The sequence below is a fragment of the Sorangium sp. So ce1014 genome (assembly GCF_051521505.1).
Lineage (GTDB): Bacteria > Myxococcota_A > Polyangia > Polyangiales > Polyangiaceae > Sorangium.
Genome location: NZ_CP150356.1, coordinates 10,571,371 through 10,629,041, shown reverse-complemented (window position 1 = coordinate 10,629,041; position 57,671 = coordinate 10,571,371). Strand labels below are relative to the sequence as shown.

40 protein-coding genes (2 of these 40 only partly in view) are annotated in these 57,671 nt (G+C 71.8%); 16 read left to right on the top strand and 24 right to left on the bottom strand.

Translation table 11 applies throughout. The features are described from left to right. From WME75_RS40315 to WME75_RS40290, 6 genes are all read left to right on the top strand, one after another. A protein-coding gene (locus WME75_RS40315) for a type II toxin-antitoxin system death-on-curing family toxin (RefSeq protein WP_437482073.1) crosses the window boundary here: on the top strand, nt 1-83 show its 3' end. The gene continues 298 nt to the left of window position 1, outside the view; the window shows 83 of its 381 coding nt (coding positions 299-381); its start codon lies beyond the left edge, outside the window; it ends in the stop codon at nt 81-83. Nucleotides 84-147: 64 nt separating this feature from the next. After that, a complete protein-coding gene (locus WME75_RS40310) occupies nt 148-699 on the top strand; it encodes an SRPBCC family protein (RefSeq protein ID WP_437482070.1) in 552 nt (183 codons plus the stop codon). A 382-nt stretch (nt 700-1,081) separates the two neighbouring features. Continuing rightward, entirely contained in the window at nt 1,082-1,822 is a 741-nt protein-coding gene (parA, locus tag WME75_RS40305) for a ParA family partition ATPase (RefSeq protein ID WP_437482067.1), read from the top strand. 55 nt (nt 1,823-1,877) lie between these two features. Then, a complete protein-coding gene (locus tag WME75_RS40300; RefSeq protein ID WP_437482064.1) occupies nt 1,878-2,456 on the top strand; it encodes a hypothetical protein in 579 nt (192 codons plus the stop codon). 414 nt (nt 2,457-2,870) lie between these two features. Then, the gene (locus tag WME75_RS40295) at nt 2,871-5,765 is read left to right on the top strand and encodes a PAS domain S-box protein (protein ID WP_437482061.1); all 2,895 of its coding nucleotides are present in this window, start codon (nt 2,871-2,873) and stop codon (nt 5,763-5,765) included. A gap of 278 nt (nt 5,766-6,043) precedes the next feature. Further along, the gene (locus tag WME75_RS40290; RefSeq protein ID WP_437482058.1) at nt 6,044-6,466 is read left to right on the top strand and encodes a response regulator; all 423 of its coding nucleotides are present in this window, start codon (nt 6,044-6,046) and stop codon (nt 6,464-6,466) included. A 139-nt stretch (nt 6,467-6,605) separates the two neighbouring features. Here WME75_RS40290 and WME75_RS40285 read toward each other — a convergent pair whose 3' ends face one another. Then, a complete protein-coding gene (locus WME75_RS40285; RefSeq protein WP_437482055.1) occupies nt 6,606-9,557 on the bottom strand; it encodes a HEAT repeat domain-containing protein in 2,952 nt (983 codons plus the stop codon). 113 nt (nt 9,558-9,670) lie between these two features. After that, complete coding sequence (locus tag WME75_RS40280; protein ID WP_437482052.1) at nt 9,671-10,762, bottom strand: alkene reductase; 1,092 nt, start codon at nt 10,760-10,762, stop codon at nt 9,671-9,673. Between the two features lie 143 nt (nt 10,763-10,905). Here WME75_RS40280 and WME75_RS40275 point away from each other — a divergent pair, with 143 nt between their 5' ends. From WME75_RS40275 to WME75_RS40255, 5 genes are all read left to right on the top strand, one after another. Then, complete coding sequence (locus WME75_RS40275; protein ID WP_437482049.1) at nt 10,906-11,346, top strand: winged helix-turn-helix transcriptional regulator; 441 nt, start codon at nt 10,906-10,908, stop codon at nt 11,344-11,346. A gap of 229 nt (nt 11,347-11,575) precedes the next feature. Further along, on the top strand, nt 11,576-13,156 hold the full coding sequence (locus WME75_RS40270) for an ATP-binding protein (RefSeq protein ID WP_437482046.1): 1,581 nt from the start codon (nt 11,576-11,578) through the stop codon (nt 13,154-13,156). A gap of 90 nt (nt 13,157-13,246) precedes the next feature. After that, nucleotides 13,247-13,687: a response regulator gene (locus WME75_RS40265; RefSeq protein ID WP_437495020.1), complete on the top strand. Its 441-nt coding sequence runs from the start codon at nt 13,247-13,249 to the stop codon at nt 13,685-13,687. A gap of 115 nt (nt 13,688-13,802) precedes the next feature. Further along, a complete protein-coding gene (locus WME75_RS40260; RefSeq protein WP_437482043.1) occupies nt 13,803-18,137 on the top strand; it encodes a HAMP domain-containing protein in 4,335 nt (1,444 codons plus the stop codon). Between the two features lie 16 nt (nt 18,138-18,153). Further along, complete coding sequence (locus WME75_RS40255; RefSeq protein WP_437482040.1) at nt 18,154-20,343, top strand: ATP-binding protein; 2,190 nt, start codon at nt 18,154-18,156, stop codon at nt 20,341-20,343. 721 nt (nt 20,344-21,064) lie between these two features. Here the strand turns inward: WME75_RS40255 and WME75_RS40250 are convergent. The 6 genes from WME75_RS40250 to WME75_RS40225 all read right to left on the bottom strand — a co-directional run bounded on the left by WME75_RS40250 (nt 21,065) and on the right by WME75_RS40225 (nt 27,024). Then, nucleotides 21,065-22,309, bottom strand: coding sequence for a VWA domain-containing protein (locus tag WME75_RS40250; protein WP_437482037.1), 1,245 nt, complete (start codon nt 22,307-22,309; stop codon nt 21,065-21,067). A gap of 105 nt (nt 22,310-22,414) precedes the next feature. Continuing rightward, nucleotides 22,415-23,083 carry a UPF0158 family protein gene (locus tag WME75_RS40245; RefSeq protein WP_437482035.1) on the bottom strand — a complete coding sequence of 223 codons (669 nt, stop codon included), beginning with the start codon at nt 23,081-23,083 and terminating at the stop codon, nt 22,415-22,417. A 175-nt stretch (nt 23,084-23,258) separates the two neighbouring features. Further along, on the bottom strand, nt 23,259-24,644 hold the full coding sequence (locus WME75_RS40240) for a sigma-54-dependent transcriptional regulator (protein ID WP_437482032.1): 1,386 nt from the start codon (nt 24,642-24,644) through the stop codon (nt 23,259-23,261). Beyond that, complete coding sequence (locus tag WME75_RS40235) at nt 24,641-26,101, bottom strand: sensor histidine kinase (RefSeq protein ID WP_437482029.1); 1,461 nt, start codon at nt 26,099-26,101, stop codon at nt 24,641-24,643. Before WME75_RS40235 ends, WME75_RS40240 begins: the two co-directional genes overlap by 4 nt. Nucleotides 26,102-26,260: 159 nt before the next feature. Continuing rightward, nucleotides 26,261-26,632 (bottom strand): hypothetical protein, encoded by a 372-nt coding sequence (locus tag WME75_RS40230; RefSeq protein WP_437482026.1) that lies wholly within the window; start codon nt 26,630-26,632, stop codon nt 26,261-26,263. A gap of 71 nt (nt 26,633-26,703) precedes the next feature. Continuing rightward, entirely contained in the window at nt 26,704-27,024 is a 321-nt protein-coding gene (locus WME75_RS40225; RefSeq protein WP_437482023.1) for a putative quinol monooxygenase, read from the bottom strand. A 154-nt stretch (nt 27,025-27,178) separates the two neighbouring features. On the opposite strand from WME75_RS40225, the gene WME75_RS40220 reads away from it, so the two are divergent. The 3 genes from WME75_RS40220 (at nt 27,179) to WME75_RS40210 (ending at nt 29,961) form a co-directional block, all read left to right on the top strand. After that, complete coding sequence (locus tag WME75_RS40220; RefSeq protein ID WP_437482020.1) at nt 27,179-28,147, top strand: LysR family transcriptional regulator; 969 nt, start codon at nt 27,179-27,181, stop codon at nt 28,145-28,147. Nucleotides 28,148-28,180: 33 nt separating this feature from the next. Beyond that, nucleotides 28,181-28,852 carry a phosphatase domain-containing protein gene (locus tag WME75_RS40215; RefSeq protein ID WP_437482017.1) on the top strand — a complete coding sequence of 224 codons (672 nt, stop codon included), beginning with the start codon at nt 28,181-28,183 and terminating at the stop codon, nt 28,850-28,852. 257 nt (nt 28,853-29,109) lie between these two features. After that, entirely contained in the window at nt 29,110-29,961 is an 852-nt protein-coding gene (locus tag WME75_RS40210) for a hypothetical protein (protein ID WP_437482014.1), read from the top strand. Nucleotides 29,962-30,159: 198 nt separating this feature from the next. Here WME75_RS40210 and WME75_RS40205 read toward each other — a convergent pair whose 3' ends face one another. Further along, on the bottom strand, nt 30,160-30,630 hold the full coding sequence (locus tag WME75_RS40205) for a helix-turn-helix domain-containing protein (protein ID WP_437482011.1): 471 nt from the start codon (nt 30,628-30,630) through the stop codon (nt 30,160-30,162). A 776-nt stretch (nt 30,631-31,406) separates the two neighbouring features. Beyond that, nucleotides 31,407-32,009 (bottom strand): GrpB family protein, encoded by a 603-nt coding sequence (locus WME75_RS40200; protein ID WP_437482008.1) that lies wholly within the window; start codon nt 32,007-32,009, stop codon nt 31,407-31,409. 701 nt (nt 32,010-32,710) lie between these two features. On the opposite strand from WME75_RS40200, the gene WME75_RS40195 reads away from it, so the two are divergent. Continuing rightward, nucleotides 32,711-33,277, top strand: coding sequence for a hypothetical protein (locus tag WME75_RS40195; RefSeq protein WP_437482005.1), 567 nt, complete (start codon nt 32,711-32,713; stop codon nt 33,275-33,277). Nucleotides 33,278-33,655: 378 nt separating this feature from the next. Here the strand turns inward: WME75_RS40195 and WME75_RS40190 are convergent, their stop codons facing one another. The 10 genes from WME75_RS40190 to WME75_RS40145 form a co-directional block, all read right to left on the bottom strand. Further along, nucleotides 33,656-36,049: a DUF5682 family protein gene (locus WME75_RS40190; RefSeq protein WP_437482002.1), complete on the bottom strand. Its 2,394-nt coding sequence runs from the start codon at nt 36,047-36,049 to the stop codon at nt 33,656-33,658. Between the two features lie 10 nt (nt 36,050-36,059). Next, a complete protein-coding gene (locus WME75_RS40185; protein WP_437481999.1) occupies nt 36,060-37,145 on the bottom strand; it encodes an ATP-binding protein in 1,086 nt (361 codons plus the stop codon). 161 nt (nt 37,146-37,306) lie between these two features. Further along, a complete protein-coding gene (locus WME75_RS40180) occupies nt 37,307-38,266 on the bottom strand; it encodes a hypothetical protein (protein WP_437481996.1) in 960 nt (319 codons plus the stop codon). Nucleotides 38,267-38,714: 448 nt separating this feature from the next. Next, nucleotides 38,715-39,131: a hypothetical protein gene (locus WME75_RS40175; RefSeq protein ID WP_437481993.1), complete on the bottom strand. Its 417-nt coding sequence runs from the start codon at nt 39,129-39,131 to the stop codon at nt 38,715-38,717. Between the two features lie 270 nt (nt 39,132-39,401). Further along, nucleotides 39,402-40,352 (bottom strand): HNH endonuclease, encoded by a 951-nt coding sequence (locus WME75_RS40170; protein WP_437481990.1) that lies wholly within the window; start codon nt 40,350-40,352, stop codon nt 39,402-39,404. Between the two features lie 27 nt (nt 40,353-40,379). After that, on the bottom strand, nt 40,380-40,526 hold the full coding sequence (locus tag WME75_RS40165) for a hypothetical protein (RefSeq protein WP_437481987.1): 147 nt from the start codon (nt 40,524-40,526) through the stop codon (nt 40,380-40,382). Nucleotides 40,527-40,579: 53 nt separating this feature from the next. Then, the gene (locus WME75_RS40160) at nt 40,580-41,587 is read right to left on the bottom strand and encodes a hypothetical protein (protein ID WP_437481984.1); all 1,008 of its coding nucleotides are present in this window, start codon (nt 41,585-41,587) and stop codon (nt 40,580-40,582) included. A 66-nt stretch (nt 41,588-41,653) separates the two neighbouring features. Continuing rightward, nucleotides 41,654-42,079 (bottom strand): MarR family winged helix-turn-helix transcriptional regulator, encoded by a 426-nt coding sequence (locus WME75_RS40155; protein ID WP_437481981.1) that lies wholly within the window; start codon nt 42,077-42,079, stop codon nt 41,654-41,656. A gap of 215 nt (nt 42,080-42,294) precedes the next feature. Then, the gene (locus WME75_RS40150) at nt 42,295-44,595 is read right to left on the bottom strand and encodes a sulfatase-like hydrolase/transferase (protein ID WP_437495018.1); all 2,301 of its coding nucleotides are present in this window, start codon (nt 44,593-44,595) and stop codon (nt 42,295-42,297) included. After that, a complete protein-coding gene (locus WME75_RS40145) occupies nt 44,595-45,743 on the bottom strand; it encodes a tyrosine recombinase XerC (protein WP_437495016.1) in 1,149 nt (382 codons plus the stop codon). The genes WME75_RS40150 and WME75_RS40145 overlap by 1 nt, the downstream gene beginning before the upstream one ends. Nucleotides 45,744-46,193: 450 nt before the next feature. Between WME75_RS40145 and WME75_RS40140 the strand changes: the two genes are divergently transcribed. Then, a complete protein-coding gene (locus WME75_RS40140) occupies nt 46,194-47,717 on the top strand; it encodes an MFS transporter (RefSeq protein ID WP_437481979.1) in 1,524 nt (507 codons plus the stop codon). Between the two features lie 103 nt (nt 47,718-47,820). Here the strand turns inward: WME75_RS40140 and WME75_RS40135 are convergent, their stop codons facing one another. From WME75_RS40135 to WME75_RS40120, 4 genes are all read right to left on the bottom strand, one after another. Next, nucleotides 47,821-48,462 carry a hypothetical protein gene (locus tag WME75_RS40135; protein ID WP_437481976.1) on the bottom strand — a complete coding sequence of 214 codons (642 nt, stop codon included), beginning with the start codon at nt 48,460-48,462 and terminating at the stop codon, nt 47,821-47,823. Next, entirely contained in the window at nt 48,459-51,461 is a 3,003-nt protein-coding gene (locus WME75_RS40130; protein WP_437481974.1) for a hypothetical protein, read from the bottom strand. Before WME75_RS40130 ends, WME75_RS40135 begins: the two co-directional genes overlap by 4 nt. Beyond that, nucleotides 51,458-54,901 (bottom strand): protein kinase domain-containing protein, encoded by a 3,444-nt coding sequence (locus WME75_RS40125; RefSeq protein ID WP_437481971.1) that lies wholly within the window; start codon nt 54,899-54,901, stop codon nt 51,458-51,460. The genes WME75_RS40130 and WME75_RS40125 overlap by 4 nt, the downstream gene beginning before the upstream one ends. Before the next feature lie 240 nt (nt 54,902-55,141). After that, nucleotides 55,142-57,671, bottom strand: the 3' portion of a protein-coding gene (locus WME75_RS40120) for an AAA-like domain-containing protein (protein WP_437481968.1). 1,004 nt of this gene lie beyond the right edge of the window; the window shows 2,530 of its 3,534 coding nt (coding positions 1,005-3,534); the start codon falls outside the window, past its right edge; it ends in the stop codon at nt 55,142-55,144.

Genomic DNA, 57,671 nt, shown 5'->3' with positions numbered 1-57,671 from the left:
AGCGCATCATGCTCTCGCTTGCCTCCGGCACGCTTGCGCGGGACCAGTTCGTCGCCTGGCTCGAGCAGCATGCCGGCCCGTGAGGGCAACGGCCGAGGAGGCGATCGTCGATTTCCAAGCGCTCCGTGCTGTGTGTAGGATTCGCGCATGAAGGTACTCAAGTACGTTGGCCTCGGGCTCCTGGCCGTCGTTCTCCTGTTCGTGATCGTGGTGATGACGCAACCTTCCACGTTCCGCGTCGAGCGCTCAGAGACCGTGGCCGCGCCTGCCGAGGCGGTGTACGCGCAGGTCGTCGACTTTCACGCCTGGCAGGGGTGGTCGCCGTGGGAGAAGCTCGACCCGTCCATGCAGAGGACCTATGGCGGGCCCCCGTCCGGCACCGGCGCGTCGTACGCGTGGTCGGGCAATGAGCAGGCGGGCGAGGGCAAGATGACCATCACGGAGGCCAAGCAGCCGTCGAACGTCACCATCCGGCTCGAGTTCATCAAGCCGTTCGAGGCGACGAACACCACAACATTCACCCTCGTTCCGGCGCCCGGCGGCACGAAGGTGACGTGGGCCATGGAGGGGGAGAACACCTTCGTCGGTAAAGCATTCGGGCTCTTCATGGACATGGACAAAATGGTCGGTGCTGACTTCGAGAAGGGGCTCAGCGCGATAAAGCAGAACGTGGAGTCGAAGGCAGCGCCGCCGAGCTGACCGTCGGCGGGGCGCCCCCCGCTCGATCAGCCGTCGTCGTGCACGATCGCCCATCCGAGCTCGGGGGCGAGCTTGGCCGCTGTCCGCCGCACCTGGGCCTCGATGCCCTGCTCGCCCATGGCTCCGGCTCGCCCGCTCGCCCGAGCCCCACACTCCCGGTCCTGACGAGGTTTCGCGGGCGCACGCGAGGCGCCCTCGCGCGCGCCGGACGCGCATCTGGACAGGGCGTCCTCATGGCGCCCAGGTGACGTGGGGGAAGAGGATCGTCCGGCCCGAAAGAGAGCTGAACTACCTCTTGCGATGTGCCGGCCAACCCATCGACAGCACCGAGAAATCGACGCCAGCGTAGGGGATTCCCTTCCGAGGGCGGTGCAGCAGCCGTGTGGGCGCTTGCAAGAAAGTGGACCGCGCCGCGCAGGTTCTGCTAGGGGGAGGACTTATGATCATCGCGCTCACCGGACAGAAGGGTGGGATCGGCAAGAGCACCACGGCCGTGAGCCTCGCCGTGGCCGCGCTGGCGAACGGCCGGCGCGTGCTGCTCGTCGACGCCGATCCCCAGGGGACCGTCCGTACGTGGGGCGACGTGGCCGCCGAGGCAGGGCACGAGACCCCGACCGTCATGGCCATGGGCGCCTCGATGCACAAGCCGGGGCAGCTGCCGGACGTCGCCGCCGCGTACGACCTCACGGTGATCGATTGTCCCCCGCGTCACGGTGAGATCGCGCGGTCGGCGCTGATGGTCGCCGACGTGGCCATCTACCCTTGCGGCCCCACGGCCGCGGACGCCTGGGCCCTCACCGCCGCGATCGAGGTGTTCCGCGAGGCCGCGGCGCTGCGGAGCGCGCTCAAGGGCTGCATCCTCATCACGCGCAAGCAGGGCCGCACGGCGCTCGGCAAATCGGCGCGCGCGGTGCTCGAGACCTCGGGCCTGCCGGTGCTCTCCACGGAGCTCGGCTATCGCATTGCCTACCAGGAGTCCCTCGCCTGCGGGCAAGGGGTGACGGGCTACGCGCCGCGCGACGCCGCGGCCAAAGAGATCACCCACCTTCTCGAAGAACTGGAGAAGCTTCATCATGGCGAAAAAGCAAGTCGCGGTCTCGCTAAGAAAGCCGCCGTCGCCTGAAAAGGCGGACGCGTTCGTCGCGGGCAGCACCGACGGCAAACCGGCCCACGACGCCGTGAAGTCGCGGCCCGCCGCAGACAAGCGAGCGCCCGACGACGACAAGCCGGCCGAGGCGAAGCAGGAGCGAGCGCCGGAAGCGCAGCCGGCTCCCGAGCCGCCCGCGGCGCCGCTGCAGGCGAGCGCGGCCGCCGAGCCCCAGGCGCTCGCCACCACCTCGGAGCCGCCGGCCGCCCCGGCGGTGCTCGTCGGGAACGACGGCCGCGCGCGGCGCGCGGTGACCGTCTACCTCCCCGATCCGCTCGCGGACCGGCTGCTGCTCCACTGCATCGAGCAGGACCGCGACGTGAGCAACCTGGTCGGCGAGGCGGTCGAGGTGCACCTCGACAGGCGCCTCGGGCCGGCGTCGGTCTCCGCATCCCCGGCCTCGGACGGCGCAGCCGCCGCGCGAGAGGCGGCGCCGCCGAGCCCGACGTACCGCGCCGAGCCGTACCGCGCCGAGCCGTACCGCGCCGAGCCGTACCGCGCCGAGCCGTACCGCGCGGCGGACACGAGCTCGAAAGGGCGCGTCGGTCGGATGGTCCAGGTGGGGCGGGTGCTGATGACCCTGTGGCGACAGCGGCCCCGGGCGAGCTGACCCGAGCGCGCGAGCGAGCCCGACAAGGCACCACCGCTCTCGAATCGAACCGCTGCGCGAAACCCCGTCGCGACCGACGCTCCGGGGGTGGCCGGACAGCAGCTGGAAGGCGAGCGGAGGGAGAACAGGGATCTTCCTGCCTTGCCGCTCTCCCTCCTCACCTGCGAGCCTCTCTCCGGGCCCCAAAAGGCCATCCCGTGTCCTGCCCTTCCATTCCCGGTTCCCGGTGCGCAGCCCTCATCAAGCCTCCAGACAAGAGGCGTGCCCGTCTCTCCGCGGGGCGTGGCCAGGCCGCCCGCCCTGCCGAGGCGCCGCGCGATGGATGAAGCGCGCCGCTCCCGCCGCCGAGCGCGCGATGAGCTCCAGCGTCACGGAACCGTTCGCCGCGGCGGCGACTGACCACCAGGACGAGCGATGACCCAGCATGTTCGGGACGAGGGGACGGCCGCGCGTGGGCCCAATCAGAAGGAGGCGCAGGTCACGTCGGACGCCGGCCGCTCCGTTCACGCGATGTTCATGGAGGCGCCGACCGCCATCGCGGTGTTCCGTGGCCCCGACTGGGTGATCGATTTCACGAACCGGCTCGCCCAGCGCCTCTTCCGCGACCGGACCGTCGTGGGCAGGCGCCTCTTCCAGTGCGCCCCGGAGCTCGCCGGCTCCCGGGTGGCCGATCTGCTCGAGCGGGCCCACGGATCGAGCCAGCCCGCCGCCGCGGGCGAGCTCCTCATCCTCCTCGACCGCGGCGCGGGCGACGGGGCGCTGGCCGAGGGGTACTTCAACGTGACGTTTCAGCCCATCCCGGCCGCGGGCGGCGGGGCGGCGAGCGTGGTGCTCTTCGCCGTCGAGGTCACCGATCAGGTGCTCGCGCGCCGCCGCATCGAGCAGCTCGCCGAGCAGCTCGAGCACGAGCGCCACAAGCTGGAGCAGATCATCCAGCAGATGCCCCACGCGGTGTACATCGCTGAGGCCCCCTCGGGGCAGATCGTGATGGGCAACGCCCAGTGCGCCGAGCAGCTGGGGCGCCCCTTCGTCCCGTCGGCGGACATCGCCACCTACAACGCGGCCTACCACGGCTTCCACGGAGACGGCCGCCCCTACGCGCCGCACGAGTGGCCGCTCGCGCGCGCGGTCACCGCCGGTGAGCTCGTCCGGGCCGAGCCGGTGGAGATGCTGCGCACCGACGGCGCCCGCGCCATCATCGAGTACAGCGCCGCGCCCATCCGCGGCGCCGCGGGGCAGATCGTGGCCGGCGTCGTGGTGGGCGTCGACGCGACGGAGCGGATCCGCGCCCTGCGCGAGGAGCAGCGCCGCAGCGAGCAGCTCAGGGGGCTCGCCGAGGCGTCGCTCGCCGTCAACTCGGCGACGTCGCTCGAGCGGATGCTCGCCGAGATCACCGAGCGGGCGCGCTCGCTCATCGGGGCGCACCAGTCGGCCATCCGCATGACCGACGACCAGGACTGGGCGCAGGCCACCCACGCCGTCAGCCTCTCGGACAAGTACGCCGCGTACCGCAGCGACGACGCGAGGACGAACGGGAACGGCATCGACGCGCTGGTCCGCAAGGCCAACAGGCCGCTCCGCATGACGCAGGTCGAGCTCGAGGCGCACCCGGCGTGGCGGGGCCTCGACGGCGAGGGCGCGAGCCACCCGCCGAGGCGCGGCTGGCTCGCCGCGCCGCTCATCTGCCGCGACGGCAGGAACCTCGGGCTCATCGAGCTCTCGGACAAGGAAGAGGGCGAGTTCACCGGCGACGACGAGTCGATCCTCGTGCAGCTCGCGCAGCTCGCCAGCGTGGCCATCGAGAACGCGCGGCTGCGCGAGGGGTCGCTCGCCGCCGAGAAGCGCTTCCGCTCCATGGTCGAGGCGACCACGGTCGTCGTCTGGCGGACCGATCCGGGCGGCCAGGTCGTGGAGGACTCCCCGTCCTGGCGCGGCTTCACCGGGCAGAGCTACGAGGCGTGGGCCGGCTACGGCTGGCTCGACGCCGTCCACCCCGACGACCGCGAGCGCGCGGACGCCGCGTGGCGAGGCGCCGTCGCGTCGAGGAGCCGGTACGAGGTGGAGTATCGGCTGCGCCGGCGCGACGGGTCGTGGGCCCACACCGTCGCGCGCGGCGTCCCCCTCGTGGCGGACGACGGGGCGATCTACGAGTGGGTCGGCTGCAACGTCGACGTGAGCGACATCCGGCGCGCCGAGGAGGCGTTCCGGGTCCAGCACCGGCTCGTGCGCACCATCGCCGAGAACGCGACGCTCGGCCTGCTCATGATGGATGCGCACCAGCGCTGCACCTTCATGAACCCGGCGGCCGAGAAGATCACCGGCTTTCGCTTCGACGAGATCCAGGCGATCGATCGCCCCCTGCACGAGATCGTCCACCATACGCGGCCGGACGGCAGCCGCTATCCCATGGAGGAGTGCCCGATCGACCGGGCGCTGCCGCGCAAGAGCCAGGAGCAGGGAGAGGACGTCTTCGTCCGCCAGGACGGCTCCTTCTACCATGTGGCCTTCACCGCGAGCCCCATCCTCGACGGCGACGTCCCCGTGGGCACGGTCATCGAGCTCCGCGACATCACCGAGCAGAAGCGCGCCGAGGCCGAGCGCGAGCGCCTCATCGCCGCGCTGGAGCGGAGCAACAAGGAGCTCGACCAGTTCGCCTATGTGGCCAGCCACGACCTGAAGGCGCCGCTGCGCGGCATCGCGAACCTGACGCAGTGGATCGAGGAAGATCTCGCCGGGACCCTCGGGGGCGCTTCGCGCGAGCACATGACGCTGCTGCGCGGCCGCGTCCGCCGCATGGAGGCGCTCATCGACGGGATCCTCGATTACAGCCGCGCCGGCCGGCTGCGGCACGCGCTGGAGCCGGTCGACGTCGGTCAGATCCTCGCGGATGTCGTCGAGCTGATCGCGCCTGCGCCCGAGGCCAGCGTCGAGGTCGCGCCGGGGCTGCCGGTGCTGCGGACCGAGCGGATCCCGCTGCAGCAGGTGTTCATGAACCTCATCAGCAACGCGCTCAAGCACGCGCGGCGCGCCGATGCGCGCGTGCGGGTCGGGCACGGCGACGCGGGCCTGCACCACGAGTTCTTCGTCGAGGACAACGGGCCAGGCATCGCCCCGGAGTTTCACGAGCGCGTCTGGGGCCTCTTCCAGACGCTCGAGGCGCGCGACAAGGTGGAGGGCACAGGGATCGGGCTGTCGGTGGTGAAGAAGATCGTCGAGAGCCGAGGCGGACGCATCTGGATCGACTCCCCCCGAGGCCCGGGCGCCACCTTCCGCTTCACCTGGCAGAAGCGTGATCCGAGCGACTCCTGAGACCCGGTGCTGCCGCGCCCGGCGAGCGCCACTGGCAAGCTCAGCAGAGGTACGGAATGTCCTTGTTGGAGTTGAACCGGGCGAAATGGTGGTCCAAGCTCGAACCATGGAATACTTCGATGAGCCCGCGCGGGTGCGTGCAGGTCGGAGCGCGCCCAGGCACACCGGCGGCCGCGAAACCTCCGCGGCGGTCGCCGTCTTGCCATGATAATTGCCGCGGCGGCCATCGCGCGGAGGTTGACGTTCACGTCCTCCTCGCCAAGGAGATCCAGGAGACAATGAACGTCGAAGAAAAACTCCTCAACATCCTCCTCGTCGAGGATGACGAGGTCGATGTGATGAACGTCCGCCGGGCGTTCAAGCGCAACAACATCTCGAACCCCCTCTGGGTCGCTGGCAACGGCGTCGAGGCGCTCGAGATCCTGCGCAGCGGCGTCATCCCGGTGGAGCGCCGGCTGATCCTGCTCGACCTGAACATGCCGAAGATGAACGGCATCGAGTTCCTGCGCGAGCTGCGGGCCGATCCGGATCTCGTGGCCACGTCGGTTGTCGTGCTGACCACCTCGAACGACGACCGTGACAAGGTGGGGGCCTTCAACCTCAACGTGGCCGGCTATCTCCTCAAGCCCGTCACGTTCCTCAGCTTCGTCGAGCTCATGGCAGCGCTCAACAAGTACTGGAGACTCGTGGAGCTACCTTAGCGAAATTCGCCGTCTTTCTGACCGCCTTCACGGCGGGCGGAGAGGCGGCGAGGCGCGCTGATCGCGATGTGACCTGCCCGAGGCCGGCCACGCGCACGAGATCTCCGTGCAGCTCGCGATGTGACCTGGCGGAGGCCGGCTACTTGCTGCGCTTGACGACGCCGAGGGCCCGCTGCGCCGCCTTGACGGCCGCCTGCGCCTCCTTGCCGTCCACCCCTGCGAGCGCCGCCGTGATCGCGGTCGCGACCTCGCGCCGGCTGTGCGGGTGCACGTCGGCGAGCTTCAGGTAGAGCTGCGCCTTCTCGGCGAGATCGGCGCCGCCGCGCCGCGCCTCGATCCGCTCGAGCAGGCAGCCCGCCACCGCGGCGTCGTCCATCTTCTTCAGCGCGTCGAGCGCCGCCGCCCGCTTCGCGAGCTCCGGCCGCGCCTCGATGAGATCCACGAGCGGCGCGAGCGCCACGGGGCCGAACGCGCGGATCGCGTCCGCCACGATGCCGGGCTTGTACCCCTCGGCGTAGGCCGACAGGAGCTCGCTCAGCCCGCGGACGTCGCCCAGGTAGCCGAGCGCGTACGCGGCGATCTTCGCCTCCCGCTCGTCCTCGCCGCGGCTCGCCAGCCTCCGCACGAAGGTCTCGACCATCTCGACGTCGCCGAGCTGGGCGAGCGCGTAGGCGGCCTCCTCGCGCACGCCGCGGGCGGCGTCCGCGTAGAAGGCGCGGCGGAGCGCCGGGAGCGCCGCGAGGTCGCCCAGCTCGGCGAGCGCCTTGAGCGCCTCGCCCCGCTCCTCCTTTGTCGGCGCCGCGCCGAGCGTCTTCGCGAGCTCCTGCACCCGATCCATCCGGGCGGCGCGGCGCGCGCGCACCGCGGCGCCGCCCGGCCCGGGCGACTGCGCGACGTCGATCGCGTCCAGCGCGTCGCGGGCGAGCGCCCGCAGGCCGGCGTCCTTGGCGTGCTCCGCGACCTTGCCGAGCATCGCCGCCGCCTCGCCGCGGGCCGGGCCGCCGTGCTGGACGACCGCCTGCAGCACCCGCACCGCGGTCAGCTTCGCCACGCGGCCCGCCTTCACCGTGAGCGCCTTCTCGGCGGCGGCGATCGCCTCGGCCCCGAGCGGCGCGAACGTCCTCGCGATCGTCGGCGTCGCGGTGCCGTCGGCCCAGATCGGGAAGATGCTCTGGACGAGCTCGCTCGCCGGGAGCGACGCGTAGTAGCGCGCGTGGTGGACCGCGGCGACGTAGCGGCTCATCGTGCCCGCGGCCCGGCGCCGCGCCACCTCGTCCGGGGGGAGCGTCTCGTCGGGCCGCGCCACGGCGACGCTCTCGTAGGTCGGCACGCGCTCGATCGTCTTGCCCTCGCCGGCGCGATCGATGTGGGTCGCGCCGGCGAGGCGCACGAGCGCCATCTCGAGCACCTGGTAGAGCTTGATGAAGTCGTCGAGCCGGTCGGCCGGCTCGGGCTTCTGCGGCAGGCTCTGGAGCAGCGCGGCCTGCTTCTCGAGGCGGAGGTCGCGGAGCCGCTCGGCGAGCGGGTCCGTCACGCGCGCGCTGAGCCCGGTCAGGCCGGTGGCGAGCGCCTCGGCGAGCTCCTCGCGGACCTCGCCGAGCGCGATGGCCGCGGGCGAGGCGCCCGCCTCGCGGGCGGCGGCGTTCCACGCGGAGCCCTCCAGCGGCCCGGTCCGCGCCGCGGCCCCCTGCTCGATGACCGGGAGCAGCGAGAGGCCGAGCGGGCCCTCGACGATCGCGGCGAGCGGCCACAGGACGGGCAGGGCCGCGTCGATCCCGACGTCGCCGAGCAGCGCGCGGAGCCGGGCGTCGCGGAGCGAGCCGGCGAGCCGCTCCTCGAGCGCCGGGTCGTCGGGCAGGTGGAGGGCCTCCCCCTTGTCGTCGACCGCCGAGAGCCGCGCGCCGCGCGCGAAGAGCGTGTCGGTGAGCACGGCGACGGGCACGAGGTCGGGCGCGAAGACGTCCTTGCGGTGCTCCTGGAGGGCCGCGAGGGCCGCGCCGACGTCGGGCAGCGCCCGCGCGAGGACGGCCTCGAGGGCGCCTGTGTCGAGCGGGCGCTTGTCGCCGAGATCGGTGAAGTCGACGCGGAGCGGCGGGTAGCCGGGGTAGGTCGTCGCGCGCGCCCCGGCGAGCACCTCGCCGGCGAAGCTCCGCTTCGGCTCGGTCCGCTTCGCCAGGAAGGCGGGGAGGATCTGCTTTTCGCTGAAGTGCCGGCCGGACTCGAGGTCGAGGAAGCGGCTCTCCCGGATGACGAAATCGTCGCTCGTGGTCCGCGTCGAGAAGGCGTACTCGACGAGCGTGAGCCCGTCCGCGGGCTTCCGGTCGGACGCCTTCCACGTCTTGCCGACGAGCTCCTCGACGTGGCGGTCGTCGAGCGGCTCGCCCGCGAGGTGCTTCTCGAGCTTGCGGGCGGTGAGCAGCAGGTCGGCCATCAGGTTCGCGTAGGCGACCGCCGGGAGCGCCCCGCGGCGCGCTCCCGCGGCCTGAGGACCGCCCGCGGCCTGTCCGCGAAGCAGCGCGGCGAGATCGAGCGTCCGGGCCGAGAGCCGCCGGAGGCGGTTCTCCCGGAGGCCCTCGGCGAGCTTCTCCATCTGCTCGATGCGGTCGGCCCCGATCGCCGCGACGCCGGCCACGCCGAGCTCGCGCACGAGCGTGCTGACCTGCTCGACGCCCGACTTCATCAGGGCCTGCGCGTTCGCGGCGCCCTTCTTCACGCTCTTGCGCGCGTTCTCCCCGCCCGGGGCGCCGGGGGGCGCCGCGTCGCTCACGGCGAACGACTCGGGCGCGCGCGCCCAGGCGACGAGCAGCGCCGCCGCGTGCTTGCAGAACGCGGTGCTGAAGGCCCGCGCCGGGCAGGTGCAGCGCCCCTTGAACGCGGGCGCCGGCGCGTCGCTGTAGACGAGCGTCACCTTGTAGGGCGAGGCCCCCGAGCCCCTGGCGTCGCAGAACAGCTTGTTCTCGTGGCGCGCCAGGTTCAGCAGCTGCCCGCCGTCGTAGAGCAGCGTGCCCTTCTTGAGCTCCCCCGCGTCCTGGATGAACGCCCGGAGCTCGGCGGCCCCGATGCGCTGCACCTCGCCCGGCGCCGCGCTCACGGCGCCTCCGCGGGCGCGCGCGCCGGGTGGATCTCATCGTGCGGGAGCAGGGGAGCGGCGGCCGACATCGGCCCGGAAGCCTATCATGGCCAGCGGCGCGGCGGCTCCTGGCGCTACCCCTCGCCGAGGTGCGGGTAGTCGACGTAGCCGCGCGGGCCGTCGGAGTAGAAGGTCGCGACGTCAGGCGTGTTGAGCGGCGCCCGGCGCGACAGGCGCTCGGGCAGATCGGGGTTGGCCAGGAACGGCACGCCGAAGGAGACGAGCTCCGCCACGCCGGCGCGCAGCGCTTGCTCCGCGGCCTCCAGCGTGTAGCCGCCGTTCACGACGAGGGCGCCGCGGAACCGCTCGCGGAGGAGGGTCGTCACCCGCTCCGGGGCGTCCGGCGGCTCCCCGGCGATCGGCTCCACGACGTGCAGATAGACGAGCTTGCGCGCGGAGAGCTCGGCGGCGACGTGGCCGAAGAGCGCCTTCGGATCGGAGTCGCTCATGTCGTTGAAGTCGGCGGTCGGCGAGACCCGCACGCCGACCCGGTCCACGCCGAACACGCCGGTCACGGCGTCGGTGATCTCGAGCAGGAACCGCGCCCGGTTCTGGATCGAGCCGCCGTACCGGTCGGTCCTCCGGTTCACGCCGTCGCGGAGGAACTGATCGATGATGTAGCCGTTCGCCGCGTGGATCTCGACGCCGTCGAAGCCGGCGGCCTTGGCCTGGCGCGCCCCGTGCTCGAACAGCGCGACGACGCCGGGGATCTCGTCCGTCTCGAGGGCCCGCGGGGTGCTGTACGGCTGCGGGCCCTCGGCCGTGTGCGCATGGCCCTTGCGGATGGCGATGGCCGAGGACGACACCGGCGCCTGTCGGTTCGGCTGGAACGAGACGTGGGACGCCCGCCCGACATGCCAGAGCTGCAGGAAGATGCGCCCGCCCGCCCGGTGGACCGCGTCCGTCACGAGCCGCCACCCCTCGACCTGCGTGTCGGTGTGGATGCCCGGCGTGCGGAGGTATCCGATGCCCTGCGGGCTGACCTGCGTGGCTTCGCTGATGATGAGGCCGGCCGAGGCGCGCTGCTCGTAATACCGCGCGTGGAGCTCGGTCGGCACGTGGCCCTCCGCGCGTGAGCGCGTCATCGGCGCCATCACGAGGCGGTTCGGCAGCGACAGGGGACCGAGCGCGTAGGGGCTGAACAGCAGGTCAGATGCGGTGGTCACGATCGATGCTCCTTGTAGAAAGGACGCTGCTTCCGAAAGGGAAGTGGCATCCGTCCAGCCAGGAACATGGATCGCCGCTATCTCATGTCAAGGCACTTCCTTTTTGGTAGTGAAGCGGTCATGCTGCGACATCGGGACGAGCCATGAAGCACCCTTGCCAGCACCTCTGCGACAGGTTCCAGGCGGCGATGGCCGTGCTCGCCAAGCCCTGGAACGGCCTCATCATCGCGACGCTCGAGGAGGGCGCGCTGCGCTTCGGCGAGATCGGCGAGCGGCTCGACGCGATCAGCGATCGGATGCTCTCCAGCCGGCTGAAGGAGCTCGAGGCGCTCGGGCTCGTGGTGCGGCGCGTCCTGCCGGGCCCCCCCGTCCGCGTGGAGTACGAGCTGACCGACGCCGGGCGGGGATTCGGCGAGGTGGCGCAGGCGATCTCGCGCTGGGGGGAGCTGCTCGAGGAGAGCGCGGCGCGCGGCGGCGGGGCGAAGGGCGGCGCGCGCGCGGCGAGCAGCCAGCGCGCGGCGCGGCACGTGCCGGCGGCGAAGCGCGCGCGGCCGCGGACCGCGCCGGTACGCAAGGACGCGTGACGGAGGTCACGGAGGAGTCCGCCGGATCCAGTGCTCTGCTCAGGGACAGCCTGATGTCGAGCGCTCGTATCGCACGGTCGCGCGATGAATGCCTCTTGCGAACTCCAGGAAGGCCTTGCCGATCGGGGCAAATGGTGATGTGATCCGAGGGCTTCGCACGATCGGAACCCGCCGATGACGCGGAGCGTCAACGCGATGGCGTCCTCTGGGCGCCGCGGGGGATCCTCGTATGGCCCTGCAGCACCAGCGCCGACCCGCGGGGATGAGGCTCGCGCACCAGTTCTGGTTGTCGCTCGTCGTCCCGATCGCGATGGCGATCCTGCTGTATGGCGTGTTCGCCTCGGCGCACCGCAAACAGGTCCTGCGGGACGAGGCCACGGCGGAGCTCCGCAACTACGCCACCCTGCTTCAGGCGTTCGTCGAGAGCGCGCTGCAGCGCAAGGACATCGCGCTCGTCCGGCGGCGCGCGGAGCACTTCGCGAGCGCCGAGCGCATCCTGGGCGTCGCCGCGTTCACCAGGGAAGGCGAGGCGGTCTTCATCACGGAGGGGGTCAAGCGCGAGGCGGAGCGCCTCGAGGAGTTCGCCTACCGGTCGTTCCGTGAGGGCGGAGACATCGAGGAGCCCGCCCGTCTGGTCGGGCAATCGGTGCTGATCCGCACTGTCTCCATCCAGCCGAGCCGCGCCAATCCGCCCCTGGTGGCCGTCCTTGTGCGCGACCGTCAGTACATCGAGGTGCTGGAGGACACGTTGAATCACGGCCTGGCGGCGACTGGCGTCGTGCTGCTGCTGGTCAGCGCGATCGTGGCCGGGCTCGTGGGGCGCTTCACCGTCGCGCTCCCGGCGGGGGCCATCCTCTCCGGGGCCGAGCGCGTGGCCAGCGGGGATCTCGACGCCGCCGTGCCCGAGAAGGGCGCGGAGGAGCTGTCGCGTCTGGCCCATGCCTTCAACACGATGACGCGGTCGCTGCGGGAAGCCCGGGAGCGCGCCGAGCGCGAGGAGGCGGCGCGGGTGAACGTGGAGCGCAGGTTGCAGCAGGCGCAGGCGCTCGCCGCCGCGGGGCAGGTGGCGACCTCGCTCGGCCACGAGATCGGGTCGCCGCTGAACGTGATCCAGGGCCGCGCGCGCCGCGCGGCCGACCTGCCCGGGTGCCCGGAGCACCTGCGCGCCGAGCTGGAGACGATCGCGCGGCAGTCCGAGCGGATCACGCGTGTCGTCTCCCGCCTCGTCTCCCTCGCTCGGCCGTCGCGGCCGCAGCAGGAGGACAGCGATCTCCGGCGCGTGATCGACGACGTTGTCGCCTTCCTGGGCCCGGAGTGCAGGAAGCGCGACATCGAGACGAGCGTCCTGTGCCCGCGCGACAGCGGCGCGTGGGCGCGCGTCGCCCTCGACTCCGATCGCCTGTTTCAGGTGGTGTTCAATCTATGCCTGAACGCCATCGAGGCTCAGGACGGCGGAGGCGAGCTCGTGGTGCGCGTGCTCCACGAGTGCGAGGGCCCGGCGGGCGCTCGCGCCGTGTGCTTCGAGATCGAGGACGCGGGTCCCGGGGTCCGCGCCGAGGACGCGCCCCAGATCTTCGAGCCGTTCTTCACGACGAAGGCGACCCGCGGCGGGAGCGGCCTTGGCCTCGCCATCGTTCACGGAATCGTCCAGGAGGCGGGCGGATCCGTCGAGGTCGCCTCCTCGCCGACCGGCGGGGCGCTCTTCCGGGTCATCCTGCCCACGATCATCGCCGGCTCGCCGGAGAGCAGGAAGGCGAGCGCGGAGGCGAGCTCAGCAGTTGGCATGAAGACGAGCCCAGCAGTGAGTTGAAGGCGAATCCGGCGATGACCGGGATGACCGGAGATGACCGGAGATGAATCGGGTGACGAGCACAGGGGGCATAGAGGAAGGGTCGAAAGGATGAGTTTGAGCTCACCGAACGTGTTGATTGTCGAGGACGACGATGACCTTGGCCGGTTCGTCGTTGACATCGCGACGGACCACGGCTATCGGGCGACGCACGTCGTCGATGCTCTGTCGGGCCTCCGACTGCTCCCGTCCGGCAAATTTGAGCTGCTGATCACCGACATCCGCATGCCGGGCATGGACGGCATCGAGCTGATCGCGCGAGCCAAGGAGCACGACCCGTCCCTGGCGATCATCGCCATCACCGCGTTCGGCTCCGTGGAAACGGGGATGCGCGCCCTCCGCGTCGGCGCCTCCGATTACCTCTCGAAACCTTTCCGCTCCGATGAGCTAAGCTCTCGCATGCGGCGCGCGCTCGAGCGCCGCGCTCGCGACATCGAGCACGCTCGTCTCCAGCGACAGGTCGAAGAAGTTCTGCGCCGCGGCAAATCGTGAGAGAGCGGCGCACAAAGGCCTCGTGACGCCGCCCTTCCCTGGCCTCGTCGAGGCCTGAACAGCCCAGGCGGGATCGAGATTTCCAGGCGCGCACTCGCCCTTCAGGAAGGTACTCATGCAACCGAACAACATCGCCGCGAGCTCGAAGGACAAGAGCGGGAGCGGCGCGAGCAAGAAGAAGCCGCCGTCCCGCAGGGGCGGCGCCGCCGGGACCCACCTCGATGTGCGGGAGATGCAGCTCCAGGCGATCCTGGAGGTGCTCAAGGCGGTGAAGGCGGGCAACTTCTCCGCGCGCGTCGGCATCGGCGAGGTGCCGGGGACGATCGGTCAGATCGCCGACGAGGTGAACGACGTCGTCCAGCAGCTGCAGACCGTCGGCTCGGAGATCACGCGCGTGGCGCGCGAGGTAGGTACCGAGGGCAAGCTCGGGGCGCAGGCCGAGGTGCAGGGCGTCAGCGGCACGTGGAAGGACCTCACCGACAACGTGAACGTCCTCGCGGGCAACCTGACCAACCAGGTGCGCAACATCGCGGTCGTGACGACGGCGGTCGCGAACGGCGACCTGTCGAAGCAGATCACGGTCGAGGCGAAGGGGGAGATCCTCGAGCTGAAGAACACCATCAACAAGATGGTGGAGCAGCTGCGCGCGTTCGCGTCGGAGGTGACGCGCGTGGCGCGCGAGGTGGGCACCGAGGGCAAGCTCGGGGCGCAGGCCGAGGTGCGGGGCGTCAGCGGCACGTGGAAGGACCTCACCGACAACGTGAACGTCCTCGCGGGCAACCTGACCAACCAGGTGCGCAACATCGCGGTCGTGACGACGGCGGTCGCGAACGGCGACCTGTCGAAGCAGATCACGGTCGAGGCGAAGGGGGAGATCCTCGAGCTGAAGAACACCATCAACAAGATGGTGGAGCAGCTGCGCGCGTTCGCGTCGGAGGTGACGCGCGTCGCGCGCGAGGTGGGCACCGAGGGCAAGCTCGGGGCGCAGGCCGAGGTGCGGGGCGTCAGCGGCACGTGGAAGGACCTCACCGACAACGTGAACGTCCTCGCGGGCAACCTGACCAACCAGGTGCGCAACATCGCGGTCGTGACGACGGCGGTCGCGAACGGCGACCTGTCGAAGCAGATCACGGTCGAGGCGAAGGGGGAGATCCTCGAGCTGAAGAACACCATCAACAAGATGGTGGAGCAGCTGCGGACGTTCGCCGCGGAGGTGACGCGCGTCGCGCGCGAGGTCGGTACGGACGGCAAGCTCGGCGGTCAGGCGCAGGTGCCCGGCGTCGCCGGCACGTGGAAGGACCTCACCGACAACGTGAACCAGCTCGCCGGCAACCTGACCAACCAGGTGCGCAACATCGCCCTGGTGACGACGGCCGTCGCCAAGGGCGATCTCTCGCAGAAGATCACCGCCGAGGCGCGGGGCGAGATCCTCGAGCTGAAGGACACCATCAACAAGATGGTGGAGCAGCTGCGCGCGTTCGCGTCGGAGGTGACGCGCGTCGCGCGCGAGGTGGGCACCGAGGGCAAGCTCGGGGCGCAGGCCGAGGTGCGGGGCGTCAGCGGCACGTGGAAGGACCTCACCGACAACGTGAACGTCCTCGCGGGCAACCTGACCAACCAGGTGCGCAACATCGCCCTCGTCACGAAGGCGGTCGCGAGCGGCGACCTGTCCCAGAAGATCGCGGTCGAGGCGAAGGGGGAGATCCTCGAGCTGAAGGACACCATCAACAAGATGGTCGATCAGCTGCGCGCGTTCGCCGCGGAGGTGACGCGCGTCGCGCGCGAGGTCGGCACGGACGGCAAGCTCGGCGGTCAGGCGCAGGTGCCCGGCGTCGCCGGCACGTGGAAGGACCTCACCGACAACGTGAACCAGCTCGCGGGCAACCTGACCAACCAGGTGCGCAACATCGCCCTCGTCACGAAGGCGGTCGCGAGCGGCGACCTGTCCCAGAAGATCACGGTCGAGGCGAAGGGGGAGATCCTCGAGCTGAAGGACACCATCAACAAGATGGTCGATCAGCTGCGCGCGTTCGCCGCGGAGGTGACGCGCGTGGCGCGCGAGGTGGGCACCGAGGGCAAGCTCGGCGGCCAGGCGCAGGTGCCCGGGGTGTCCGGGACCTGGAAGGACCTGACCGAGAACGTCAACGTCATGGCCTCGAACCTCACCTCGCAGGTGCGCGGCATCGCCAAGGTCGTGACCGCGGTCGCGAACGGCGACCTGCGCCAGAAGCTGGCCCTGGAGGCCAAGGGCGAGATCGCGTCGCTGGCCGACACCGTCAACGACATGACCTACACGCTGCGCGTCTTCGCCGAGCAGGTGACGACGGTCGCGCGCGAGGTCGGCATCGAGGGCAAGCTCGGCGGCCAGGCCAAGGTGCCCGGCGCGGCCGGCACGTGGAGGGACCTCACCGACAACGTGAACCAGCTCGCCGGCAACCTCTCCACGCAGGTGCGCGCCATCGCCGAGGTCGCGACCGCCGTGACCAAGGGCGACCTGACGCGGGCGATCTCGGTCGAGGCGCAGGGCGAGGTCCTTCAGCTGAAGGACAACATCAACCAGATGATCTCGAACCTGCGAGACACGACGCGCGCCAACCAGGAGCAGGACTGGCTGAAGACGAACCTGGCGCGCTTCTCCGGGATGATGGCCGGACAGCGGACGATCGAGGCGCTCTCCCGCCTCATCATGTCCGAGGTCACCCCGCTCGTCTCGGCGCAGCACGGGGCCTTCTACGTGCTGGAGTCCGAGGACAAGAACCCGACGCTGAAGCTCACGTCGAGCTACGCATTCCAGAAGCGCAAGGGCATCTCCAACCGGTTCTCGCTGGGCGAGGGGCTCGTCGGGCAGTGCGGCCTCGAGAAGAAGAGCATCGTCGTCACGGATCTGCCGGACGACTACATCCGGGTGAGCTCGGGCCTCGGCGACGCGCCGCCGCGCAACATCTGCGTCCTGCCGGTGCTCTTCGAGGGCGGCCTCAAGGCGGTCATCGAGCTGGCGAGCTTCCAGAACTTCACGCCCATCCACCTCACGTTCCTCGAGCAGCTCACGCAGTCGATCGGCGTCGTGTTCAACATGATCGGCGCCAGCATGAGGACGGAGGAGCTGCTCCAGGAGCTCCAGCGGTCCAACACCGAGCTCGGCTCGCGCTCGCAGGAGCTGGAGGAGAAGGCGTCCGAGCTCGAGATCAAGAACCGCGAGATCGCGCGCGCCAGCGCCTCCCTGGAGGAGAAGGCCAGGGAGCTGTCGCGCACCTCGAAGTACAAGTCCGAGTTCCTCGCGAACATGTCGCACGAGCTGCGCACGCCGCTCAACAGCCTGCTCATCCTCGCCAGGATCCTCGCGGACAACGAGGAGCACACGCTCACGCCGAAGCAGGTCGAGTACGCGAAGACGATCGCCGCCGCGGGGCAGGACCTCCTCCAGCTCATCAACGAGATCCTCGATCTGTCGAAGATCGAGGCCGGCAAGATCGACGTGAAGACCCAGCGGGTGTCGCTGTCCGAGCTCGCGGAGTACGTCGAGCGGAGCTTCCGGCAGATCGCCGAGCAGAAGGAGCTCGAGTTCTGGGTCCGGGTCGCCACCGGCGTGCCCTCGACGATCATGACCGACCTGCAGCGGCTCCAGCAGATCCTGAAGAACCTGCTGTCGAACGCCTTCAAGTTCACGTCGTCCGGGCGGATCTCGCTCGAGATCGAGGTGGCCGGCCGGGGGCTCACGTTCAAGCGGGAGACGCTCATCAAGGCGAAGACCGTCCTGGCGTTCGCCGTCACCGACACGGGCATCGGCATCCCGGCGGAGAAGCAGACGCTCATCTTCGACGCGTTCCAGCAGGCCGACGCCTCCACCAGCCGCACCTACGGCGGCACGGGCCTCGGCCTGACGATCAGCCGCGAGCTGGCCAGCCTGCTCGGCGGCGAGATCTCGCTGAACAGCACGCCCGGGCTCGGCAGCAAATTCACCCTCTACCTGCCGGCGGAGCGGCCGGAGCAGAAGGCCATGAAGCCGGCGCGCGCCGAGCTGCCCGAGCCGATCGCGCCGCTGCTCACGAACGGCTCCTCCTCGGTCGCGCTCACGGGGCGGAGCGTGCTCGTCATCGACGATGACGCGCGCAACGTCTTCGCCATCACGAGCCTGCTCGAGAGGCGCGGGGCGCAGGTGCTCCTGGCCGAGAACGCGCGGCACGGCATCGAGCTCCTGCGCGAGGCCGACTCGATCATCGACATCGTGCTCATGGACATCATGATGCCCGAGCTCGACGGTTACGAGGCGACGCGCGAGATCCGGAGCGATCCCCGCTTCAACGAGCTGCCGATCATCGCGGTGACGGCCAAGGCGATGCCGGAGGACAGGCAGAAGTGCCTGGACGCCGGCCTGAACGATTTCGTGGCCAAGCCCGTGGACGAGGGGCGGCTCATGTCGGTCATGCTGCACTGGCTGCGGCCAGATTGAGCCACGGAGCCGCACGGTGTCCTCCGCTCCAGAGACGACAAGCATCCTCCTCGTCGACGACCAGCCCGAGAACCTGGCGGCGCTCAAGGCGATCCTCGTCGACGAGAGTTACCGCCTCGTGACCGCCGCGAGCGGCAAGGACGCGCTCCTCAGGATCCTTTCCGAGGACTTCGCGGTCCTCCTGCTCGACGTGCGGCTGCCCGACATCGACGGCTTCGAGGTGGCCTCGCTGGTGAAGCAGCGGGAGCGGTCGCGCCACACGCCGATCATCTTCCTGACCGCGGCGACGGACGACCTCTCGGCCATCTACAAGGCGTACGCGGTCGGCGGCGTCGACTACCTGCTGAAGCCGCTCGAGCCGGAGGTCGTCCAGGCGAAGGTCGCCGTCTTCGTCGAGCTCCACCGGCGCGGCGAGCAGATCAAGGAGCAGGCGGAGCTCCTGCGCAAGGCCGAGCAGCAGCGGCGCGACGCCGAGGTCGAGGACCTCCGTCGCGCCGCCCAGGCGAGGTACCAGAACCTGGCCGACGCCATCCCGCAGTGCGTCTTCACGGCGAAGCTCGACGGCGGCGTCGACTACGTGAGCTCGCGCTGGCTGGAGTACACGGGGCTCGCGTTCGAGGCGCTCCGCGGCTGGGGCTGGCAGGCCGCGGTGCACCCGAACGACCTGAACCAGTTCGTCAGCAAGTGGCGGCGCTGCGTCGAGTCCGGCGAGCCCCTCCAGGGCGAGTGTCGCCTCAGGTCCCGTCAGGGGGTCTACCGGTGGCACCTTTGCCACGCGGTCCCGGAGCGGGATGTCTGGAAGCGCGTGGTCGGCTGGGTCGGCAGCTTCACCGACATCGACGACAGCAAGCGTCACGAGCAGGAGCGCATTCACCTCCTGACGCGCGAGCGGGCGGCGCGCGCGGAGGCCGAGTCCGCGGTGCGCCGCTCGGAGCTGCTCGCGGAGGCGTCGAGCTCGTTCTCGGCGTCGCTCGACGAGGACAGCGTCGCGGCGGCCCTCGTGCGCCTCGCGTCGGAGCGCATCTGCACCTGGTGCGTGCTCGACCTGCGCAAGGAGGGCGGCGCGCGCAGGCTCGCCGCCGCCCACAGGGCGCGCGAGACGGCGCGGTTCGCGGCGCGGTTCGCCCCGCGGGAGCTCCCCCTGACCGAGGAGGGCGTGGGCGCGGTGCTGACGAGCGGCCGCCCCGACCTGCGCGTCGAGTGCGCCCCGCGCGACGTCGCCAGGGCGCTCGACATCGACGATCCGGCCGTGATCCAGGAGATCGGGGCCATGAGCTACCTGTGCGTGCCGCTCGTCACGCGCGGCAACGTGCTCGGCGCGCTCAGCATGGTCTGGGTGGAGCCGGGGGAGCGCTTCGAGCCCCCCGATTTCGCGGTCGCCCTCGACGTCGCCCAGCGCGCGGCGCTCTGCCTCGAGAACGCCCACCTGCTGCGGCTCACGCGCGAGGCCGTGCAGATCCGCGAGGATTTCGTGGCGGTCGCCTCGCACGAGCTCAGGACGCCGCTCAGCGCGCTTGTCTTGCAGGTCCAGGGCCTCATCCGCGCCTTCGGCCGCGCGGACGGCGGGCTGCCGGCGGAGCAGGTGCTCGCGAAGCTCGCCCAGGCGGAGGGTCAGATCGAGCGGCTCACGCGGCTCATCGACACGCTGCTCGACGTGACGCGCATCAACAGCGGCCAGCTCGAGCTGAGCCTCGAGGACGTGGACCTGTGCGACGTGGCGCGCGACGTGGCGAGCCGCCTCGAAATCGAGCTGGAGCGCGCCGGCTGCTCGCTCGACCTGGACCTCCCGGAGGCGGCGGTCGGCCGGTGGGACCGCCTGCGCATCGATCAGGTGATCACCAACCTGCTCATGAACGCCATCAAGTACGGTCGCGGCAAGCCGATCCAGCTGCGGATCTCGGCTGACGGCAGGTCCGCGGTGCTCCAGGTGATGGATCAGGGCATCGGGATCGCCCAGGAGTACATCGCCCGGATCTTCGGCCGCTTCGAGCGGGCGGCGCCTACAAGCTCGTACGGGGGCCTGGGCGTCGGCCTGTACATCGTGGACCAGATCCTCAGGGCCCACGGCGGGAGCATCCAGGTCGAGAGCGCGCCGGGCATGGGGGCGCGGTTCCAGGTGGCGTTGCCGCTCCCGCCCCGCGCGGCTGGATCGTCGGGGCCGCTGGGCGAGCGCCCTGGATCCTCGCTGACCGGTCCTGCCGGCTGAGAGGCACTCTCCTGAGGCCGCCAGGCGCCTCCGGAGGCAGCGACGCCGCTCGGTTGCACCATGGTTGCAACCGGTGGTTTCAACCATGAAAGGCGGCCCACGGCCATCGCGCGAAAACGGGCGATGCCGGCATCCAGCCCTCGTTGGCCTGCATCGTGCAACATGTTGGTGACAGAGCGCCCGGTGCAACCTTCCGGGGCAGTCCCTCGCCGATCACCCCGGGGACACGAAGGCACGGAGCGAACCCAGACCCGTGCCTTCGTGCCTCCGGGGTGTGTGCGTGCATCCGCCGTGAGACGGCGGAAGGCGAGTGGATCTCCCGGGTGGACAAATTCACGTCCGGACGGGCGCTCAGGGCTCGTGATCTTCGCACCGTGACGCTGCGTAAAAGATCGAAACAGTTTATAGGTTGACGAGCCCTCCGCTGAGCGACGTGATCGGTCCGCCACCACATCGGTAGTTCAAGTGAAACTTTCTATCAGCCTAGTCGGCCCCTCGATCAGCACTGGCTCTCTCATCGGCCAGTCACCCTCGCTCGAAGCGGTGGTTCGCGCGGCCGGTACCCGCCGTCGGGTCTCCGCGAGCGCTGCCCGGGGCGCCACGTCGCGAAAGCGCGCCGCCGCCCGGCGGACGGACGAGCGCACGGCCAACGCGGTCCGTCGCGCGCGCTGACGCGACCGACGCGACCGACGCGACCGACGATGTCCAGGGCGCGGCTTCGCTAGCGCGCCTCGGCGTCGAGCAGCGGGCCGAGGTCCTGTCCTCTCATCAGCCGCTCCACCACCTTCACGAGGAGCTTCGGCGTGCAGCCGAAGCAGGGGGTGCCGAGGGCGGCGAGCTTCTGCGCCATCTCGTGGTCGTACGAGGGCTTGCCGCTGTCGGACAGCGCGAGCAGGCAGATCGACTTCACCTTGCTGTCGGCGAGCTGGCGCATCCGGGCGATGAGCTCCTCGGCGTTGCCGCCCTCGAAGAGGTCGGTGATCAGGATGAGCAGCGTCTTCTCGGGGCGCTCGATGAAGTTCGCCTGGGCGTAGGCCACGGCGCGGTTGATGTCGGTGCCGCCGCCGAGCTGCGCCGTGAACAGCACGTCGACCGGATCGACGAGCATCGGTGTCACGTCGACGACCTCGGTGTCGAAGAAGAGGAGCCGTGTGCGGAGGACGTCGAGCGACGCGAAGATCGCGGCCATGATGGAGCTGTAAACGACGCTCTCGCCCATGGAGCCCGACTGGTCGACGAGGATGGCGACGTCCCACTCGTGTCTTCGCGTCTGGTTCGCCCAGAAATAGAGCTTGTCGGGGACGATGCGGCGCCGCTCCGCGTCCCATCCTTTGAGGTTCTTGCGGATGGTGCGCTTCCAGTCGAGGTTCCTGAGGACGCGCAGCGGGCTCGTCGTGTTCCGTCGCAGCGCGCCGAGGACGGCGGTGCGGACCTCGGACTCCAGCGCGCGCCGCACCTCCTCGACGACCTCGCGCACGATCTGCCGGGCGGTCTCCCGGGCGGCGTCGGGGATGAGGCCTCTCGCGCTCATGAGGGTGGCGACGAGCTCGACGTTCTTCTCGAGGAAGGGCAGCGTCTCGGGCTCGAAGAGGAGCTGAGTCAGCCCCTTTCTCTCGATGGCGTCCTTCTGGACGAGCGCGACGATGTCGTGGCTGAAGAACTCGCGCACGGCGGACAGCCACTCGGGCACGTACGGCCGCGAGCCGCCGAGGTTCCCGGCGCGCTCGTCGTAGATGAACGAGAGGGCCTTGTCGAGGTCGCCGAGCCGCCGCGGGTCGACGTGGAGAGCGGGCGCCGCGCCGCCGAGCCCGCCGAGCGAGAGGCGCGGGTCGACCCGCTCGGCCTCCGCGCCGAGCGCGAGCCGCCAGCGCAGGAGCGCGTCGCGGTCGCCGTCGGTGAGGTCGTCCGGCGCGCCGGCGGGGCCGGCGGGGGCAGGCGGCGGTTTGCGGGGGGTGCGGGCGGGCATCGCGGGCAGTGTCGGGGAAACGGGGATCACCGTCCAGTGGACCGAGATGGACCCCGCCGAGAGGCGTTCAAGGCGCTCGACAGCGTCGAGCCTCCGCCGCCCGCGTCAAGGGACCCGGCCGGCGGCCCGCGCCGCGTCTCCCACCGAGGAGTCCGCGGGGATCTGCAGCGCCGAGCGCGTCGCGCGCAGGTACTCCGCGAGCGACGTCAGCGCCTGGAGGTCGTGGGGAGAGAGGCCGTCCGCCGCGGAGTAAAGCTGCTGGCGCGCCGAGGCGACGGCGCGGGATCCCGGCGGCCCGGCGCCCGCGTCCGGCGAGGCGTGCTCGAGCGGGATGGGCGTCAGGCCGCGGGCGTGGAACCACCGGAGGATGGCGACCCGGATCTGCTCCTGCCGGAAGGCGCGCCAGCGCCGGAGGTGCTCCGGCCTCGCCGCGAGCGCGGCCTTGAACCGCCGGAACGATCCCGGGCCCTGCATGCCGTGGAGCAGCGCCCGCCGGAGCGCCACGTCGTCCACCGTCGGAATGAACGCCTCAAGCCACCGGTACTGGTCTCGCGCGGCGATGGCCTCGATGACCACGCACCCCGGGGCCTCCTCGATGCGCGCGCGCGTGGCGGGGTCGACGAGCCGCTCGTTCAGCCGGATTACGGCGCCGGTGTCGAGGTGAAGGAAGTGACGGACGCCCCGGGCGATGTTGTCGAACGCGTTCGCGAGCGCGATCCAGTCGACAGGCACCCTCCGGCCCGGAGCCGCCGACTCCGCCGTGGTGTGGCTCATGTTCGCGCCCGGCTTCAGGCAGGCCTCATGCCATGAGCGCAGATCGCGTGTCCGCGGGCCATCGCGCTCGCCGCGCGGCGCCCTGGGTGTTGCGTTCTGCGACAGCGCGAGGAACGAGCGGAGTCGACGCCGCGAGGCGGATCTGGCGATCACCGCCCGCGCGACGTGGGGCGGGTCACGGCTTCGGGTCGCTCGCGCGTCCTGTGCGCATGCCGTACCGCTCGAGCTTCCGGTACAGGGTCGCCCGATCGAAGCCCAGGATCTGCGCTGCCTGGCTCTTGTTTCCGCCGACCACCTCCAGGACGCGCAGGATGTAGCGTCGCTCGACCTCCTCCATGGGGACGAGCTCGGCCGGGTCGTCGCTGGAGACAAGCACGTGAGAGCGCCGGTACGTGCGTATCTTCTCGGGGAGATCGTCGACCGTGAGCTGGTCGTACCGCGCGAGCGCGACCGCCCGCTCGATGCAGTTCTGGAGCTCGCGGACGTTGCCGGGCCACGCGTAGGCCATGAGCCTCTCGGCGGCGGGCGCCGAGAGGCCCTGGATCGGCCGCTCCTTGACGGTCGCGAAGTGCTCGAGGAAGTGCTGCGCGAGCAGCAGCACGTCGGCGCCGCGGGAGCGGAGCGGCGGCAGGCCGACGTGGACCACGTTGATGCGGTAATAGAGATCCTCGCGGAAGCGGCGCTCTTCGATCGCGGTCTCGAGGTCGCGGTTCGTCGCGGCGATGAGCCGGACGTCCACCGGGATCTCCTCATCGGCGCCGACGGGCCGGACGACGCGCTCCTGGAGGGCGCGCAGGAGCTTCGGCTGGAGCCCGATCGGCAGCTCGCCGATCTCGTCGAGGAACAGGGTCCCGCCGTGGGCCCGCGCGAACAGGCCGCTCCTCGCGCCCTTCGCGTCGGTGAACGCGCCCCGCGCGTGGCCGAAGAGCTCGCTCTCGAGGAGGGCGTCCGGGACCGCCGCGCAGTTCACCGCCACGAACGCGCCTTCGCCCCGCCGGCTGCGCTTGTGCACGGCGCGGGCGACGAGCTCTTTGCCGGTCCCGCTCTCTCCCGTGATGAGGATCGAGGTGTCCGAGTCGGCGACCCGATCGAGCAGGTCGAACACGCTCCTCATCCCCGGGCTGCCGCTGAGGATCTGCTCGTAGCCGTGGGGGTCGGCCACGGCGCGCCGCAGGCGGCGGACCTCCTCGCGGAGGGCGCGGTGGCGCAGGGCGCGCTCGACGGTCAGCCGGAGCGCGTCGAGCTCGAACGGCTTTGTCACGAAGTCGTACGCGCCGGCGCGGATGGCCGATGTGGCGGTGTCGAGGCTGCCGAACGCGGTGATGACGATGACCGGCAGATCGGGCCGGTTCTGGACGACCCGCTCGCAGAGCTCGAGGCCGTTCATGCCGCGCATGGTCATGTCGGTGACCACGACGTCGAAGTCCTCGGCGCCCAGGAGCTCGAGCGCCTCGGCGGCCGACGTCCGCCACGCCGTCCGGAACCCCCGCTTCTTGAGCCCGGCGTCGAGGAGCTCGCAGACGCCGCGCTCGTCGTCGACGATCAGGACGCGCCCGCTCATGGCTTCCCCTGCGGCAGGAGCATCGTGAAGCGGCTCCCGGAGCCGACCTGGCTGTCGACCTGGATCCAGCCGCCGTGCTCCTTGATGATGCCGTAGGCGACCGACAGGCCGAGCCCGGTGCCTTCGCCGACGGGCTTTGTCGTGAAGAACGGCTCGAAGATGTGCTCGAGGACGTCTGCCGGCATGCCCGCTCCCTCGTCGCTGACGGACAGCGCGACGTACTCGCCCTCTGCGCCTCCCGGGTTGTCGGGAGGACTGGCGCGCTCCGCCCGGACGCCGACCGTCAGCGTGCCGCCGGACGGCATGGCCTGGATGGCGTTGACCACCACATTCGTGAGCGCCTGCTGGAGCTTGTCGGCGTCTGCGTGGACGACGAGCTCCGGCGAGTCGCCCTCCTGAACGATCGTGACGCCCTGCTTCTCGGCGAGCGGCCTCAGCATCGTGAACGTGCTGCGGAGGACGCTCCTCAGCGGGGTCTCCTGCCTCTCCGCGCTGCGGCGCCGGGCGAAATCGAGCAGCTGGCGGATGATCTGGGTCATCCGCTGCGACTGCTCGAGGATGATCTGTCCGTTGGCCGGCACCTCGTCTCCCGAGACGTCCCCGTCCACCAGCATGCGAGCGCGCCCGGCGACGACCTGGAGGGGCGCGCCCAGCTCGTGTGCGATCCCGGACGCGAGCTTGCCGACCGTGGCGAGCCGCTCGGCGTGGCGGAGCTGCTGGAGCGCGGCGAGCCGCGCCGCCGCCTCGGATTCGAGCTTCTGATTCGCCGCGGCGAGGCGATCGCACATCGCGTTCATCTCCCGTCCGAGCTCGCCAATTTCGTCTTCCTGGTGCAGCGACAGGCGCCGGGAGAGATCGCCGGCGCCGATCCTCCGCGCCTGGTCGATCAGCGTTCGCATGGGGCGTCCCACGAGCCCGACGCCGAGGGACGTGGTTAGCAACCCGCATACCAGCGTCAGAGCGGCCGTCGTGACGGTCGTGCTCAGGATCATGCTCCGGAGGGTCTGGCGCGCACCTGCCAGCGACTCGGAGAGCTCCAGCGCGCCGGCGCGGTCGCCGGGCACCGGCACGGGCACGCAGGTGACGAGCAACTCCGCGTCTTCGTGGGGGATCCTGTGCACGACCGCTTGCCCCTTCGACGCGGGGACGAGCAGCTCGGGTGAGAGGCGGGGTCGATGGGCCTCGTCCGCCTGCTCGTCGAGCCAGACCCACCGGACGTTCACCTGTCGCTCGCGCTCGTTGGCGTCCTCGACGAGGCGCAGCGCCCGCGCCGACCCCTCGGAGCGCCACACCTCCGTGACGGCCGCGGCGAGCGCGCGGCCCATCGTGTGATGGTCCCGCTGCACGTCGTTCTCGAAGATCCTGGCCTCTCTGCGGACCTGGACATAGGCGCTCAGCGCGAGGACAAGGAAGACCCCGAAGACAAGGGCGAGCGTCAGCTTGCGCGCGAGCTTCATGCCCGACGTCGTAGCGCAGGCGGCGCGCGCCGAGCCATCCGCTCGAGGCCGCCGCAAACTACGACATGCCGCATTTTGCGGCACCGGCGATGGCCCACCTCGCGGGCCGGCGGGTCTCCCTGCCCAGCCGGGCAGGTCAGGCCGCTTCGGTGTGCCGTATCACCTCGGCTTCTCGGGGATCTTCTCCGGGCAGCAGAACAGATGATCTGGCACGAGCAGGGCGCAGCCGTCTTTCCAGGGGTCGTCAGGCGCGTAGTCCGTCCGGTTCTCTGCAGGATAGAAGTACGCCCTGGGCTTTTCTGGATCCGCGCAGGCGCTGTCGCGCTCCGGCGCTGCCTCGCGTCCCTTCGGCGCGCCGGTGCCCTTCGAGCAGGCAGCGAGCGCGGCGCCCGCCACGAGGACGAGGAGGAGAGCCGCGGCGGGCTCGCGTGCCCAGGGCGCCGAGCGCCTGGGCTGTCGCCGTGGAGAGGGCTGCAGGGGAGAGCTGCCCGTCCTCGGGCCCTCCGCGTGCGTGGAGATCAGCGGGTGCATGGGGCCTGTGGGTTAGCATCGCACGATGGCCCGCGCGAGGCCGGGAGAGCGCCCGTCGACCTCGCGATCGATCAGCCGCCGGCGCCGCCCCCTGCGCCGGTGATGTCGGTCGGCGCGTAGTGCCTCATCTCCTGGATACGCTCGTAGAACGGCTTCACCTTGGCGAAGAACGACGGGAACGACGCCGCCTTGCGAAACCCCTGGAGGTGACCTTCCATCGAGTCCCAGCGGATGCGGACGACGAAGCTCGCCGGCTCCTCGACGCACCGGGAGATCTCGTAGTCGAGGCAGTGCTCGGAGCCGCGCAGCTCCGCGGCCGCGTCGCGATAAGCGGACAGGAACGCCTGCTCCTGGTCGGCGGGGATGGTGTAGCGAATGTACTCGATGATCATGGCAGCTTCCTGGGTGGGTGGCCGGGGGCGCTCCGTGCGGCGGCACGAGCCATCCGGAGACCAGGGATACGCGCCCGTGGGCCTGCCGTCCAATCGACGGTCGGCGCGCCATGGCATAGATGGTATCTATGGGTTGGCGTGATATCCATCGACCATGCGCCTGCAATCGGTGGACACCCACCTCGTCGTGGCCTTGCACGCTCTGCTCCAGGAGAAGAGCGTCACGCGCGCCGCGCGGCGCGTCGGCGTGACGCAGCCGTCGATGAGCCACGCGCTCTCGCGGCTGCGCGCCCATTTCGGGGATCCGTTGCTCGTCCAGGTCGGCAGGCAGATGACATTGAGCGCGCGAGCGCGGGATCTGACGCCGAGAGCGGCGGAGGCCGTCGAGCGTCTCGAGCAGGTCTTCCGTCCGGTCGAGCGGTTCGACCCGGGGCGCTCGAGGCGCATGTTCCGGCTCGTCGCGACCGACAACCTCGAGCTGCTCGTGCTCCCGCCCTTGACCAGGCTCCTCGCCGCCGAGGCGCCGCACGTCAACCTGCGGTGCCGCAACATCCCGGCGGATTTCGCCGAGCTCCTGCGCCGCGGCGAGCTCGACGCCAAGCTGGGGCGGGGCGGGCCGGTGCCCGACGGCTGTCGGTCCACATTGCTCGTAGCCGAGCAGCTCGTCTGCGTGATGCGACGAGGCCACCCGGCGTCCCGGAAGGCGCTCACCGCGGCGCGCTACGCTGCCTGTGAGCACCTGATGGTCTCGCCGCACGGGGAGGACCACAGCGTCATCGATCGTGAGCTGGCAGCGCGGGGGCTGCGCCGGCGGGTGACCCTGACCGTGTCCCATTTCCTTGTCGCGCCCTTCATCCTCTCCGGCTCCGACCTGCTGCTCACCGTCTCTGCGCGGGTCGCCGGGGCGCTGGCCCGGAAGCTCGATCTCGTGGTGCGGCCGTGTCCGGTCGAGATCAAGGGCTACACGCTGACGCTCGTCTGGCCAGAACGCTCCGAGGGCGACGAGGGCCACCGCTGGCTCCGCGGCGCCATCGAGAGGGCCGTCGCGTGCGAGCCGGTCGCGGGCCCGGGCGCGGCCGGGACGGTCAGGAAACGAGCTCCAGGGCGAGCGGAAAGGGGTTAGCGTGAGCTCACCTCCTCGGGACATGGCCGCTCGATGCGCTACGGGATCCTGTTCATCGCGCTGAGCGCTTCGCTCGCCGCGCTCGCCATCGTCGCCGGCGGGGCGGCGCTCGTCCTCCTCTGGGCGGCGCTGAGCTTCCTCCTGGTCGGCGCCGCGTACCTCGCGCGCCGGCCTGCGCTGCTGGGCAAGCGGCCCGACGGCACGCTGGCCTCCTGGGCTCTCTGCCTGCTCGGGCCGTACTTCCTCCTGGCCTGGGCGATCTGGCGCGCCGAACGCCTGCTCCGGCGGGCGGACTGCGCGAACGAGGTGGCGCCGGGGCTCTGGGTGGGAAGGCGGCCCTTCGCCCACGAGTTGCCGGCAGGCGTGCGGCGGGTCGTCGATCTGACGGCCGAGTTTCCGGCCGCCCCCGCGATACGCCGCCATCCCGGCTATCTCTGCGTGCCGGTGCTCGACGGCACGGGGCCCGAGCTGGAGGCGCTCCGGGAGCTCTTGCGCCGGCTCCGCGACGAGGACGGCGTCTACGTGCACTGCGCTTCCGGTCACGGCCGGTCGGCGACCCTCGCGACGGCGCTGCTGCTGGCCCGGGGGCCCGCTGCCCGCGTCGAGGAGGTGGAGGCCCAGCTCCGGCAGCGCAGGCCGGGGATCCGGCTGAGCGCCGCGCAGCGGGAGCTGCTCCGCCGGGCGCTGCCGCTGGCTGGGTCGTGATGGGGCCGGCCCGTGATGGGGCCGGCCCGTGATGGGGTCGGCCTGCCACGCGGCGTGGGCCCGCGACGACACCTGCCGCCGGCGCGGCCCGGGCGCGGACGGGGCTTTCGAGGCGGCGCTCCGCGGCACGCGCCGTGCTCCTCCGGGCTGGCATGCCGTGCTCTCGATCCGCCGCGCTGATCGCTTTGCTGACGCTGATCTCCGGCTGTGCCGCCCGGCCGCCGTCGGCGCGTCCGGTTCCCCTCGAGATCCCGCTCATGCCGGCCCAGCGCCCGCCGGAGGCCCAGGCGGCGGGCAATGCCGCGTCCGGCGGGGTGGTCCTGGTCTGGGGCAGCGCGCGCGACGGGGCGCCGCGGACCTGGCATGTCGCCGAGGGCGGCGCGGTGATCCGCGAGGAGCCCGGGATCGTCGTGGCGACCCGGCGAGGGGAGTGGCGCTGGGAGGTGCGCGAGGAGCAGGTGGAGACCTCGGCCTGCGAGCTCGGGCTCGGGGGGATGCGCGAGCCGGGCGAGGGCACGGCGATCCGCGGGGAGCTCGTGCTGCGCGGGAAGAGCGAGCTCCAGGAGGTGATCACGCCGCCGGACGGGGACGAGAGCAACGAGATCCACCACACGACCGCGCTGGTCGGGAGCGTGGGGCCGTACCTGTTCATCGAGGAGCGGACGTACACCGACCTTTGCGGGGCGCACGGCTTCGAGGGCGTGGCGTTCGTTGTGTGGGACGCCGAGAAGCGCGCGGCCGTCGACCTGCTTGCCGAGGTGCCCGGCGTGCCCGCGCTGCAGAGCGCGGCCGAGGTGCTCCTCGACCAGGACGAGGAGGACGTGGAGGCCACGCGGCAAGAGCGGAACGCCCCGGAGCTCGTGCAGATCGCGCCGGCGTACAACGCCCGGGGGTCGCTCCGGTTGACCGCGCAGCTCGCGCGAGCCGCCTGCTATGCCTGCAGTGACGGGGCGTGGAGCTCCTATTCGCGCTCGGCGGTGGTGCCGATCGTGAGGACGCCGGCGCGCCTCGCGGCGTGGGCGTCCCCGCCGCCCGGCGTGCGTGCGTTCCTGGAGCGGACGCCTGGCGTCAGGCTCGGCGGGTGGTCGCGGTCCGGCCAGGAGGAGTGAGCCGACCGCGCCCTTCTCGGCGAGTGGAGGAGGGTCCGGGTGCACGCAGGCGATCGGCATCGCCGCCGCCCCCGCCGCCGCCGCCGCCCCCGCCGTCCGGCCCTCCGTCGCCGCCGCCGTCACCGCCCTGGCCGCCGCCGCCGGCGGAGCTGCTCGTGGACCTACCTCCGCTGGCTCCTGCGCCGGTCCTCTCCATCGTCACCCTTCCTCGCGCTCACACCCGTACTTCTCGCGGATCTCCGTCGCCATCCGGTGCACCACCGCGCCTGCGTCCGCGCGCACGTGCAGCTCCAGCCCCGGCATCAGCTCCACGCGCCGCCACGCTCGACCGAGCTCCGCCGCGTCCGCGTGCTCCCCCGCGCCGGGCGCCGCGCTCGCGGGCGGCTCCGGCGGCAGCACCTCCTTGGCCAGCTCCTCGAGCGGGATCTCGGCGAGCTTCCGCTTGATCTCCGGGAGCAGCAGGTTGTGCTCGCGCAGCTTCTTGATCGCGAGCGCCCGCACGAGGTGCTCGCGGCCGTACGTCGTGCGGGGGCCGCGGAACGCGGGCTTGTCCATCAGCCCCTCCGCGATCCAGTGCTTGATCGTGCCGGTGCTCACGCCGGCGGCGCGCGCCAGCTCGACGGCGCTGTAACCGCGCGGGGCGACGGAGGGCGTGGAGACCAGGGGCATCGAGACATCCTGGGCCAAAAACAAGACAAAAGTCAACGGAATCTAGAGAATACGACCTGGTTTCCAGAAAAAAACGAGCTCCATCCAGAGTATCTCTACTAAAATCTGGCTGAATCAAAGCTAAATCTAGAGAATTGATTCAAATAACAAGATAATAACGACCTGGATCTAGAAAAACCACTCAGGAATCAAGCGAATCGGGCACGATCCGGGCTCCTGTGTCGAGTCCGCGGGTGCATGGCTCGAGCAAGGGCACAACGACTTGTGAATCCGCCGGAGGGGGCCCAGCCGTCCAGCCCCGCTACGCGGCTGGGCGCAGCGTCGGGTGCATCCGCTGATCGGGCCGTCGACTCCTGCACCTTGGTCGCTGAAGCGGTGGCGGAGCCCGTCCATTCGCAGCGAGAAGCCGGAATTTAACGCCAAGGCGCAAAGGCGCAAAGGCGCAAAAAGGCAAGGGAGAGGGGGAAATCATTCCTGCGCTCCGTTGACCACGGAGCCGCCCCGGACCTCCAGGGTTGCGATGCACCTCGATCGCCGTGATCGACGACGATCGTAGCCATCTCCTCCTCGTTCATTTCCTCTCCGTCGTTTTGCGCCTTTGCGCCTTTGCGCCTTTGCGTTGAATTCTGGCTGCTCCGCAGAACCTCCGCTGTGCGTACGGATAACGTCTCAATCAGCTGGCACCGGATCCGGATTTCCGGGCAGCGTGGCCGCCGTCGTGTGCGACAGCCGCCGTCGGGGACGACGATCCCATGCGCGAGCCGTCCGGCCGGCCGTCAGCGGTGGAGGCCGTGCGCGCGGAACATCCGCTCGTAGATGGCGCGAATCACGGGCTCCTTGCGCTTGTTGTAGTCCATCACCAGGCCGCTCCCCGCCGAGATCTCGGCCGCGGCCGCGAGCTTCGCGCGGCGGTAGAGATCGAGATCCTCCGGATGATCCGTGAGCCACTTCCGGAACATGCGGTGCCGGATCACCTCCGGGCAGCCGGGGCCGAAGACATGCACGTTGCTGCTCGGCTCGGCGAGCTGGAAGCACCGGTGCTCGTGCCACTCCGGCTCGCGGATGACCAGCGTGAATCCGGCGCTCGACAGGGCGGGGACGTACGCGAGCTCGTCCGTGGGATCGGCGACGGTGAGGTCGACGTCGATCGTCGGCTTGGCGGGGAGCCCCTTCACCGAGGTCGAGCCGACGTGCTCGATCCCGAGCGCGGCGTCGCCGAGGGCGGCGCGGATCTTCCGCTCTATCAGGTCGAACAGCCGCGGCCAGCGCTCGTCGTGGTCGACGATGACGATCGGCCGAGGCTCGGGCGGGCCGTTCACCCAGGGGTCTCGATCGGGCGCGGGCTCGTGGTGCTTCGTGATCTCGTCGGCGGTGGGCACGACGCGAGTATAGTCCCGGTATCGGCGTGAGACAGGCAGCGCCGCGTCAGGGCTTCGCCGCGCCCCGCCCTGAACGCCGCGAACGCCTCGGCGGGGTCGGGGTGAAATGTCTCGGCGCGGAGATCGCGGGCGACATGCGCGACGAGGGCGGCCGTGCCCGTGTGACATGTCACGCTCGATCCGTGACATGTCACGCTCGATCCGTGACATGTCACGCTCGATCCGTGACATGTCACGCTCGATCCGTGACTGGGCGCCTCGTGCGGCGGAGCGAGCGCCGGACGCCGGGCGAGGCGGTCGCTCGGGGGCCCATCCCCGGCGACAAGGAGAGGCTCCGCCGTCAGGATCGCGCACGATCCCACGCGGTTTGTGCCTCGTCCATCGCGATGTGCCCGTGCTTGCCCAGGTGGAGGGTGACCGGCGCCGAGCTGGCCGAGGTGCCCGCAAAGCGCCGACAAGGGGGGCGCTGGGCGCGGCCGATCGGGGCCCGATCGGCTCTCCCGGCGATGGCCCGCGGATTGCAATTCGTCCGAGGCGGCTGGTCTGGAGCGTCGTTGAAGAGGACGGATGTGCCAGGCCCGTCGCGTTCACGGATGCGTATTCCTTATGAGCGGATCGAGCGCTCGGGCCACCACGAACGGTGACTCTTCAGGTGGCTTCGGGCCAACGATCGTCGACGAAGATAGGTTGGGAGAATTGCAATGAAGATCGAAGGAATCATGTTGCGCATGGGTGTCGTGTCGGTCTGCATGAGCGGGCTGGTGCTCTCGGGCTGTCTCGGGAGCGCGGAAGGCGAGGTCTCCGAGGAGGCCTTGGGCGAGGCGGAGCAGGCGATCGGGGCCGAATGCGCCGGCGCTACCGCCACGGCCACCTTCAACGGCTGGGCCGACTGGGTCTCGGTCCAGACGTACGACACGACCTCCTGCTACAAGGGCGTGGTGGTCGATGTGAACAACATCGACGCGCCTGGAGGTGTGTCGCTCGTCGACGCATACTGGGCCGACAGCATTCCGACCACGCAAGCGGCCTGCGAAGATAGCTGGATCCAGATGGACGTGTTCGAGCGGGTCAGTGGAAACTGGGTGTACCAGTTCTCCCTGGAGGACAACGGAACTTGGAATGCAGGCCAAGGGACGTGCCAGAAGCCGGTTGTCGGCACGGGTGTGACCCCTGGCCATACCTTTCGCTTCTCGATGACGGCTCGCACCTTCGAGGGCAGCACCGCGCCGACGCGGAAGGTGGGCATGTACACGTACGGCATCTCCTAGAGCGCCGACCGGTTTGCTGCGGCGAGAGGTTGAATCCGCGGCGATCTCACACGACGGCGGGCACGCTCGTCCGCAGTTTTCGCGGGCTTTGTGCCCAACCGGTCGTCGCTCGAGAGGGTCGCTCGGAGACCCAGCCACCGGCGAAGCCGGCGTGCCCCGAATGACGCGGACCCCGGCGGGCAGCAGCTACCCCGCCGGGCCCGCGTGTTCCTATCGCTGGGCCTCGCCTCTCGCCCGCCCCCGCCAGGGCCGACGCCGCCCTGCGCCCAGCTCCGTTGACGCCCTATCGCGTCGCAAGCGCTCCGATCCCGCAAGTCGCGTGATGGCGAGGCCCGGGTCGGCGACCTCGTGGGCGGGTCGCGTCGCCAGCGCCCGCCGTCAGAGCAGATCGTCCAGGTCGTCCATCGCCTGGGAGAGGTCCTCGCTCATCTCCTTCAGCTTCTCGCGGTCCTTCTCCAGCAGCACGGCCTGCGCGGCGCGGGCCTTGTCCCCGAGCTTGCGCGCCGCGAGCACGTTCTCGAGCAGGTACCGCCGCTCGGTCGCCCCGAGCGCCGCGAACGCGCGCCGCAGGACCGGGAGCGTGTCCTTGAAGCGCTCGGGGGCGATGCCCCCGAGGAAGGCGTCGAGCGCCTCGACCACAGGGCGGCTCTTCACGAGCACGAGCGCGTTCACCTCGAGGAAGCCGGCCAGGAACGACGCCGCCGCCTCGGGCGGGGTCGCGCCCCCGAGCCGCAGGCCGACGATCCGCGCCACCTCGGCGTCGTCGATCGCCTGCGCCAGGTAGAGCAGCCCGCAGGCCATGCCGGACGCCGACGGGTTCACCGCGTCGCTGTCCACGAGCTCTCGCGCCGCGGCGAGCCACGCCGCGCGGTCGACGATCGGCTGCGACAGCGCCACGTCGTGCAGCGTGCGCAGCGCCTCCTTGGCCGCGGCGACCGCCTCGTCGCTGCCCGTGCAGCCGCCGTGCACGCGCAGCACCGCGCGCGCGAACGTCTTCTCGAGCATCGGCGCGATCACCCCGTCGCCGAGCGACGACAGCGACCGCGACGACCCGAACGACGCGAGCCCCGCGAAGGCGCGGCACGCCCTGGCGAGCGACGGCAGATCGCTGTCGCCCGCGGCGAACTGGTCGCACGCCCTGAGCGCCGCGGCCACCGCGCGGGCGCTCGACGCGAGCACGCCGTTCAAGAGCACGTCGGCGGCCTCGCCGGTCGTGTGGCACGCCGCGAGGTCCTCCTCGAGCAGCCGCGTCGCCACCTGCTCCAGCGTGTCGCCGAGGACGATCTTCTCGACGAGCGCCACGTCGGTGGACGGCGTCCACTGCGCCTCCCAGGTCTCGCTGAGCTGCCCGAGCAGCTCGTCCGGCGGCGTCTCCTGCGCCGCCTGGCCGCGCCGCCGTCCACGAGCGCCCGCGCCCCCGGCGCGCCGCGCGCCGGCGTAGGCCGCGTAGGGGATCTTCGCGATGCGGAGCCGGTGCAGCAGCACGCTCGTGCCGACCTCCACCTCGTTGGTGAGCGACAGCCGGAACGACTCGGGCGCGTCCGTGGCGGGGAGCCTGCGCTCGCGCACCTCGCGCCAGAACTCCTCCTGGAGCGAGTTCTTGCCGATGCCGCCCCCGACGCGACCCACGTTGCGCCCGATGACCGCCGGCCACAGGAACCCGTCGACGTGCGTGGCGTCGCCGCGGCACATCGTGGCGATCGTCGCCTCGCGCACCTCGTCGAGGCCGGGCTCCGCCTTGCCGCGGAGCTCGGCGAGCGTGACCGCGAGGCGGAAGGCCTCGATGGTGTCGGCGAGCGAGGCCATGAAGCCGCGGAGGCGGAGGTGCTCGGTGAAGTCGATCAGCACCTCGAGGGTGGCGCGCCGGAAGTCGCCGCCCGCGTCGTGCGCGCGCTGGTAGTACTGCGGCGCCCGGTTGCCCGCGCCGTAGCCGAGCTGCTCGGAGAGCCGCGGAAAGCTGAACGGGATCAGCGTCACGGCGCACGGCACCGGCGCCGGCAGCCGCGCCTCCAGCGCGGGATCGACGTCGCGCGCCACGAACGCCGCGGCGTGCGCCGCGCCGAGCACGGCCGCGACCTCGCGCGGGGCGAGGTCCGGCCCCATGCGCTCGAGGAGACGCCGCGCCATGTACGCGTCGCGCGCCCGGTGGACAAGCCGGTCTCCGTCGCCGCGCACGAGGTCCGCGTACGCGAGGAGCGCCTCGCGGAACGACCCGGGCTCGTAGCGGGGCGCCTCGAACGAGGCCTCCCAGAACTCCTCGAACGAGCGGAAGCCCCGGGCCCGCGCGCACGCGTCGTAGAGGCTCTCCTGCGCCCCCGCCGCGCCGTCGTCGCCCTCGCCCTCGCCGTGCCCGTCTCCGCCGCGCTCCGCCTCGCTCTCGCGCTCGTGGCCGCCGGGATCCTCGACGTCGTCGTGGCCGACCGGGGCGCCCTCGAACGGCGCGAGCGTCATGCCGACGGGGACGTCGATGAGCTCGACGCGCACGCCGTGCTCGAAGGCCCATTTCACGGCGACGTACTCGGGCGAGTAGGCGGCGAACGGCCACAGGGACGACGCGGGCGTCCCGTCGGTGCGGTAGCCGAGGATCGCCACGGGCGGGACGGTCTTCGGGTCGACGAGCGCCTCGAGGAGCGGCGTCGCGTCGCTCGGGCCCTCGACGAAGATCGCCTTCGGGCGCACCTCGTCGAGGTAGGCGCGCAGCGTCGCGCTGGAGCGCGGCGAGTGGTGACGCACCGGGAAGAGGTGGACGGCGGCGAGCCGGGCCAGGTCCATCGGGGCTCCTTCAGGGCGCGAGGCGCTTCCTGGCGGCGGCGTAGAACTCCTTCCAGAGCCCGGTGCGCCCCTTGGCGACGGTCTCGCAGTACTCGCGGACCGCCTTGAGGTCCTCGCCGCCCTCCTTTGTCACGGCGCCGAGCAGCGAGCGGGAGAGGTCGTCGGCGGTCACCTTCCCGGTGCCGAAGTGCTGCGCGAGGATGCCGCTGTTGAAGAGCACGCTGATGGCCTCCGCGGTCGACAGGACGGATCCCGGGGCCTTCACCTTGGTCTTGCCGTCCTTCGTGACGCCGGCGCGGAGCTCCTGGAACAGCGTGACGAGCAGCTTCGCCAGCTCGGCCGGTGGCTCCACGCCGACCTGGTAGTCGCCGCGGAGCTCGGCCTCGCGCTTCTGCACGATGCGGATCTCCTGCTCGAGGTCGTCGACGACCGGGACGGTGATGAAGTTGAAGCGGCGCTTGAGGGCGGCGCTCATCTCGTTGACGCCGCGGTCGCGGGTGTTGGCGGTGGCGATGAGGTTGAAGCCGCGCTGGGCGGAGGCCACCTGGTCGAGCTCCGGGACGGCGATCTGCTTCTCGGACAGGATGGAGATCAGCGCGTCCTGGATCTCCGGCGAGGTGCGGGTGATCTCCTCGAAGCGCGCGAACCGCCCGTCGCGCATGGCGCGGAGGATGGGCGAGGGGACGAGCGCCTTCTGCGACGGCCCCTCGGCGAGGAGGAGGGCGTAGTTCCAGCCGTATTTGACGTGCTCCTCGCTCGTGCCCGCGGTCCCCTGGACGACGAGCGCGCTCGTGCCGCTGATGGCCGCCGAGAGGTGCTCGGAGAGCCAGCTCTTCGCGGTGCCCGGCTCGCCGACGAGCATCAGGGCGCGATCGGAGGCGAGGGTCGCGAGAGCGACCTGTACGAGGGCGCGATCGCCGATGTACTTGGGGGTGATCTCGACGCCGCCGACGGGCTTGTCGCTGCCGAGGATGTAGGTCTCCACGGCCCTCGGCGAGAGGCGCCACCCGGGCGGCCTCGGCGCCGTGTCCGCGGCGGCGAGGGCGGCGAGCTCGTGTTCGTACTTTGTCTCGGCGGGCTGGCGGAGGTCGCTCATGGGGCCGGGAGAGGCTACCGCAGAACGGGGCGGGGGGAGAGCGCGGCGAGGAGCGCCAGGGACGAAGCGCGGGAGCGCCGCGGGCGAGCGCGGGAGAGCGCGGGAGCGCCGCGGGCGAGCGCGGGAGCGCCGGACCTGCGGCCGCGAGCTCCGAGCGGGCGCTACAGGCAAGCGCTGGGCACGCGACCCCAGTGACTCCTGGCGACGACGAACCCGTCCGGGCCCGACGTCGAGTGAGAGCCGCACAGGCCGTCGGCGTCGGAGATCACGGAGTCGATGCCGACGCCATACTCCCAGTATTTGACCTCGAGGCTCGAATCGTGGGTCGAGCCGCTTCGCTCCGGAATCGAGGGGACGAGAATGCCGCTCGACTCGAAGAACTCGAAGCCCGCGATGGAAACCGAGAGCGTCACGTTTCGCACCTGGCCGACGCAGGTCGTCCTGCACGTGGGGTAGCCGACGGAGCTCTCTTTCGTGAAGCCCGAAGGGCAGCCGGCCGAATAATAGCAGGAGCCGTTGCAGGTGACGGGCAGGGGCCCCGGCAGGTCCACGCACTCGTACTCCCCGGTGCCCTGGAGCGTCTTGCGCTGGGTCTCGAACCCCCCTGACGTCACCGAGGTGCGGCTGCCGAGCTCTCGATAGAAGACGTAGTCGTTCTTGAACGATTCGTCCTTCGTGCAGAGGCCGCCGTTGCAGAGCGCGGCCGCCGCCTCCCCCACCTCGGACTCAGGGTCTTCCAGGAGAAAGCGCTCCCCCGCGATCTCGACCGTGCGGCCTTCGCCCCCCAGCTCGCCCATCCATCGCGCCTTCGTCAGGGCGATCTCCTCGGGCGAGCCGATCGACACGCCGGCCACCCGGATGATCCGGCCGCCTTCGTCCCGTTCGACCGTCGTGGCGCCCATCTCCAGCTCTTCGGCCCGCTGGGCGACCCACCCGAGGGCGTCGTGCTCGCTCGCGAAGCGCAGCCCGCCGGCCGCCGAGGGCTGGTCGAGCGGGGTGGCGTCGTCCGCGTCGGTCGACTCGGCGCCGCAGCCCATCATGAACGCCGCGGCGAGCAGCGACGCGAATCGGTACGTTCGACGAGGATTGCTGGTGAGGAGCCGGTGCATTTTGTCGGTCATGGCGCGATCCTTTGTGGCCCCAGGTGTCTGAGGAGACCCATCTTGACGCTGATCCCCCCGGGCCTGACTCGGCGCAGGGCTGTAGGGGTTGAAGCGACTGGGACACCCAGCTGCGCGTCGCGAGACGTCGCCCGGGGATGCCCGCTTGCCCCACGGCCGGCATCTAAACACGCTCCGTGCCACGAGGCGCATCGAGGGCCCACGACCTGGCCAGGTGCTCCGCGGACGCGATGCCGAAGGCCGCGAGCGCGGGCTGGCCTGCGCTGGCCTGCGCTGGCCTGCGCTGGCCTGCACAGATTGCGCAGGTCTCCGCGCAATTAGGGTGGCGCTCTGCGCAACGCGTCCCGCGCCTCCGCGCGCAAGGTGTGGATGGTACGAAACGACAGATGATGGACCTCCCGATTCCCGATGGTCCCCATCGGCGCCGCGCACGAGGGGTAGCGTTCGGCTACACGCAAGGACCTGTCGTCTGTCCTCGGAGATCGCGGCTGAAGTGCTGGAGCACCCAGCGCTCCGCGTCGGTGATGGACGAGAAGACCTTGATGGGGTGCGGGGGAGGCTTCATCCAGTTGAGCGCGGTCAGTATACCGTTCACCAGGCTGGAATTGCCGACGATACCGGACGCGAGCATGTGCGCGCGCGTCTGGCGTTCGTAGTCGACGTACATCTGCGCGACCGAGCGCCGCTGCATGGCGTTTGGCATTCTGCTGCCGCGCGTGTCGTTGATCAGACCGAACGGGCCCTTGACGATGAGCTGAATCATGCCGCTCATCAGCGCTTCCCAGTCGTCTTGGGTGTACTCCTCGCCGGCCCGCATCACGACGAGCGGATAGCGCGAACGATCCAGCTCAATCCCGCAAGCCAAGGCCACCTCCGTCGTGAGAGGCGCTATTCTGCCACGAACCGCGGAGGGATTTTACAGGCGGGCGATCCGGCCCGACCCGACCGACCGTGTATTGTCGCGCACTCCCGTTTATGCCGCCGACCCTCTCATCGAGCATGCTGTTTGATGATGAGACGTTCTTCCCAGCGCAGCTCGCCATCATGGAGGGTGCTCGCTCAGCGCACGCCACGGGGGGACGCCAGCCCGAGCGCGAGGACGAGCAGGAACGCCGTGAAGACCGAGCTCGCCCTGTCAACCAAGGAACACGTTTTCATTGTGCCAGGACAGCAACGATTTGGATGGCTTATCGACAGCTCGGCTCGGCACGCAAATCTGCTTGCCGTGCATCGCGTAGTAGGTGCGTCCGTTCGAGTAGTCCTCGCGAAGGCGCCGGCTCACCTCGAACCTGTGCTCCGGGGTCACGGTGACATAGCCCTGATCGAACAACCGGTGAATGTCCGTGCGGAGCAGGAGCCCGTTCTCCACCTCATGGCTCCCCTCCTTCGAGTAAGGCCGGATATGAGCGGCTTCGAGGACGGGGAGTGAATGCTCTTCGGTCACCGCGCAGGCCTTCGCGTAGGCATCGGTCACCGAGAGACGGAACGTCCCTTGACCCAGGCGCGGGCGTACGAGCTGAGGCGCGCCGTACCGCTCGGTCTGCTCCCGGGCCTGAAGCACGGCCGCTGCCGGAGGCGCGCTGGCGGCGCCGAGCTGCTTGCGCCGCGACCGGTCCAGGCATGCCTCGAGGATGCGCCGCCCCTCCCCGTGCGTCACGTCATAGGTCTTCCCCTGAACAATGTTTGCTTCCCAGTCTGCCGGCTGCCGGATCCAGAGGCGCTCCTCGAAGAACACCGGCTGCGCGATCATCAGGCAGCCGACGAGCGAGGTGTGCGGATTGCTCCCTCCATCCGCCCTGTACTTGGCGATCCGCGCCAGCATCGTCGCAAAGTCAGGCGCACCGTTACCGGCGCCGAACGCCTCCCACGCAAGTGTTGCGGGGACGATGACGTGGCGCGCGAACCAGCCGAATCCGGCGACGGCATAGTGCGGCTTCTTCAGCTTGAAGAAGAACGGCTCGCCCGGCGCCACGGCAGCGAACTTGCGACCGCCGGACGGCTGCCAGAAGTTGACCTCCTGGAGCTCCGGGCGCGCCACCAGGAACGAGTACCAGTTGAAGTCTGTGTTGCCGACGTAACCTCGCACGCCGTTGCTGCTCCCCCGTGGACACTATCAGATGGGCGCAGCCAGGGCGACGTGCACGAGCGCGCGATCGCCGATGCGCTCGGCGGCCGGGATGTGGCCGGCCGGCGTACCGCTGCCGAGGCTGTAGGTCGCGACGCTCCTCGATGAGAGGCGCCACCCAGGCGCCGCGAGCACGCGGCCCCCGCGGTCCCGACAGCCGTCACCTGCACGTCGCGCAGGCGCGCCGCTCAGGCGGCCTCTCGCCGCGCCCCCATCTCGTCGAGCGGCGGTATCCCGAACCGCGCGCGCACCTCGTCGAGCGGCAGGCGGACGACGTCCCAGAAGTCCCAGCGATCGCTCAGGTCGACCTTGCAGGCCGCGCCGCGCGCCACCGCGCGCAGCACCTTGCGCGCCTCGAAGAAGCCCACCTCCGGCGCCGCGATGGGCGTGATCTGGATCCCGAGGTGGAACTGCAGGAGCACGAAGATCAGGTAGGAAAACCCGTCGCGCCGGACGAACCCGGCCTGGAAGGACCCGGCCTGGATCTCGCCCGCTGGGTCCGTGTCGTACTCCGCGAGCACGTGGCCGAGATCGTGAAACACCATGCGCTCGGCGATCGCGTGCCTGCTCTCGCCGGGGAACAGGAAGCCGCGCGCGGTGCAGTGCTCCCAGAACACCCGGCCGAACGTGCCCTCGGGCAGGAGCCCGAGCTGCTTGTAGCGGAGGGCCCGCGCGCGATCCTCGACACCCGCGCCGAACAGGGGCCCCAGGAGCCTGCGCACACCGGAGAGGCCCGCTTCGTCCATGGCTTCGCGGATGAACGAGCCGAGGAGCCGGCGCCTCACGGCGGCCTGGGCGAGCCGCCTGTGGCCGCGCGCCACGAGGCGGAGCACGCCCACGCCCTGCTCGCGCACGCCGAGCGCCCGGCCGAGCGCCTCCACGGCGTCCACCTTGGCCTCCGTCACCTCGCCGTCCGCCATCGCGGTCACGAGCGCGAACTGCACCAGCCGCTTGCGCCGGTGCCGATCCGGGATGGCGCGGGCCACCGCCTCGGGCGCGATGCGCGGGAGCGCGTCGACGTCGACGACGTCGACGACGTCGCCAACGTCGACGCGGGCCCCGTGCAGGGCCGCGATCTCCTCGAGCACCCCGCGCTCCGCGGGCGCGAGCGCGAGCGCGCCGTCGGCCAGGGCCACCTCCCGGAGCGCGCCGAGCGCGGCCGGGATCTCATGAGACTCAAGCACGATGATATCCATGTTGACCTCCTCTTTCCACAAGGGGTTTCACACACCACGCCTCACGCGAGATTCGATGAAAGACACTCACTCTCGCCGGAACGCGCGGACCGCGGTCAGCATCGCCGCCGAGATCTCCTCCGGCAGCGACCTGGCCGTTTCCAGGATCACCCGCACCCGCTCGACGCTCGCCCGGTCGACGAAGCGGCGGCCGAGCGGCGTGAGCGCGAGCGTCTTCGCGCGCCGGTCCTCGGGATCCTCCTCCCGCGCCAGGAGCCCGCGCTGCACGAGGCCATCGGCGAGCCGGCTCCCGGCCGAGGCCGAGAGCCCGAGCGACGTGGCGAGGGCGGTGACGCGCATCGCGCCCTCCTGATCGACGAGGTGCAGCGCGGCCACCTGCGCCACGCTGAAGTCCTCCTCGTGCAGCGTCCGCGCGAGCGCCGCGATGATGCGCGAGAACATCATCCGCGCGAACTGCTCGATCGGCGAGCCCAGGACATTTTGCTTACTCACAATATTATTGATTACGCATTAGTTGCGTATGCGCAAGTAATTTTCGGCGTGATCGCGCGCACGGGTCCGTCCGCCGCGGAGATCGGACGAGGCCGCCGCGCGCCAGGCCACCGGCGCATCACGTGCGCAGGCCGGTCACCTCGGCGCCGGCCCCCGCGCGCCGGTCACCTCCGCGCGCCGGTCACTTCCGCGCGCCGGTCACTTCCGCGCGCCGGTCACTTCCGCGCGCCGGTCACGCGGATCTCGCGGAGGCGCGCCCGCGCCGCCGCGTAATACGGCTCGATCTCCTTCGCCGCCGGCGTCCCCCAGAGGTTCTTCCGCTCCTCCGGGTCGCCCGCCAGGTCGTAGAGCTCGAACCGGGCGCCGCCCGAGATCGTCAGCTTCATGTCGCCGCGGATCAACGACCGCCGCGCGTCGTTGTACGGCCCGGCCGGCATGTCGATCAGCACGTCGCGCGCCGCAGCCTGCTCGCCGGGGGCGAGGAACACGTCGGGCAGCAGCGACGCGCCGGACAGGAAGTCGGTCGCGGGCGCGCCCTCGGCCGGGCCAGGGACCCGCATCACGTCGAGCAGCGTCGGCGCGACGTCGATGAGGCTGCGCCGCGCCGAGACCCGCGACGGCGCCGCGCCCGGCACATGGACGAGCAGCGGCACGCGCACGAGCTCCTCCCACAGCTCGAAGCCGTGGCGGAACATCTTGTGCTCGCCGAACGCCTCGCCGTGATCGCTCGTCACGACGAACGCCGTGCGCCCGCCGAAGGGCGCCGCCGCGATCGCGTCGAGCAGCCGGCCGATGTGCCTGTCCGTGAACGCCACCTCGCCGTCGTAGAGGTCCCGCTGCGACGCCGCGCCGAAGTCGGGCACGTCCTTGTGCCGGAGATAGTCGGCGTGCGGGTCGAGGTAATGGACCCACAGGAAGAAGCGCCCGCCCGTGTTCTCGGGCGACCCGAGCAGCCGCAGCGCGGCGTCGGTCAGCGCGGGGCTCGTCGCCTTGTTGTCGACGTCCCACGGCGCCCCCTCGGGCGGCGCCGCGGACATGTCCACGACGTCAAAGCCGCGATCGAGCCCGCCGAAGCTGCCGAAATAACGGTGGCCGTGCACGCTCATCGTGCGCACCCCCGCCGCCTTCAGGCGCTCCGCGACGAACGTGTCTTCCTCGTCGAACTTGTTGAAATGACCCCAGTTTCTGTGGGTCTCGCTCCCGTACTTGCCGATGAGCATCGGGCCGATGCTCTTGCCCGTGTACGACGCGAGCGCGTACGCGCGCTCGAACACCGTGGAGCGGGCCGCGAGGGCGTCGAGGTTCGGCGACACGGGCCGCGGGTTGCCCGCATAGCCGAGGTCCCAGCGGAGCGTGTCGATCGTGATGAGCACGACGTTCAGGTCCGCCGGCAGGCGCGCCGCCGGCGACTCGGCGCGCGCGGCCGCCTTCGGGGCGGGGGCGAGCGCGGCGAGGGCCGCGGCCGTCAGATCGCCGCCGGAGCAGTCGTCGTCGACGCCGTTGTCGAGGATCTCCTCGGCCAGCGGGTGGACGCGCGCGTCGCGGTCGTCGCAGTCGCCGCCGCCGAAGAGCGCGGCCGAGCGGTCGCCGTCGCGGTCGGCGAGGCGGCGCAGGATCGCGAGGCTCTTGCCCCCGACGGGCGCGCCGCGCTCGAGCGCCTGGCCCACCGCAGGCTGCGCGTTGAGCGCCGGGGCGGCGCGCGCGGTGAGCGCGAGCGGCAGCAGCGCGACGAGGAGCGCGACGGGGGCGCGCACCGTCCGGACGGCGGCGGGCGCGAGGAAGGCGGCGAGCGCGACGACGAGCAGGAGCGCCGGCGCGCGGAGGTCGAGCTCGGGGCGCTTGAAGACGCCGTAGATGCCGAGGAAGCCGCCCTCGCCGGAGACGCCGCCCGTCGCGACCCCGAGCGCGAACAGGGACGCGGCGATCCCGAGCGCGACGCCGCCGGTCACCGCCGGGTCGACGCAGGCCGGCCGCCCGTCGCTGGCGTTGGCGAGCGTGCGCCGGAGCGGCGGCGTCAGGGCGAGGACGGCGAGGCCGGCGATGAGGCCGAGGCCGAGCGAGCCCGCGGCCACGGCGGTGCCGACGAGCAGCGGGGCGGCCTCGAGCCCGATCAGCGCGCGGGCGAGGTGCGCGCACAGGGTCATCCAGAGGAAGGCCGCGAGCACCGCGAGCGGCACGAACGCCGCGATGTCGGCGGGCCGGCCGATCGCCCGCACGCGCAGCGAGCCGATGAGCGTGGCCGGCGACGGCGGGTGCGACGGGTCGACAACGACCGCGCCGAGGCCCCCGAGCAGGCCGACGGCGAGCGCGACCGGCGCGAACACCCCGACGTCGGCGAGGTAGGTCGCGAGCTGGAAGGCGGGGTCGTCGCCGGCGCCGGTCAGGGCCCACCCGGCGTCGAGCGACGCGGCCACGACGCCGAGGACGCTGGCGCCGAGGGCGCTCCTGGCGAGCCGTCCTGCCCACGCGCGGGCCAGCGTCGGGACCGCGGGCCCCGGCGAGCTGGGGGGGCGCATCACGCCGGGCTCCGCTTCCGCGCCATGGGGTGGGCGGCGTCGTAGACCTTGAGCAGGTGATCGATCGACACGTGCGTGTACCGCTGCGTGGTGGCCAGCGAGGCGTGCCCGAGCAGCTTCTGGATGGAACGAAGGTCGGCGCCGCCGTCGAGCAGGTGGGTCGCGCAGGTGTGCCGGAGCGCGTGCGGGTGCAGGTCGGCCCGGCCGGCGCCGAGCGCGCCGTAGCGCTGCACGAGGGCCTGGACGCGGCGCACGCCGATGCGCGCGCCGCGGCGGGACAGGAAGAGCGCGCGGGGGTCGCGGGCGCCGGTCGTCGGATCGGCGAGCTCGTCGCGCCGCTCTAGATAGCGCTCGATGGCGGCGAGGGCGTGGGAGCCCAGCGGGACGATCCGCTCCTTGTCGCCCTTGCCGATGACGCGCACCGAGGCCCTGTCGGCCGGCTGCCGGTCGACGTGGGCGAGGTCGAGCCCGCAGAGCTCGGAGACGCGCAGGCCGGCGCCGTAGAGGGTCTCCAGGATGGCGCGGTCGCGGAGCCCCTCGGCCGTCTCGGCGCCGGGGATCTCCATGACCTCGGCGGCGGCGTCGACGTCGAGGAAGGTCGGCAAGGGGCGCCGGACCTTGGGCAGGACGAGCTGGGCGGCCGCGTTCTTGTCGATCTCGCCGCGCCGCTCCAGGAACCGGAGCAGGGAGCGGGCGGCGCCCACCTTGCGCGCGATCGAGGCGGGCGCGTGGGTGCGCGCGAGCGAGCCGAGCCAGCTGCGCAGGAGGAGCACGTCGAGGTCCTCCACCGCCGTCGCCTCGCTCGCGGCCGTCTCCTCGCTCGCGGCCAGGTCGTCGCGCGCGGCCGGAGCCTTGCTGGCGGCCGCGGCCTTGCTGGCGGCCGCGGCCTTGCTGGCGGCCGCGGTCTTGCTGCCGGCCGCGGTCTTGCTGCCGGCCAGCGCCTTGCCCCGCGCCGGCGCGGGGCGGTGATCGGCGTTCGCAGCCGCCTTCTCGCGGGCGAAGCGCGCGAGCTGCTCGAGATCGCGCCGGTAGGCGGCCACGGTGTGGCGCGACGCCCGTCGCTCGGCCGTGAGGTAGGTGAGGAAGCGCGCAATCGCCTGCTCCAGCGTGGTCTCGCCGGATCGATCGCCGCTTCGCCGCGCGTGCATCACCGGTTTGCCCTACCACCAGGACGCGGCGGGAGGCAAAGACTCGCCGGCGGTCGAGCTGGAGCGCCGCGCAGCGGGCGCCTGCCCTGCGGGCGGTCTGCGAGGCAAGCCGCTGGCTCGATGAGAGGGCGGCGGCTGCCCGATCCAGGGGCGGGCCGGTGGTCGTGGAGCGCGCCGCGCCGTGGCGATGCACCCGCTCGCCGCGGATCGCGAGGGGTACGGCCCGCCGTGACGAACACGGTCCGGCTCCCGCTTCCACGGTCCAGCCTGCTCGATGAGCGTCAGTGTCGACTCGTGAATTGAATCACCGATCCTCTCCGGGGGGTGCTCGGCCACCGTCTGCGACGGAGGGCCGCGGATCGCGCTCGTGATCCAGATATGTGTGCCGCTTTCGGTGTGGTACGAGGGCGGGCGCGCCGCCAGCGGCGCGTGGGGCGTGAGGAGCATGAAATGACGAATGCAGTCGTGAGCGAGCCGGCCACCGAGGTCCCGCCGAAGCTCTCCTTTGGTCAGACCATCAGGAGCTTGCCGCGCTCCTTCTGGATGGGCTGCACCATGGAAATGTGGGAACGGCTCGCTTACTACGGCGTGCGCGTGGTCATGCCCATCTACATCGCCCAGGCCGACGAGCCTGGGGGGCTCCACTTCAGCCAGCGGGACAAGGGCACCATTTACATGGTCTGGGCCCTCATCCAGTCGCTGCTCCCGATGATCACCGGCGGTTACGCGGACCGGTACGGCTACAAGCGCACGATCTTCATCACGGTCTGGCTGAAGATCATCGGCTATCTGCTGATGGCGACGCAGCGGAGCTTCATCGGCTTTCTGCTCGGCGTGGTCGTCCTCGCGACGGGCACGGCCCTCTTCAAGCCCGGGATCCAGGGCACGCTGGCCCAGTCGATGGACAAGTCGAACTCGTCGGTCGGCTGGGGGCTCTTCTACTGGCTCGTGAACGTGGGCGCGGCGATCGGCCCGCCGCTCGCCGGCTATCTCCACGGCATGGGCTGGCCGTGGGTGTTCTACGGCTGCGCCGCCATCATCTCCCTGAACTTCCTGATGCTGTTCACCTACCGGGAGGTCGACTCCGGCGCCGACAAGACCGCCGATGCGTGGCGGGTCTTCAAGGACACCATCAAGAACATCTGGGACGCGCGGCTCATCACCGTGATCCTGCTGCTCTCGGGGTTCTGGTTGATGATGTACCAGCTCTGGGACCTGATGCCGAACTTCTACACGGACTGGATCAGCAGCACCTCGTTCGTGCAGAACAACCCCTGGCTCCCGTCCTCCTGGCTCGACGTCAAGGATCCGCGCGGGGTCCAGCTGAAGCAGGAGAACGTGCTCAACGTGAACGCGGTGTGCATCGTCCTCCTCCTGGTCCCCTTCTCGTACCTGGTGGCGAGGATGAAGGTGCTCTCGGCGATGACGCTGGGGATCCTCGTCGCCATCGGCGGTATCCTCGTCTCCGGGACCACGTCATCGCTTTATGTCCTCTTCCTGGGCATCCTGCTCTTCTCCATCGGAGAGATGCTGACGGGCCCGAAGAAGAGCGAGTATTTCTCGCTCATCGCGCCCAAGGGGAAGAAGGCGCTCTACCTCGGCTACGTGAACATCCCGGCGGCGATCGGCCCGGCGATCGGCGCGCAGATGGCGGGGATCCTGTATGGCACGCGCGGCGAGAAGGCCACGCTGGCCCTGCGCTATCTCGCCGAGAAGACCGATTTTGCCAAGGGGAAGTCCTGGAACGGCGACGTGGCGTCGCTCCCGGAGCTCCTCGGGGTGTCGCGCCAGGAAGCCTTCCGGAAGCTCCAGGAGGTGCTGCAGATCGACGCGACCGAGGCCACGCGCCTGCTCTGGGACACCTATCAACCCTACGAGATCTGGTACTCGTTCGCGGCGGTCGGGGTCGTGTCGCTCGTGGGGATGCTGCTCTTCTCGCGGCAATCGAGGCGGTGGAAGGACCTCGACGTGTAAAGCGCGGGGGGCTGCGCCGTCACGGGCGAGACCGACGCCTCGCTCTGGCCGGCGCAGCCGGTCACTCACGCGGGCCCCGCCGCTGGCTCCGCAGCGCGGCGGCCTACTCGCACGCCTCGCCGAGGATGTACCCGTGTTTGCAGATGCAGCGGCACTCGACCTCGAGCTCGGGCTCGTTGCACGCCGGCCGGACCCGCAGGGTCTGTCGCGCCGTCCGGCCCCCCCCGTCCTTCACCTGCACCACGATCTCGTGATCCTGATCGAAGATGTCGCGGCCCGACCAGTTGTTCGGGCAGACTCCCACGTTCGCGAACGTCGAGATGTCGGCGTCGACGCTCGCGCCCCAGCCGTCGCCGGTCGGCTTGAGGTTGACCGTCCTCGACTCGGACATCACCCGTCCGGACTCGGTGTCTCGCAGCGAGCCGGAGAGCTGGACAGCGCAGGCGCTCAGGTTCGTCGCGCGGACGCCCAGGAAGATCACCCGCCCGCCCTGCGGCGGCATGAGGATGTCCACCCCGTCGCCGTCGCTCACCGGGCGCGCCGCGCCGCTCGAGTCGAGCGCGATGACCTCGATCTGGAGGGGCGCCCCCTCCTCGCCCAGGTACCCGAGCTTGCACATCCCCTCGACCGGCGGGTCAGGCCCCACCGGGGGAGGCTCCACGTCGTCGCCGCACGCCGGCGCGACGAGCAGCAGCGCCGCGAGCGCAGGGCTCGTCGCGGCGCGCCAGGCCTGCCAGGCCGTCACCGGTCCCGACGCTCCGGCGCCGGAGGAGGGCCCTCGTCGTCGTCCGGCTCCTCCCGCGGGATGGGCGCGCGCGGCGGGCGCCTCGTCGCGCCGAAGGGGCTCGAGCTGGGGGGCGGCGTCGCGCGCGAGTCGGGCGGCGCGTGCTGGGAGGGCGAGCCGCTGCGCCACAGGCCGCTCGCCTCGGGATCGGCCGGCCCCGGCGATCCGCCGGACGCCGTGCTCCCCTCGTGCAGCCCCGTCTGCGGGAACGGCGTGCGCTCGGCCAGGTAGGCCGCGAGCAACCGATCGCGCTCCAGCTCCTCCGTGCTCGGCGGCGGCGGGGGATCCAGCGTCGGCAGCTCGTCGGTCCAGGTGAGGTCCGCGTCCTCCAGGCTCGGGCCGGACCCGGCGCTGCTGGAGAACCTCCGCGATGCGTTCCGCTCGGTCGGGACAGGCTCCGGCACGTAGCTGGGCGCAGCACGGTCGCGCCCATGGCTGGACGCACGGTCCGGCGCAACCCCCGGGGTACGGTCCAGCGTGTGGCTGGACGCGCGGCCCGGCGCGTTGCTGGGGGCGCGGCCCGGCGCGTTGCTGGGGGCGCGGCCCGGCGCGTTGCTGGGGGCGCGGCCCGGCACATTGCTGGGGCTGGACGCGCGGCCCGGCACATTGCTGGGGCTGGGCGCGCGGCCCGGCACATTGCTGGGGCTGGGCGCGCGGCCCGGCGCGTTGCTGGGAGCGCGGCCCGGCACGTTGCTGGGCGCGCGGCCCGGCGCAGGGCTGGGCGCAAGCTCGGGCGCGTAGCTGGGCATGCGCCCGGCCGCGAAGGAGGGGCTCCTCGAGGTCGGCGGCGGCGGCGGGGGCGGGGGATCGATGGTCGGCAGCTCGTCGTCCCAGTCGCAATCCTCCGGATCGACCCGGGAATCCGACCGGTGCGTCGTCGGGCCGATCCGGAGATCGCCCGGCCTCCGCGACACAGGGAACCCCGCCGGCGGGCCGATCGTCGGCAGCTGGCCCACGCCCGGGTCCCGCGGGGGCGCGTCCTCCCGGCGCTCCGTCCGCCGCGACGGGCGCGTCGGCTCGGGCACCGGCACGGAGTACCTCGTCGACGCGACCTGCCCGAACGGCCGCGAGTCCCGCGGCAGCCGCGGCGGAGGAGGGACCGCCATCGCCGCGCGCGACGCGGCCGTCGAGGGCGGCGGCTGCGTCGAGATGAGGTTCTCGTCGCGACCCCGCTCGACCGGCGGCGGGCGATCCGCCGACACAAGCTGCCGGGGCTGCGCGCTGGTCGGGGACGACGCGGCCTGCGCGGAGCCCGGAAGCGGCCTGCCGAGCCACGCAGCGTCCTTGCGCCCCTGCGACGAGCGCACGCCCTCCTCCGCCGGGCGCACCGCGCGCGGCGCGAGCGTGTCGCCCGGCTCGGTCGGCGGGACCTCATCGCCGAAGTGGACCGGCGCGGCCCCGGTCACGCGCGACTCCACGCCCGCCGCGCCCCTCCCGGAGCGGAAGCCGAACGCCGCGCGGATCGCCCGCTCGTGGTGGGGCTCCACCTCGACGGGACGGACGATGAAGCACGGCTCCGCGCCCGGCGCCCGCAGCGAGAGATCGACGTCGAGCGGCGCGGTGAGGAGGTGACCCCGCTCGTCGAACAGGATGCGCACCGGCGGCTGCGCGAAGTACGCCGGCGACGACGGCGTCGCGAGGACGACCCCGAGCTCGCCGGTGCTCAGCTGGACGAACGTCCCCGTCGGGATGATGCCGAGCGCGCCGATCAGCAGCTTGCCGATCGCCCTGTCGGTCGCGCTCTCGGCGCCCGAGAGCATGCGCTGGAGCACGGCGTCGAGCGACGAGCCGCCGCCCGACGACCCATCGAGCACCGGGAACGGCGCCGCCCGGAGCTCCGTGAACTGGCGGGCGGCCGCGAGGATCCGCGCGAGCACCGTGGGGCTGCGCCGGCCGCCGTAGAGCGGGCCCTGCCGGCCGCCCGGCCGGAGCGAGAGCGCCTCGTAGGCGATCACCGTGCGCGTGATCGACGGCGCGTGCAGCTTGCCGAGCGCCGTCAGCATGACCGCCGCGCTCGCGGACAGCCGCTCCTTCTCGTCGTCGCTCAGGCTGCGCTCGAGCAGCGAGCGCGCGGCCGGCTCGTCGTCGCCGGCCGAGCCCGCGAGCGCCCGCGTGAGCCGCAGCCTGCTCACGTCGTAGAGGAGCGCCGCCGTGACGAGGCTCCCGAGCATCCGCCGGTCGGTCGTGAGCTGGCGCGCGATGCCCAGCGCGACGATCGCCGTCGACACGCTGAGGCCCGCCTCGTCCGGGTCGGCGACCTTGCCCGCGGCGACCGAGAGCAGGAGGCGGGCGTCCTCCTCGGCCGCGGCGACGAGCTTCTGCGCGACGCGCTTCACCCGCTGCGGCAGCTCCGCCTCGGACGAGCGCAGGGCCGCGTAGAACCCGCGCATCACGAGGATCGCCGCCGCGTAGGTGCGGCTGATGCGGCCGATGCGGGTGCCGTCGCCCTCGATGGCCCCGCCGGGGAACGGGTTCGTGAGCTTGCGGACCCGGACGCCGCGCAGGCTCGACTGGAGCAGCCGCGCGGCGATGCTGCGGTCGCGCTGCGCGTCCGCGAGGAGGCGCGCGAAGGCGGCGAGCTCGGCGCGGCGGACCGCCCTGTCGAGCACGAGCTCCGAGACGTCGCAGGCCTCGAAGAAGCTGCCGAGCTCCAGGGCGACCTCGTACGTCTCGCGCGAGGCGCGGAGCATCTGGCCGTTGATGAAGAGCGTGTTGCCCGCGAACACGAGCGTGGCGGCCTCGCTCCCCGACTGCTCGCAGAACTGGACGATGCTGTCGATCGCGGACGGGACGAGCGACAGCACCGCCTGGTTCGAGTCGCTGTGCAGGAGGCACGCCTTCGCGAGCCGGTAGATCATCTGCACGAGGCCGAGCGCCGCGCGGCGCCGCCCGTCGGCCTTCACGCCCGAGATCGCCGTGTCGCCGGTGATCTCGTGGACGTTGGCCTTCTCCTCGCTCACGGCTTCCTCCCGCCCCGGGGCGACGGCGCCGGCTTCGTCGACGGCACCGCGCTGCTCGGCGCCGGCTCGATCGCGGGGCGGGCCGGCGGGCCGAGCGTGAACGGCGCGGGGCCTTGACGTGCGCTGTACGGTGAGGCGCCGGCGCCGGTGGGCGGGGTGGGGGACCGCGGCGGCGAGGCCGGGCGGGGCATCGAGGGCGGCATCGGGGGCGGCGCGGCGGTCGGGCTGGACGCGGCGGCGGCGGAGGGCGGCGGCGGCCCGCGCCTGCTGAACGGCGCGGAGGTGGGGGGCGCCGAGGCGGAGCTTGTCGAGGAGGGCACCGACGAGACCATCGGCGGCCTGTAGGCGGGCCGGCCGGCGTCGCCGCCCACGGAGCCCGGGCGCGGGGTGCTCCACGGCTCGAGCTGGTCCGGCAGGCTGAGCGGTCCGCCCTGGCTCGCGCGCCGGACCGAGACCGGCGAGCGCGCCGCGCGGGAAGGCGGCGCGCTCGCCTCGGGGGAGCGCGGCGACGGCAGCGACGCCAGCGGGCGATCGCTCGGGCGGGTCGGCGCGACGAGGCGCGCGGCGATCGCGACCGCGGCGCGGGCGGCGGCGTCGCGCACCGGCGGGGTGTTCCACCAGCGCGGCTTTGTGGCCTCCTTGACCGCGCGGAGCGCCTCGTAGCTCCGCGCCTGGCAGAGGAAGTGCGCGGCCAGCTCGCGGGTCTGCTCGATCGCCTCGGAGGGGATGAGCTGGCGCTTCTCGAGCAGCTCGATCGCGAGCTTCTCGGCCCGCGCGGGGTTCAGCTGCGCGACGGTCTCGAGCCACTGCCGCCGCTCCGACCCCGGCAGGTCGTGGAACGACGGCGCGACGATCCGCCGCACGAGCGTCGGGCCCGCGGCGAGCACGCCGAGCTTGCCGATGAGGCGCAGGGCCTCGCGGCGCACCGGCGGGGCCGGGTCGTCGAGCAGCTTCTGGAGCTCCTCCCGGACGCGCTCGGCGGCGGAGCCCGGGCCGGTCGCGCCCTCGCTGCCCGCGGCGTCCGGGAGCTCGGCGAGCGCGCTGATGCGCACCTCGACGTGCGGGCTCGCGAAGCCGGCCTCCAGCGCGGCGAGCGCCTCGAGGGTCTTGAGCTGCGCGAGCAGCTGGATGAGCGTCAGGGCGAGGGGGGCCGGGGCGCGCGAGACGAGGTCCCCGAGCTCGGCCTCCCGGCCGGGCGCCCACCGCCGCATGTACGCGAACAGGATCTCGCGCAGGCGCTCGGACTGCGCGGCGCCGTGGCACTGGCAGGCCGCGCTGAAGAGCGAGCCATCCTCGAGCGCGTCGAGCGCGTGGGCCAGCCCCTCGACGATCGCCGGGTCGAGCGGCGCCAGGCTCCGGCCCGCGCCGGGCTGCGCCGCGCCCCGGCCCGCGCCGGCCTGCGCCGCGGCGGCCGCGGCGCCGGTCGCGGCCGGCTCCTCCGGGGGGGTCGTCGCGAGGTCGTCGAGGATCGCCCTCAGCGCCTCGACCGGGAACATCGCCTGCGCGAGCGCCCTGTCGATCGCGCGCGGCGAGAGCTGCGGCAGCGCGGCGCTCCGCCGGCTGCTCGCCGCGCCCGCCCCGCCGCGCTGGACGCCCTCGAGCCGCGTGGAGAACGCGCGCCGGAGCATCGTCTGCACCTCGAACGCGAGCTCGTAGCTGTGCAGGACGATCTGGTCGGCGGTCCACGCGGTCAGCGCCCCGGTCATGCGATCGGCGTCGCCGTGCTGGACGGCGTCGACGTAGCCGTCGACGAACGCCTCCATGTAGCGCTCGGTCCACTGCTCCGACGGCAGCGCGATCTGGGCGCCGAGGGTGCTCCGGGTCAGCGGGTCGACGGCGAGCGCCGAGGCGGCCGCGCCCGTCTCCGCCAGCGCCGCCTCGACGTTCCTCTGCAGCGCCCTGCCCGCGAGCGAGCTCTCGTCCCAGAGGCTCTCGATCTGCGCGAGGGCGCGCGCCCCGACCGCGATCTCGCTGCACTGCTCCTCGAAATCCTCCAGGTCGACGTCGCCCTCGGCGAACTGGTCGATCGCCATGTAGGCGATGTGCTCGAAGCGGCGGTCCCAGAGCGCCGTCACCGCGTCGTCGTCCTCGCCGATGCCGAAGCTCTGGTCGCGGAGCAGGATGGCGGCGAAGTCGCGGAGCTCGGCCTCGGTGATGCCGGCCTTGATCTGGATCCTCCGGACGCCGTCGGCGAAGAGCTGGTAGGGGATGCGATCGAACGGCGGCCTGTCGGGCTGCCAGATCGGCTGGCCGCCCGAGGTGAACGCGCTCGGGGTGACCTCCCAGCGGACGCCGAGCGGGTTCTGCGACAGCGTGCGCGTGATCTCGTCGAACGCGAAGTGGATGCCCTTGTTCACATGCGGGTGGCTCCACCCGTACTGGCGGATGTTGCTGAGCACCAGCGCGAGCTGCTTCCAGACGCCGACGAGCCGCTGGCAGGTCTGCTCGACGACGGCCGTCGACGGCGGCTCGTGCTCCTCGTCGATGGCGTCGTTGCCGCGGACGAGCACGCGCGGCGCCTTCTTCTCGCGCGAGGGGGTCAGCTGGCCGGCGGCGTTCGCGGCGCTCAGCCGGCGGAGCTCGGCGCGCATCGCGGCGGCGCTCTGGAACCGGCTCCCGCGCTCGAAGGCGAGCGCCTTGTCGACGAACGCCACGATCTCGACCGGCAGGTCGGCGACCTCGGTCGCGATCGACGGCGCGGTCTGCGTCGCCGCGAGGAAATAGGACTCGGACTCGCTCCGGCCGCGGTTGAGCCGCTTGCCCGAGAGCAGGGTGAACAGGCTCGCGCCGACCGACCAGAGATCCGACCGGCCGTCGATGCCGGACACGCCCATCGCCTGCTCGGGCGACATGAACGCCGGCGTGCCGAACGTGAGCCCCGCGCGCGTCGCCTGCCGCTCGGGGTCGCGCATCCGGGCGATGCCGAAATCGAGGACCTTCACGTGGCCGGCGCTCGTGACGAAGATGTTCGCCGGCTTGATGTCGCGGTGGACGATGCCGATCGAGTGGCACTTCTCGAGCAGGTCGAGCACGACGTCGAACACGGGCAGCACCTGCGCGACGGGGAGGGTGCCGCCCTGGCCGCTCGCCAGCCGCTGGAGGGTGGTGCCCGTGAGCAGCTCCATGACGAGGAACGGCTCCCCGCGGTCGCTGAGGTCGTCCTCGACCACGGCGACGCGCGCGGGGTGATCGACCCGGTTCGCGATCTTGCCCTCGCGCAGGAAGCGATCGCGCAGCTCGGCATTGCGCGCGAACTCGATGTGGAGGACCTTGACCGCGGCGCGCGAGCCCCGGCGGTGGGTCGCCGCGAACACCGCGCCCATGCCGCCGACGCCGAGCAGGTCGTTGAGCCGCCACTTGGCGTTCAGGGCCGTCCCTATCCGCGCAGCGGCTGTATCTACGAGGTTCGGCTCCTCGGCGTGCGGGTCGAGCGGGGCCATAGACCGGGCGGCGGACAGGGGCCGCGCCGTGCGCGGCAGAGGGCGAGTAAGCCAGGCCGAGCATACATGGTTCCCGGTGCAAGCGCGAACCAGGACAGGATCGTCCGCCCCCACGGAACAAAGGTGGGCGAAGCGTTCGTGAGGTGGCAGCGAGGCTGCGTGCGACTCACGCGTGCAGCCGACAACGGGCGATAGGGGGCCATTCCGGACAACCCCGGACAGCCACCCACGATCACCGCTTCAGCGCACGATCGGGCGCGGCGCGGCGCCGGCGTCCGGCTCGGGCGCGCCGGGCCACTCGGGGCAGGTGACGCGGTAGTCGATGTCGGGCATGAGCAGCGCCCATTCCTCGCGCGTGAAGTTGCGCCCGGCGTAGGCGCACGCGCGGGTCATCAGCGGCTCGGCCGCGATCGTGAAGACGCGCGCGGCGCCGTCGTTCGTGGCGGTCACGACGCGGGTGGCATCCGGGCTGAACACCGCGTCCGTCAGCGTGACCCCCCCGGCGCGGAGCGTGATCGGCTCGCCCTGCCCGTCGACGGGGAGCACCCGCGCGATGCCGTCGCTCGAGACGGCCACCACCCGCGCGCTGTCGCTGCTGAACGACACGGTCCGGACCGACGCGCCGAGGCCGCTCAGGACGAGCGGCTGGCCCTGGCCGTCGGTGCGGAGCAGCCGCACGACATCGTCGAGCGCCGCGATCGCGATGTGGCTCCCGTCCGGGCTCACCGCCAGCGCGGCGATCGCGCGGTCCTCGTACCCCGACGGGAGGACGCGAGGGACCCCACGGCCGTCCGCCGGCCACACCTTCACGTTGGGCCCCGACGTCGCCACGATGTGCTTGCCGTCCGGGCTGAACGCCGCCTTGAGCAGCCCCGCGCGCTCGTCGCGCAGCTCGACGGGCTCGCCCGGGACCCCGTCCTCGAACACGCGCAGGATGCCGTTCCACGAGGTCGTGACGATCCTTGTGCCGGCCGGGCTGAACGCGACGCCCACCACCCGGTCGTCGTGGGTGCCGAGCGTGACCGGCTGGCCTTTTCCGTCGGTGCGCCACACCCGCGCCGTCTTGTCGGCCGAGCCGGTGACGAGACGGTTGCCGTCGGGGCTGAAATCGACGCTGAGCAGGTGCTCCTCGTGCCCGCGCAGCACGACCGGCTCGCCCGAGCCGTCGGCGCGGAAGATGCGGGCGGTCTTGTCGGTCCCGGCGGTGGCGATCTTGCTGCCGTCGTGGCTGACGGCGATGGCGGTCAGCGGCCCTGTGTGGCCGTGGAGGAGCAGCGGCTCGCCCGGCGCGTCGAGGCACCATACCCGCGCGGTGCCGTCGTCCGAGGCGGTGACGATGCTCCTGCCGTCGTGGCTGAAGGCGGCGCTGTTCACGGTCCCCTCGTGGCCCTGGAGGACCGTCGGCGTGCCCTTGCCGTCGGCGCGGAAGATGCTGGCCATCCCGTCGGCCGAGGCCGTGACGACCGACGTGCCGTCGGCGCTGAAGGCGGCGCTGCGCACGGCGCCCTGGTGCCCGCGGAGGACGAGCGGCTCGCGGTGGCCGGGCCGGAGGATGCGCGCCGTCCCGTCGCCCGCCGCGAGGACGATGCGGTCGTCCACGGGGCTGTAGCTCGCGCCCTCGACGCCCAGCCCGTGCCCCTTGAGCGCTGCGGGGGCGCTGTGCCCGTCGGCGCGGACGACGTAGACCGTCCCGCTGATGGCCGTGGCGAGGATCCAGGTGCCGTCGTGGTTGAAGACCGCGCGCCGGATGAGCCGCTCGCCCAGGGGCACGACGAGCGGCGGCTCGTCCCCCATGCCGGGGCGCCACACGTAGATCGCGCCGTTCGTGGTCCCCGCGACGACGCGGCTGCCGTCCGGGCTGAACGCCACGCTGGCCGGCGCGGCGTCCCGGGTGCGGAGCGCGCCGTCCTGGCGGCCGTCGGGGTGCCACAGGCGCACCGTGCCGTCGGTCGATGCGGTGGCCAGGCGGCTCCCGTCGTGGTTGAAGGCGACGGCGACGACCCCCCCCGGGTCGTGGGCGCGCAGCACGACCGGCTCGTCGCGCGCGCCGCGGCGGAAGAGCCGCGCGGCCCCGTCCGCCGAGGCGGTGGCCACGAAGCGGCCGTCGGGGCTGAAGGTCGCGTCGTGGACCGCGCCGCCGTGCCCGCCGAGCACCTCCTGGCGGAGGGCGGGGCCCCAGACAGCGTCGCCGAGCGCCTGCACCACGGTGGCGCCCGCGGGGCGGCCGCTCGCCTTGGCGGCGAGGCCTGCCTCCACGGCGAGCAGGCGCGCGCGCGCCTGCAGGCCGTCGGACAGCTCCTTCGCCGACTGGGCCGCGAGGCGGCGGGCGTCCTTCTCGCGCGAGTCCTGCTGCGCCCGGAGCAGCGCGTGCTCCTCCTCTCCCATCTGCCAGAGGAGCACGAGGATCAGGCCGCCGAGCAGCGTGACGGCGACGGCGAGCACGGTGAGGAGCCGCCGCATCGACCGCTTCTGGCCCTCGGCCCGCGCGCAGGCGGCGAGGAACGCCCGCTCCTCCGCCGAGATGTCGCGCCGCCCGTCGCACCACGACGTGAGCTCCGCGAGCGCCGCCCCGCCCACGAGGAAATCGTCGTTCCGCCCGTTCGAGAGCCAGCGCACGAGCGGCTCCGTGACGCCCCGCTCCGCCTCGCGCGACCCGACCCACGCCCGGTCGAAGACGCGGCGGAAGATGCGGTTGCGCACGTCGAGGGACGGCGCGCCCGCGGCCGTCGCCCGCTCGGCGGAGAGCCCCGAGAGCCGCAGCAGCGCCTGG

Excerpts from the sequence above, each read along its gene's own strand:
- WME75_RS40220 (WP_437482020.1), top strand. The coding sequence starts at position 27,179 with ATGCGCCTGCAATCGGTGGACACCCACCTCGTCGTGGCCTTGCACGCT.
- WME75_RS40290 (WP_437482058.1), top strand. The coding sequence starts at position 6,044 with ATGAACGTCGAAGAAAAACTCCTCAACATCCTCCTCGTCGAGGATGAC.
- WME75_RS40205 (WP_437482011.1), bottom strand. The coding sequence starts at position 30,630 with ATGCCCCTGGTCTCCACGCCCTCCGTCGCCCCGCGCGGTTACAGCGCC.
- WME75_RS40270 (WP_437482046.1), top strand. The coding sequence starts at position 11,576 with ATGGCCCTGCAGCACCAGCGCCGACCCGCGGGGATGAGGCTCGCGCAC.
- WME75_RS40230 (WP_437482026.1), bottom strand. The coding sequence starts at position 26,632 with ATGCACCCGCTGATCTCCACGCACGCGGAGGGCCCGAGGACGGGCAGC.
- WME75_RS40225 (WP_437482023.1), bottom strand. The coding sequence starts at position 27,024 with ATGATCATCGAGTACATTCGCTACACCATCCCCGCCGACCAGGAGCAG.
- WME75_RS40190 (WP_437482002.1), bottom strand. The coding sequence starts at position 36,049 with ATGGACCTGGCCCGGCTCGCCGCCGTCCACCTCTTCCCGGTGCGTCAC.
- WME75_RS40125 (WP_437481971.1), bottom strand. The coding sequence starts at position 54,901 with ATGGCCCCGCTCGACCCGCACGCCGAGGAGCCGAACCTCGTAGATACA.
- WME75_RS40185 (WP_437481999.1), bottom strand. The coding sequence starts at position 37,145 with ATGAGCGACCTCCGCCAGCCCGCCGAGACAAAGTACGAACACGAGCTC.
- WME75_RS40150 (WP_437495018.1), bottom strand. The coding sequence starts at position 44,595 with ATGCGCCCCCCCAGCTCGCCGGGGCCCGCGGTCCCGACGCTGGCCCGC.
- WME75_RS40310 (WP_437482070.1), top strand. The coding sequence starts at position 148 with ATGAAGGTACTCAAGTACGTTGGCCTCGGGCTCCTGGCCGTCGTTCTC.
- WME75_RS40160 (WP_437481984.1), bottom strand. The coding sequence starts at position 41,587 with ATGGATATCATCGTGCTTGAGTCTCATGAGATCCCGGCCGCGCTCGGC.
- WME75_RS40180 (WP_437481996.1), bottom strand. The coding sequence starts at position 38,266 with ATGACCGACAAAATGCACCGGCTCCTCACCAGCAATCCTCGTCGAACG.
- WME75_RS40210 (WP_437482014.1), top strand. The coding sequence starts at position 29,110 with ATGCCGGCCCAGCGCCCGCCGGAGGCCCAGGCGGCGGGCAATGCCGCG.
- WME75_RS40195 (WP_437482005.1), top strand. The coding sequence starts at position 32,711 with ATGAAGATCGAAGGAATCATGTTGCGCATGGGTGTCGTGTCGGTCTGC.
- WME75_RS40140 (WP_437481979.1), top strand. The coding sequence starts at position 46,194 with ATGACGAATGCAGTCGTGAGCGAGCCGGCCACCGAGGTCCCGCCGAAG.
- WME75_RS40275 (WP_437482049.1), top strand. The coding sequence starts at position 10,906 with ATGAAGCACCCTTGCCAGCACCTCTGCGACAGGTTCCAGGCGGCGATG.
- WME75_RS40240 (WP_437482032.1), bottom strand. The coding sequence starts at position 24,644 with ATGAGCGGGCGCGTCCTGATCGTCGACGACGAGCGCGGCGTCTGCGAG.
- WME75_RS40260 (WP_437482043.1), top strand. The coding sequence starts at position 13,803 with ATGCAACCGAACAACATCGCCGCGAGCTCGAAGGACAAGAGCGGGAGC.
- WME75_RS40265 (WP_437495020.1), top strand. The coding sequence starts at position 13,247 with ATGAGTTTGAGCTCACCGAACGTGTTGATTGTCGAGGACGACGATGAC.
- WME75_RS40250 (WP_437482037.1), bottom strand. The coding sequence starts at position 22,309 with ATGCCCGCCCGCACCCCCCGCAAACCGCCGCCTGCCCCCGCCGGCCCC.
- WME75_RS40295 (WP_437482061.1), top strand. The coding sequence starts at position 2,871 with ATGACCCAGCATGTTCGGGACGAGGGGACGGCCGCGCGTGGGCCCAAT.
- WME75_RS40145 (WP_437495016.1), bottom strand. The coding sequence starts at position 45,743 with ATGCACGCGCGGCGAAGCGGCGATCGATCCGGCGAGACCACGCTGGAG.
- WME75_RS40215 (WP_437482017.1), top strand. The coding sequence starts at position 28,181 with ATGCGCTACGGGATCCTGTTCATCGCGCTGAGCGCTTCGCTCGCCGCG.
- WME75_RS40235 (WP_437482029.1), bottom strand. The coding sequence starts at position 26,101 with ATGAAGCTCGCGCGCAAGCTGACGCTCGCCCTTGTCTTCGGGGTCTTC.
- WME75_RS40245 (WP_437482035.1), bottom strand. The coding sequence starts at position 23,083 with ATGAGCCACACCACGGCGGAGTCGGCGGCTCCGGGCCGGAGGGTGCCT.